This is a genomic window from Actinokineospora xionganensis (assembly GCF_014323725.1).
GTDB lineage: Bacteria > Actinomycetota > Actinomycetes > Mycobacteriales > Pseudonocardiaceae > Actinokineospora > Actinokineospora xionganensis.
On record NZ_JABVED010000009.1, the window covers coordinates 113,647 to 171,317 of the forward strand.

At 70.4% G+C, this 57,671-nt stretch carries 49 protein-coding genes and 1 pseudogene (1 of these 50 running past the window's edge); 24 read left to right on the top strand and 26 right to left on the bottom strand.

All coding sequences use genetic code 11. The features are described 5' to 3' along the window. The 5 genes from GPZ80_RS17205 to GPZ80_RS17225 form a co-directional block, all read right to left on the bottom strand. A protein-coding gene (locus GPZ80_RS17205; protein WP_187221391.1) for a CHAT domain-containing protein crosses the window boundary here: on the bottom strand, positions 1 to 2,314 show its 5' portion. Its footprint begins 257 nt before the window's first position; only the first 2,314 of its 2,571 coding nucleotides appear in the window; it begins with the start codon at positions 2,312 to 2,314; its stop codon lies off the left edge, out of view. A 26-nt stretch (positions 2,315 to 2,340) separates the two neighbouring features. After that, positions 2,341 to 4,041, bottom strand: a complete 1,701-nt coding sequence (locus GPZ80_RS17210) for a S8 family peptidase (protein ID WP_187221392.1) — start codon at positions 4,039 to 4,041, stop codon at positions 2,341 to 2,343. Positions 4,042 to 4,193: 152 nt separating this feature from the next. Beyond that, positions 4,194 to 5,282, bottom strand: a complete 1,089-nt coding sequence (gene mnmA / locus GPZ80_RS17215; RefSeq protein WP_187221393.1) for a tRNA 2-thiouridine(34) synthase MnmA — start codon at positions 5,280 to 5,282, stop codon at positions 4,194 to 4,196. A 3-nt stretch (positions 5,283 to 5,285) separates the two neighbouring features. After that, entirely contained in the window at positions 5,286 to 6,512 is a 1,227-nt protein-coding gene (locus GPZ80_RS17220; protein ID WP_187221394.1) for a cysteine desulfurase family protein, read from the bottom strand. Further along, positions 6,509 to 7,921 (bottom strand): MFS transporter, encoded by a 1,413-nt coding sequence (locus tag GPZ80_RS17225; RefSeq protein WP_376771687.1) that lies wholly within the window; start codon positions 7,919 to 7,921, stop codon positions 6,509 to 6,511. Before GPZ80_RS17225 ends, GPZ80_RS17220 begins: the two co-directional genes overlap by 4 nt. Before the next feature lie 123 nt (positions 7,922 to 8,044). On the opposite strand from GPZ80_RS17225, the gene GPZ80_RS17230 reads away from it, so the two are divergent. The 4 genes from GPZ80_RS17230 (at position 8,045) to GPZ80_RS17245 (ending at position 10,434) form a co-directional block, all read left to right on the top strand. Next, positions 8,045 to 8,548 (top strand): SigE family RNA polymerase sigma factor, encoded by a 504-nt coding sequence (locus GPZ80_RS17230; protein ID WP_187221395.1) that lies wholly within the window; start codon positions 8,045 to 8,047, stop codon positions 8,546 to 8,548. Continuing rightward, positions 8,545 to 9,018 carry a hypothetical protein gene (locus GPZ80_RS17235; protein ID WP_187221396.1) on the top strand — a complete coding sequence of 158 codons (474 nt, stop codon included), beginning with the start codon at positions 8,545 to 8,547 and terminating at the stop codon, positions 9,016 to 9,018. Before GPZ80_RS17230 ends, GPZ80_RS17235 begins: the two co-directional genes overlap by 4 nt. A gap of 454 nt (positions 9,019 to 9,472) precedes the next feature. Continuing rightward, a complete protein-coding gene (locus tag GPZ80_RS17240) occupies positions 9,473 to 9,817 on the top strand; it encodes a hypothetical protein (RefSeq protein WP_187221397.1) in 345 nt (114 codons plus the stop codon). A 5-nt stretch (positions 9,818 to 9,822) separates the two neighbouring features. Next, positions 9,823 to 10,434 carry a class F sortase gene (locus GPZ80_RS17245; RefSeq protein WP_512699353.1) on the top strand — a complete coding sequence of 204 codons (612 nt, stop codon included), beginning with the start codon at positions 9,823 to 9,825 and terminating at the stop codon, positions 10,432 to 10,434. Here GPZ80_RS17245 and GPZ80_RS17250 read toward each other — a convergent pair. From GPZ80_RS17250 to GPZ80_RS17265, 4 genes are all read right to left on the bottom strand, one after another. Further along, positions 10,426 to 11,295 carry a lysophospholipid acyltransferase family protein gene (locus tag GPZ80_RS17250; RefSeq protein WP_187221398.1) on the bottom strand — a complete coding sequence of 290 codons (870 nt, stop codon included), beginning with the start codon at positions 11,293 to 11,295 and terminating at the stop codon, positions 10,426 to 10,428. The genes GPZ80_RS17245 and GPZ80_RS17250 overlap by 9 nt on opposite strands. 2 nt (positions 11,296 to 11,297) lie before the next feature. Next, complete coding sequence (locus tag GPZ80_RS17255; protein WP_187221399.1) at positions 11,298 to 12,050, bottom strand: GNAT family N-acetyltransferase; 753 nt, start codon at positions 12,048 to 12,050, stop codon at positions 11,298 to 11,300. A 145-nt stretch (positions 12,051 to 12,195) separates the two neighbouring features. Beyond that, the gene (locus tag GPZ80_RS17260; protein ID WP_187221400.1) at positions 12,196 to 13,179 is read right to left on the bottom strand and encodes an electron transfer flavoprotein subunit alpha/FixB family protein; all 984 of its coding nucleotides are present in this window, start codon (positions 13,177 to 13,179) and stop codon (positions 12,196 to 12,198) included. A gap of 23 nt (positions 13,180 to 13,202) precedes the next feature. Beyond that, the gene (locus GPZ80_RS17265; RefSeq protein ID WP_187221401.1) at positions 13,203 to 13,988 is read right to left on the bottom strand and encodes an electron transfer flavoprotein subunit beta/FixA family protein; all 786 of its coding nucleotides are present in this window, start codon (positions 13,986 to 13,988) and stop codon (positions 13,203 to 13,205) included. 268 nt (positions 13,989 to 14,256) lie between these two features. Between GPZ80_RS17265 and GPZ80_RS17270 the strand changes: the two genes are divergently transcribed. After that, positions 14,257 to 15,093, top strand: a complete 837-nt coding sequence (locus GPZ80_RS17270; protein ID WP_376771688.1) for a DegV family protein — start codon at positions 14,257 to 14,259, stop codon at positions 15,091 to 15,093. A 100-nt stretch (positions 15,094 to 15,193) separates the two neighbouring features. Here the strand turns inward: GPZ80_RS17270 and GPZ80_RS32770 are convergent, their stop codons facing one another. Together GPZ80_RS32770 and GPZ80_RS17285 are read right to left on the bottom strand one after the other, a co-directional pair. After that, entirely contained in the window at positions 15,194 to 15,793 is a 600-nt protein-coding gene (locus tag GPZ80_RS32770; RefSeq protein ID WP_246477195.1) for a DUF397 domain-containing protein, read from the bottom strand. Between the two features lie 161 nt (positions 15,794 to 15,954). Next, positions 15,955 to 16,830, bottom strand: a complete 876-nt coding sequence (locus GPZ80_RS17285; protein WP_187221403.1) for a Sco1979 family transcriptional regulator — start codon at positions 16,828 to 16,830, stop codon at positions 15,955 to 15,957. Positions 16,831 to 16,965: 135 nt separating this feature from the next. On the opposite strand from GPZ80_RS17285, the gene GPZ80_RS17290 reads away from it, so the two are divergent. From GPZ80_RS17290 to GPZ80_RS17305, 4 genes are read left to right on the top strand one after another with little or no spacing between them, the layout of a single operon-like run. After that, the gene (locus tag GPZ80_RS17290) at positions 16,966 to 17,802 is read left to right on the top strand and encodes an SAM-dependent methyltransferase (RefSeq protein WP_187221404.1); all 837 of its coding nucleotides are present in this window, start codon (positions 16,966 to 16,968) and stop codon (positions 17,800 to 17,802) included. A gap of 38 nt (positions 17,803 to 17,840) precedes the next feature. Beyond that, positions 17,841 to 18,605: a class I SAM-dependent methyltransferase gene (locus GPZ80_RS17295; RefSeq protein ID WP_187221405.1), complete on the top strand. Its 765-nt coding sequence runs from the start codon at positions 17,841 to 17,843 to the stop codon at positions 18,603 to 18,605. Further along, complete coding sequence (locus GPZ80_RS17300; RefSeq protein WP_187221406.1) at positions 18,602 to 20,122, top strand: 1,4-alpha-glucan branching protein domain-containing protein; 1,521 nt, start codon at positions 18,602 to 18,604, stop codon at positions 20,120 to 20,122. Before GPZ80_RS17295 ends, GPZ80_RS17300 begins: the two co-directional genes overlap by 4 nt. 32 nt (positions 20,123 to 20,154) lie before the next feature. Further along, on the top strand, positions 20,155 to 21,408 hold the full coding sequence (locus GPZ80_RS17305) for a glycosyltransferase family 4 protein (protein WP_187221407.1): 1,254 nt from the start codon (positions 20,155 to 20,157) through the stop codon (positions 21,406 to 21,408). An 82-nt stretch (positions 21,409 to 21,490) separates the two neighbouring features. On the opposite strand, the gene GPZ80_RS17310 is transcribed toward GPZ80_RS17305, so the two are convergent. Further along, positions 21,491 to 22,246, bottom strand: coding sequence for an acyltransferase (locus GPZ80_RS17310; RefSeq protein ID WP_187221408.1), 756 nt, complete (start codon positions 22,244 to 22,246; stop codon positions 21,491 to 21,493). 49 nt (positions 22,247 to 22,295) lie between these two features. Here GPZ80_RS17310 and GPZ80_RS17315 point away from each other — a divergent pair, with 49 nt between their 5' ends. After that, the gene (locus tag GPZ80_RS17315) at positions 22,296 to 23,237 is read left to right on the top strand and encodes a nucleoside hydrolase (protein WP_187221409.1); all 942 of its coding nucleotides are present in this window, start codon (positions 22,296 to 22,298) and stop codon (positions 23,235 to 23,237) included. Positions 23,238 to 23,316: 79 nt separating this feature from the next. On the opposite strand, the gene GPZ80_RS17320 is transcribed toward GPZ80_RS17315, so the two are convergent. The 4 genes from GPZ80_RS17320 to GPZ80_RS17335 are packed head-to-tail and all read right to left on the bottom strand — an operon-like array spanning position 23,317 to position 27,097. Further along, the gene (locus tag GPZ80_RS17320; protein WP_187221410.1) at positions 23,317 to 24,483 is read right to left on the bottom strand and encodes a class I SAM-dependent methyltransferase; all 1,167 of its coding nucleotides are present in this window, start codon (positions 24,481 to 24,483) and stop codon (positions 23,317 to 23,319) included. Continuing rightward, complete coding sequence (locus tag GPZ80_RS17325; protein WP_187221411.1) at positions 24,484 to 25,440, bottom strand: class I SAM-dependent methyltransferase; 957 nt, start codon at positions 25,438 to 25,440, stop codon at positions 24,484 to 24,486. After that, the gene (locus GPZ80_RS17330; protein ID WP_187221412.1) at positions 25,430 to 26,209 is read right to left on the bottom strand and encodes an enoyl-CoA hydratase/isomerase family protein; all 780 of its coding nucleotides are present in this window, start codon (positions 26,207 to 26,209) and stop codon (positions 25,430 to 25,432) included. Before GPZ80_RS17330 ends, GPZ80_RS17325 begins: the two co-directional genes overlap by 11 nt. Before the next feature lie 60 nt (positions 26,210 to 26,269). Continuing rightward, on the bottom strand, positions 26,270 to 27,097 hold the full coding sequence (locus GPZ80_RS17335) for an ABC transporter ATP-binding protein (protein WP_187221413.1): 828 nt from the start codon (positions 27,095 to 27,097) through the stop codon (positions 26,270 to 26,272). Between the two features lie 72 nt (positions 27,098 to 27,169). Here GPZ80_RS17335 and glgX point away from each other — a divergent pair, with 72 nt between their 5' ends. The 5 genes from glgX to GPZ80_RS17360 all read left to right on the top strand — a co-directional run bounded on the left by glgX (position 27,170) and on the right by GPZ80_RS17360 (position 32,505). Next, entirely contained in the window at positions 27,170 to 29,287 is a 2,118-nt protein-coding gene (gene glgX / locus GPZ80_RS17340; RefSeq protein ID WP_187221414.1) for a glycogen debranching protein GlgX, read from the top strand. A 377-nt stretch (positions 29,288 to 29,664) separates the two neighbouring features. After that, a complete protein-coding gene (locus GPZ80_RS17345) occupies positions 29,665 to 30,204 on the top strand; it encodes a cysteine dioxygenase (protein ID WP_187221415.1) in 540 nt (179 codons plus the stop codon). Further along, on the top strand, positions 30,201 to 30,596 hold the full coding sequence (locus tag GPZ80_RS17350) for a rhodanese-like domain-containing protein (RefSeq protein ID WP_187221416.1): 396 nt from the start codon (positions 30,201 to 30,203) through the stop codon (positions 30,594 to 30,596). The genes GPZ80_RS17345 and GPZ80_RS17350 overlap by 4 nt, the downstream gene beginning before the upstream one ends. Before the next feature lie 111 nt (positions 30,597 to 30,707). Next, a complete protein-coding gene (locus GPZ80_RS17355) occupies positions 30,708 to 31,313 on the top strand; it encodes a phosphoribosylanthranilate isomerase (protein WP_187221417.1) in 606 nt (201 codons plus the stop codon). Between the two features lie 37 nt (positions 31,314 to 31,350). Continuing rightward, complete coding sequence (locus GPZ80_RS17360; RefSeq protein WP_187221418.1) at positions 31,351 to 32,505, top strand: tetratricopeptide repeat protein; 1,155 nt, start codon at positions 31,351 to 31,353, stop codon at positions 32,503 to 32,505. A gap of 27 nt (positions 32,506 to 32,532) precedes the next feature. Here the strand turns inward: GPZ80_RS17360 and GPZ80_RS17365 are convergent, their stop codons facing one another. The 6 genes from GPZ80_RS17365 to glgP all read right to left on the bottom strand — a co-directional run bounded on the left by GPZ80_RS17365 (position 32,533) and on the right by glgP (position 41,516). After that, positions 32,533 to 32,991 carry a hypothetical protein gene (locus tag GPZ80_RS17365; protein ID WP_312880396.1) on the bottom strand — a complete coding sequence of 153 codons (459 nt, stop codon included), beginning with the start codon at positions 32,989 to 32,991 and terminating at the stop codon, positions 32,533 to 32,535. A 17-nt stretch (positions 32,992 to 33,008) separates the two neighbouring features. Further along, the gene (locus tag GPZ80_RS17370; RefSeq protein WP_187221419.1) at positions 33,009 to 34,220 is read right to left on the bottom strand and encodes a type III PLP-dependent enzyme; all 1,212 of its coding nucleotides are present in this window, start codon (positions 34,218 to 34,220) and stop codon (positions 33,009 to 33,011) included. Positions 34,221 to 34,231: 11 nt separating this feature from the next. After that, positions 34,232 to 35,989: an IucA/IucC family protein gene (locus tag GPZ80_RS17375; RefSeq protein ID WP_187221420.1), complete on the bottom strand. Its 1,758-nt coding sequence runs from the start codon at positions 35,987 to 35,989 to the stop codon at positions 34,232 to 34,234. Between the two features lie 2 nt (positions 35,990 to 35,991). Continuing rightward, the gene (locus GPZ80_RS17380) at positions 35,992 to 37,692 is read right to left on the bottom strand and encodes an IucA/IucC family protein (RefSeq protein ID WP_187221421.1); all 1,701 of its coding nucleotides are present in this window, start codon (positions 37,690 to 37,692) and stop codon (positions 35,992 to 35,994) included. Further along, entirely contained in the window at positions 37,662 to 38,888 is a 1,227-nt protein-coding gene (locus GPZ80_RS17385; RefSeq protein WP_187221422.1) for an ATP-grasp domain-containing protein, read from the bottom strand. The genes GPZ80_RS17380 and GPZ80_RS17385 overlap by 31 nt, the downstream gene beginning before the upstream one ends. Before the next feature lie 96 nt (positions 38,889 to 38,984). Continuing rightward, positions 38,985 to 41,516, bottom strand: a complete 2,532-nt coding sequence (gene glgP / locus GPZ80_RS17390) for an alpha-glucan family phosphorylase (RefSeq protein ID WP_187221423.1) — start codon at positions 41,514 to 41,516, stop codon at positions 38,985 to 38,987. Between the two features lie 296 nt (positions 41,517 to 41,812). On the opposite strand from glgP, the gene GPZ80_RS17395 reads away from it, so the two are divergent. After that, positions 41,813 to 43,774, top strand: a complete 1,962-nt coding sequence (locus tag GPZ80_RS17395; protein ID WP_187221424.1) for an alpha-1,4-glucan--maltose-1-phosphate maltosyltransferase — start codon at positions 41,813 to 41,815, stop codon at positions 43,772 to 43,774. On the opposite strand, the gene GPZ80_RS17400 is transcribed toward GPZ80_RS17395, so the two are convergent. Further along, positions 43,764 to 44,180, bottom strand: a complete 417-nt coding sequence (locus GPZ80_RS17400) for a DUF6463 family protein (RefSeq protein ID WP_187221425.1) — start codon at positions 44,178 to 44,180, stop codon at positions 43,764 to 43,766. The two genes, GPZ80_RS17395 and GPZ80_RS17400, sit on opposite strands and share 11 nt — an antisense overlap. A gap of 16 nt (positions 44,181 to 44,196) precedes the next feature. On the opposite strand from GPZ80_RS17400, the gene GPZ80_RS17405 reads away from it, so the two are divergent. The 3 genes from GPZ80_RS17405 to GPZ80_RS17415 are packed head-to-tail and all read left to right on the top strand — an operon-like array spanning position 44,197 to position 47,971. After that, the gene (locus GPZ80_RS17405) at positions 44,197 to 44,781 is read left to right on the top strand and encodes a TetR/AcrR family transcriptional regulator (RefSeq protein WP_187221426.1); all 585 of its coding nucleotides are present in this window, start codon (positions 44,197 to 44,199) and stop codon (positions 44,779 to 44,781) included. A gap of 50 nt (positions 44,782 to 44,831) precedes the next feature. Further along, a complete protein-coding gene (treS, locus tag GPZ80_RS17410; protein ID WP_187221427.1) occupies positions 44,832 to 46,640 on the top strand; it encodes a maltose alpha-D-glucosyltransferase in 1,809 nt (602 codons plus the stop codon). Continuing rightward, entirely contained in the window at positions 46,637 to 47,971 is a 1,335-nt protein-coding gene (locus tag GPZ80_RS17415; RefSeq protein WP_187221428.1) for a maltokinase N-terminal cap-like domain-containing protein, read from the top strand. The genes treS and GPZ80_RS17415 overlap by 4 nt, the downstream gene beginning before the upstream one ends. Before the next feature lie 38 nt (positions 47,972 to 48,009). Here the strand turns inward: GPZ80_RS17415 and GPZ80_RS34050 are convergent, their stop codons facing one another. Together GPZ80_RS34050 and GPZ80_RS17420 are read right to left on the bottom strand one after the other, a co-directional pair. Next, positions 48,010 to 48,288, bottom strand: a complete 279-nt coding sequence (locus GPZ80_RS34050) for a zinc ribbon domain-containing protein (RefSeq protein WP_376771692.1) — start codon at positions 48,286 to 48,288, stop codon at positions 48,010 to 48,012. A gap of 73 nt (positions 48,289 to 48,361) precedes the next feature. Then, positions 48,362 to 49,276 (bottom strand): annotated as a pseudogene (locus GPZ80_RS17420) (RNA-guided endonuclease InsQ/TnpB family protein); the annotation flags it as partial. A 140-nt stretch (positions 49,277 to 49,416) separates the two neighbouring features. On the opposite strand from GPZ80_RS17420, the gene GPZ80_RS17425 reads away from it, so the two are divergent. The 5 genes from GPZ80_RS17425 (at position 49,417) to GPZ80_RS17445 (ending at position 56,623) form a co-directional block, all read left to right on the top strand. Then, positions 49,417 to 49,845: a CBS domain-containing protein gene (locus tag GPZ80_RS17425; protein ID WP_187221429.1), complete on the top strand. Its 429-nt coding sequence runs from the start codon at positions 49,417 to 49,419 to the stop codon at positions 49,843 to 49,845. Between the two features lie 4 nt (positions 49,846 to 49,849). Then, entirely contained in the window at positions 49,850 to 52,000 is a 2,151-nt protein-coding gene (gene glgB, locus GPZ80_RS17430; protein ID WP_187221430.1) for a 1,4-alpha-glucan branching protein GlgB, read from the top strand. A gap of 45 nt (positions 52,001 to 52,045) precedes the next feature. Beyond that, entirely contained in the window at positions 52,046 to 53,455 is a 1,410-nt protein-coding gene (locus tag GPZ80_RS17435) for a neutral zinc metallopeptidase (protein WP_312880398.1), read from the top strand. Between the two features lie 106 nt (positions 53,456 to 53,561). After that, positions 53,562 to 55,025 (top strand): neutral zinc metallopeptidase, encoded by a 1,464-nt coding sequence (locus tag GPZ80_RS17440; RefSeq protein ID WP_312880400.1) that lies wholly within the window; start codon positions 53,562 to 53,564, stop codon positions 55,023 to 55,025. A 218-nt stretch (positions 55,026 to 55,243) separates the two neighbouring features. Further along, positions 55,244 to 56,623 (top strand): Gfo/Idh/MocA family protein, encoded by a 1,380-nt coding sequence (locus GPZ80_RS17445; RefSeq protein WP_187221431.1) that lies wholly within the window; start codon positions 55,244 to 55,246, stop codon positions 56,621 to 56,623. 58 nt (positions 56,624 to 56,681) lie between these two features. Here GPZ80_RS17445 and GPZ80_RS17450 read toward each other — a convergent pair whose 3' ends face one another. Beyond that, positions 56,682 to 57,641, bottom strand: a complete 960-nt coding sequence (locus tag GPZ80_RS17450) for a tetratricopeptide repeat protein (RefSeq protein ID WP_187221432.1) — start codon at positions 57,639 to 57,641, stop codon at positions 56,682 to 56,684. Positions 57,642 to 57,671: the final 30 nt, after the last annotated feature.

A 57,671-nucleotide genomic window follows, 5' to 3' on the forward strand; every position in this document is an offset into this window, starting at 1 on the left:
CCACCTGCCGCGGCGGCTGCCTCAGCTGGGCGACCTCGTAGGCGAACAGCGGCCCGTCGGCCAGTTCCAGCCGGGAGAACAACGCGTTGGTGGGCTCGTGCTCGCCATGCGCGGCGAGGTGGGCGAGTTCGGCCCCGTCGAGGGCGGCGAGGACTCCCGCGACCGTCGCCTGCTCCTCCTCCAGCACGACAGCCCCGGAGTACACCGACCGCAGCATGGCGTCCTCCACGACGTCACCGGTGAGCAGCGGCCCGCGCGCCAGCAGGGTCCGGCCGGGCGGGGCGACCGCGCGGTGGGCGGCCAACCAAGCCGTCGCCGAGGGCGCGACCACCACCGGCCTGCCCTGCAGCGACGGCACGACTCCCCACGGCACGGCGTAGAGCGAGCCCGTGGGCACGATCACCAGCTCACGGTCGCCGACCGCCGCCATGAGCGGTCGGATCAGCTGCCGGTCCAGGGCCTCGGCGCTGCGTTCGGCCGACCCACGCACGACGTCGACGATGGCCGCGGGCAACGTGTCCGGCGCCAACGCGTCGAGGTCGGCGTGCAGCCGGGCCGCGGGTTCGGCCGCGTCCGCCGCCGCGCCCAGCCGGATGAGCCTGGTGCGGCCCGCGGCGACGACCACGGCGACCACGTGGCCGCGTGACATGGCGAACTCGACCAGCGCCCGGTCGCCGAGCGCCACACTGACCTCGTCCAGCGACGCCACCGGCCGGGGCGAGCCCCAGGCACTCGTGTGCCAACCCAGTCGGACGACGTCGCGCTGCAGGGCGGCGGCGAGCTTGTCGAGCTTGCCCACCGGCCGACCGGCCAGCCGGTCGAGCTGCAGAGCGCGGCGGACGTGGCGCAGCTCGGCCGCCTTCGTGGCCATCTCGGAGTCGGCGATCGTCGGCAGCGGCTCGTAGCGGTACACCTGCGCCCGGGTCTGCTCCAACCAGGTGAACAGCCTGCGCGGGTCGGTCCGACGACCGTCCAGCACCAGCTGGATCGCGAGTTCGCCGAGTTTGCGGCCGTGGATCGCGGTCCCGCACACCAGTTCCAGCCCACCCATCCGGTCGCGGGCCTTGCCGAGGACCGTCAGGCCTGCCCGCGCCTCGGCGAGGGCGCGCCTGCGTTCGCCACGGGCGACGGCCAGCTCGGCGCGGCAGAGCCGGGCCATCATCTGGTTGTCGACGGGCGTCGTCGGCCTGCCCGCGGGCATCTGGTCGATCAGGATCTCGGCGGAGGTGACGTCACCGCGCAGCAGCTCCAGCCGGATGGCCAGCATCAGCGCCAGCGCCGCCTCGTCCTCGAGCATCAGCGACCGCAGCCGGTCGGCCAGCTTGATCGCGGCGACCGAGTGCGCGGCGGAGCTGCGTCCCCGGGCCAGCGCCTCGTCGGTCTGGGCGCGCATGGCGGCGAGCGCGGCGACCGCGGCCCACCGCGCGTTGCCGCGGCGGGTGAAGCGCCGTTCCGCGCGCCTGGCCCACTGCCGGGCGCGTTCGGCGTTGCCCTGCAACAACTCCGCGGCCGCCAGCGTGACCTCGACCTCCGCGGCGTCCTGTCCGGCGCGCTGCTTGCGCAGCATCGGCAGGGCGTCGGCCAGGTTGCGCGCGGCCTCTTCGGCGAGCCCGGCGGCCAGCAGTGCGCGGGCCCGGTCGAGCAGCAGGGTCGGTTGCAGGCCCGCGTCCCTGGCTTCCTCGTAGTAGCGCAGCGCCGTCGGGATGTCGCCGGTCATGTAGGCGACGTAGCCCAGGTTGTGCCGGGCCTTGATGCCCAGGCTGCCGTGCACGGCGGAGTTTGCGGCGGCGAAGTCGACACACCGGCGCAGTTCGGCGACAGCCGCCGAGGGGTTCGCGGCCTCGATGTGCGCGAGGCTGCGGTTGAGATACAGCGTGGCGAGGACGGTCGGGTCGCCCGCGCCCGCGCTGAGCGCAGCGGCGAGCAGGTGTTCGGCTTCGTCGAGGACCTCGAGCGCCTCGTCAAGTTCACCCGCTCGGATCAGCAGGATGCCGCGTTGTTCGAGCGCGAGCCCGAGCAGTTCCGACCGTTTGGGCTCGGGCTGCGCATCGGCGAGCCTGCTCGCTGCGTCGAGCCTGCTGAGCCCGGTGGTGACCTGGCCGCCCTCGGTCTCGACGTAGGCCAGCGTCACCAGGACATGGATGAGCACCGGCATCGACCCGGCGGATTCCTGGTCGACCACGTCGTCGAGCAGCCCGAGGGCTTTGAGCAGGTGGGCGCGGGCCTTGGCGAAGTCGTAGGCGTACGCGATGTCGCGCGCGCGGCTGTGTAGGTTCCGCGCGCGCTCCACCCGAGCCTCATCGGCACCCCGCATGGCTCACACAGTACGACTACCCAAGATCAGGGAGTCCAGCCCCTGTCGACCAGTTCCTTGTCGGTTTCGGCCAAAGCGGTCGTCGCGCGCGATACCCGGTCGGCGATGTCGAGGCTGTCTTTCGCGCTGGCGAAGTTCGCCGCGAGCAGGCCCGCGACCACCGGTGTGGCGAACGAGGTGCCCGCCCAGATGGCGAACCCCGTCATCAGGTCGTCAGGGTCCGGGCCGCTGCGCAGCAGCGGACCGCCCGCGACGCTCCTGGGCAGGCTGAGGTCGCCCGCCTCGGAGCCCTGCCAGAGCGGGACCGTGCTGACCACGGCGTTGCCGGGCGCCCACCGCTTGACCCACTCGCCGTCGTTGCTGAACGCCGCGATGGTCGTGCCGGAGGCGTTGAGCGCGCCGACGGCGACCAGCAGTTCGTTGGCCGTGTTGCTGCCATCGGCGTTGAGCGCGAGCGCGGCGGGCACGAACGGGCGGTTCGTCGCGTCGTTGCCCGCGGCCGCGATCACGACCACGCCGAGGTCGGTGAGCTTGCGGACCGCGGTGGCGAGGAGCGCGCCGGTCACCTCGTCGGTGTTCTCCGGGTAGAAGCCGAGCGAGAGCGAGACGACGTCGACGAGTTCGTCGGGCCGGTTGTTGTCGATCGCGTCCTGCACCCGGTCGCGCAGCCACTCCAGGGCGAGCAGCACCGAGGCGTCCGTGGTGACGCCGTCGGTGTGCAGCACGCGCATGGACAGCACCCGGGCGTCCGGGCAGTTCTGGTGGATCAGGCCCGCGACGAACGTGCCGTGGCCCGCGTGCGAGTCGGTCAGGCCGAGCAGCGGCTGGATGAGGTCGCGCTCCTCGAACGGCGACGACAGCGGCGCAAGGGCGGAACCGTTCTCCGCTGTCATCGTCGACTCGAGGTCGGCGAGGAGGGCCTGGAACTCGTGCGACACCTCGACGACCGGGTCCGCTTCGAGCGGGCCGACGCGCAGCCACGGGTGGGTCCCGATGCCGGTGTCGAGCACCGCGACCACCGGACGCCGCCCGGAGGTCAAGTCGCCGGGCGCGCGCCGCGCGGGCTGCGGCATGAACATCCGGACCGGGTTGCGCGAGCCCGTCGCCAGGCCGACCGACCCGGACGGAACGCCGCCACCGTAAGGGACTCCGCCACCGTAAGGGACGCCGCCGCCATAGGGGACTCCACCGCCGTACGGAACTCCGCCGCCGTACGGGACTCCCCCGCCGTACGGCGCTCCGCCGCCGAACACCGAAGCAGCGCCCACGATGTGCTCCAAACCGATCCCCGCCACCTTGTCGGTGGGAAGTTCATTGCGTAGAAGGGCGAGAACCGCCCACGGGTCGGGCATCCGGTCCGCCTTGACGCCCGCGCGCACGCGCACGGCGACCGGCACCGGGAGTTCCTGGTCCAGTTTCTTGATCGCCCGCTGCCAGCGGTCCGTGCGCGGCAGCAGCGGAGAGAGGTGCGCGCCCAGGGGCTCGATCACCTTGTTCAGCTCCGCGAGCAGGTCGCTGTTCCGCGCGGTCCGCAGCGGCACCAGCAGCGTGTCGGCCCGGTAGGCGGTGGACTGCGGCCGGGTCGTCCCCTCGTACCAGACCGCCGTCGCCGGGTCGAGCACGCGCACCCGGTGTCTGGAGAACACGTCCGTCGGCACCTTCACGAAGCGGTGCGGGTGGTTGCCCTTGCCACGGTTGCGGTCGTCCGATTGCTTATCGGTCCCCATACATGCCCCAATTGCCTCAACGCGGATCCCGGTCTATGGCTCACTGTCACTAAGTAGAGCGCACAGGCTGTCATGAGATACGTCGAAACGGCGACTGGATGCGTAACGCCTGTTCAGCACCCCGACTGGATTAACCGGACGGTTACCCTGAGCTATCGCGTCGCTACGATCATTCCACTGCCGAGAACGACGTCGCCCGCGTCGTCGGGGCGGTAAAGGACCACGGCCTGGCCGGGCGCCACGCCGCGCAGCTCGTCGCCGGGGCGCACCAGGAGTTCGCCGTCGACGAGCTCCGCGGTGGCCTGTGAGGTGCCGCCGTGGGCCCGCACCTGGGCGACGCACTCGACGGTGCCCTCGATCGGGCGACCACTGGGCCAGATCAGCCGGGTCGCGATGATCTCGCGGACGGCCAGCTTCTCCAGCGCGCCGACCCGCACGTTGCCGCTGACCGGCTCCAGCGCCAGGACGTAGCGCGGGCGGCCGTCGGCGGACGGGGCGTCGATGCCGAGGCCGTGCCGCTGTCCGACGGTGAAGCCGTGGACACCGGCGTGGACGCCGAGGACCGCGCCGGTCTCGTCATCGACGAGTTGGCCGGGACGTTCGCCGAGCTTGCCCGCGAGGAACCCACGGGTGTCGCCGTCGGGGATGAAGCAGATGTCGTAGCTGTCGGGCTTCTCGGCGACGGCGAGCCCGCGCTCGGTGGCCTCGACGCGCACATCGGACTTGAGCGAGCCGCCCAGCGGGAACATGGCGTGGCTGAGCTGCTCGGCGGTCAGCGAGGCCAGCACGTAGGACTGGTCCTTGCCGAGGTCGGCGCTGCGGCGCAGTTCGGGGCGGCCGTCGACCTGGGCGAGCCGGGCGTAGTGCCCGGTGCAGACGGCGTCGAAGCCCAGGGCGATGGCCTTGTCCAGCAGCGCTTCGAACTTGATCCGCTCGTTGCACTTGAGGCACGGGTTGGGCGTGCGGCCCGCGGCGTACTCGGCGACGAAGTCCTCGACCACGTCCTCGGTGAACCGCTCGGCGAAGTCCCACACGTAGAACGGGATCCCGAGCAGGTCGGCGACCCGGCGGGCGTCGTGGGCGTCCTCGACGGTGCAGCAGCCGCGCGAGCCGGTGCGCAGCGTGCCGGGCTTGGCCGACAGCGCGAGATGCACGCCGACGACCTCGTGACCCGCGGCGACGGCGCGCGCGGCGGCGACCGCGGAGTCGACACCGCCACTCATAGCGGCCAGGACACGCACTGCCTACACCTCCGCCGCGGCTCGGGACTTGGCCCGCCGCATTCCGGCGAGACCCGCGCTGCGGGCTCGCGCGACCACCGGACCGATGGCCTCGACCAGGGTGTCGACGTCATCGACGGTCGACGTGTGCCCCAAGGAGAAGCGCAGCGAGCCACGGGCGATCGCGGGCTCGGCGCCCATCGCGAGGAGCACGTGGCTGGGCTGGGCGACGCCAGCGGTGCAGGCCGAGCCGGTCGAGCACTCGATGCCCTTGGCGTCGAGCAGCATCAGCAGGCTGTCGCCTTCGCATCCGGGAAAGGAGAAGTGGGCGTTGCCGGGGAGCCGGGACGGTCCATCGTCCACAGTGGACTCACCGGGATCGCCGTTGAGGATTGCGTCGGGCAGCGCGGCGCGGACCCGGGCGACCAGGTCGGCGCGCAGCACGGCAAGCCGGTCGGCCCGCTCGGCCCGATCGGCGGCGGCGACCCGAACGGCCTCGGCGAACGCGACGATCGCCGGAACGTTGAGGGTGCCGGAGCGCACGTCGCGCTCCTGCCCGCCGCCGTGGGAGACGGGGGCGCAGGGCACGTCACGGCCGAGCAGCAGCGCGCCCACTCCGAACGGCCCGCCGAGCTTGTGGCCGGACACGGTCAACGCGTTGGCGCCGCTCCCGGCGAAGTCGACCGGCAGGACGCCGACGGCCTGCACGGCGTCGGTGTGGAACGGGATGCCGTGGGCGGCGCACGCGGCGGCCAGCTCGCGGACCGGATTGACGGTGCCGACCTCGTTGTTGGCCCACATCACGCTGACCACCGAGACGGACTCCGGGTCCTCGGCGATCGCGGCCCGCAGGGTGTCCTCGTGGACCCGGCCGAACGCGTCGACTTCCAGCGCCACGACCTCGGCGCCGCTGTGTTCGGCGAGCCAGGTGGCGGCGTCGAGGACGGCGTGGTGTTCGACGGCGGAGACCAGCACCCGGGTGCGGTTCGGGTTCTTCGCGCGGCGGGCCCAGTGGATGCCCTTGACCGCGAGGTTGTCGCTCTCGGTGCCGCCGGAGGTGAAGATCACCTCGGAGGGGCGGGCGCCGAGGGCCGCGGCAACGGTCTCGCGGGCCTCCTCGACGGCGCGTCGGGCCAGCCTGCCGGAGGTATGCAGCGAAGAGGCGTTGCCATAGGTGGTCAACGCCCCGGTGAGGGCCTCGGCCACCGCGGGAAGGATGGGCGTGGTGGCCGCATGGTCGAGATAGGTCATCGCTCAACCAGAGTAGACCGACTCTCGGCACCCCCGTCACGAGATACCGCCCACCGGCCGTTCCCACCACGGCTGTAGAGCACGAAACCGAGGGCCGCGACGCCCGCCATCACCAGGTTGAGCGGGATCACGGCGGCGGTCGGGGCGGCCGCTGTGGCGAGCGACACGAGCAGGACGCCGCCGAATCCGACGCAGACCGCGGAGAACACCATGTCGGCGACCTGCAGCGCCGACGAGGTGAAACCACGCTCCCGCTCGGACGTCTGCTCCAGGGCGAGCACGCTGATGGCCGGAAACGCCATCCCGACGCCCGCGCCGGTGACCACCCAGAGCACCGAGGCCAGCCACGACGGTCCCCACGCGGGGGCGATGAACGACGTCGACGCGAGCCCGACCGCGAGGATCGCGAACCCCCAGCGGATCAGCGTGGCCCGCGCGATGTCGGGCCGTCTGCCCTGCCAGTGCGACGCCCCGGACCAGCCGAGCGCGCCCAGGGTGAGCGGGAGGCCCGCCATCGCGGGCGAGTAGCCGTGGACCGCGGTGAGGGTAAGCGGGAGGAAGGCCTCGACGCCGAAGAACGCGCCTGCCAGCATCCCCCTGGCCAGGACCGTGCGCGGCAGGCCGGCGCGGGCGGTGAGGGTCCCGGCGGGCAGCAGGGTGCGCAGGGCGGGGATCAGCACGGCCAGGCCGCCGAGGCCCAGCCACAGCGTCCCGAAGGACGGGTGTTGCGCCGCCCAGGTCACCGCGGTGATCCCGACCGCCGCGGCGACGGCGGCGAGCGGCAGCCCACGTCGGCCGGGGGTGGCGGGCCGGGTCGGCTTCGGCAGCGCGCGCAAGGCCGGGACCAGCAGGATCACCCCGAGCACCGCGAGCGGCGCCAGCCCGAGGAAGACCCACCGCCAGCCGACCCGCTCGGTGGCGATGCCCGCCGCCGTCGGCCCGACGATCGACGGGATCACCCAGGCCGCCGCCAGCATCCCGAAGGCGGCGGGCCGGTACTTCTCCGCGTAGACGAGCGCGACCAGCACGTAGATGGCGGCGACCTCGGTGCCCAGGCCCAGCCCCTGCAGGACCCGGCCGACGAGCAGCCCCACCATGTCGTCGGCGGTCCCGGCGACGATGAGGCCCGCGAGGAACACCGTCGGGCCGACCATCAGGACCGGCCCGGGTCCGACCCGGTCGCACACCCGCCCGGACAACACGGTCGCCACGACGCTGGCGGCGAGGAACGAGGTGAACGGCCAGGCGTAGAGGTGGCCGCCGTCGAGTTCGGCGAGCATCCGCGGCATCGCGGTGCTCACGCCGAGGTGCTCGAACGCGGCGATGGTGATGAGGAGCAGCATGCCGACCGTGGTGGCCCGGTTCTCGGTGCTCCACAGGGACCCGCTGGGGGATTCGGTGACCGTCACCCGGCAATGGTGCTACCTCCAGTCCGCAGGAGGTCCAGTCCTTTTCGTGAGATTTCCCGGGGAGGGCAACCTGGTGCCCCACCTCACTCGTCACCATGAATAGACCGGGGAGGGGATCGTCGGGTGACCGATCGCGACAACGAGTTCGTCGACTACGTCAAAGCGCGCGGGGCGGCGCTTCGGCGCACCGCCTTTCTGCTGTGCGGCGACTGGCACCGGGCGGAGGACCTGGTGCAGAGCGCGCTGCTGAAACTCTTCCGCGCTTGGCCGAAGATCCGCGCGGACGACGCGATCGACGCCTACGCCCGCAAGATCCTGGTGCGCACGGCGATCGACGAGTCCCGCCGGTTGTGGCGCAAACGCGAATGGGGCGCCGACGACCTACCCGACGTGGCGGCCCCGGGCGAGGACCACGACAGCGCACTCGACGCACGGCGGGCGCTCGCCCGTCTCCCGGTCCGGCAGCGGGCGGCGGTGGTGCTGCGGTACTGGGAGGACCTGCCGGTCGAGGAAGTCGCACAGCTCCTCGGCTGCGCGGAGGGAACGGTGAAGAGCCAGTGCGCCAAGGGCCTGGCCTCACTACGGCGGATGCTCCGCGACGAGATGGTGTTGGAGGGACCGCGATGAACAGCTTCGAAGGTGCGGAGGTCGACCCGCGGGAACGCGACGACGTCCGTGAGGTGATCCACCGGGCGCTGGACGAGGAGCCCGAACTGGGCTTGGAACCCCAGGAGATCCTGTCCCTGGCCCGCCGCCGCCTGCGGACCAGGCGCTACGCGGGCATCGGAGGCGTGGCAGCGGCCGTCGCCGGCGTGACCCTGGGCGCGACTCTGCTTACCGGGCCGGTCGAAGCCCCCGGGATGATCGGCCCGGCAGAGGTCGGCCGCGTGTCCACGACAGCGCCACAGGTGACTACGACGCCCCCACCGCCAACGGTGAGCCCGTCCCCGATGCCCCCACCGAGCACCACGACGAAATCGACCGTCCGCGCGCCCGCACCTCCCACTGCCTCCCTACGACCGACCACCCCGCGCTCGGCACCAGCCACCTCGGAACCGGCACCGGAGTCGGTCAGCCCGACCACCACCCGGCGGTAAACGGAGGCGATCGCGCTGGGCCGCCCGTGGCGACGGCCACGGCCCGACACAAAGAGGCCCGACCACCCCGAACCGAACGGGCCGAACCACCCGAACCGGACGGGCCAAACCCAACGGCCTGTTTGGGTGGAGCGGTTTCTTTGGGGAGAAGAAAGGCCCCTAAACTCGCCGTGGTCGTGGGGCCGAGGGCTTCCCACCCGCGTTTCCACGACAGGGGCCTTTCTTCGTAGGGGCCCAAAGAAACCACTCCACCCAAACAGGCACAACCACCCGATGCGCGCGCGCAAACCCCGCCCGGTGACGATCAGACGCTCCGCCAGGTTGCCCGCTGTGTCCTGTCCGACGAAACACCTCCTAAGGCGAACCAACAGCCGACGCCAACCGGTCTTCCTATGCGTATCCCCAAACGAGGCACAGCGTATTTCCCCGCTGTCCCAACGCATAGGAGAAGCGCATGCGTGCTGTCCGCGTTCTGTTCGTCGGTCTAGGTGTCACCGCCGCGACCCTGTTCACCATGTCCCCGGCCGTGGCCGCCCAGGGTCAGCCGGCGCCGCCCTCGACCACCACGGTCAAGCCCCCGCAGCCCTCCGCCGCGCCGTCGTCGGCTGTGGTCACCTCCAGCCCCACCCCCATTCCGACCACCGCGCCCGCTCGGCCGCGGCCCAAGGGTGGTGTGCAGACCGGTGGCGGCAGCCCGGAGGGTGACAACACCGGTCTGATGCTCGGTGGTGGCGCCGCCCTCGTCGCCGGGTTTGGTGCCTTCGCGCTGCGCAGGCGCGCGGTGCGTGGGTCCAACTGATCGTCATGGACCGCACTCGTCATGGCCGCCGCGGATTCGCGGCGGCCATGGTCGCGCTCATACTGCTGTCCGGCTGTGCCACAGCCGTGTCCACGCCGTCGATCACGTCGTCAAGTGAGTCAAGTGCGCCGCCGCCCGCAAGCCAGAGCACAACCGCGGCGGCCCGCATAAAGCCGGTGTCCGTGGAGATTCCGAAGATCCGCGCGAAGTCGTCGCTGGTGCCGGTCGGGCTCGCCGCCGACGGGACGCTGGAGGTCCCGCCGACCTCGCAGCCGTTGCAGGCGGCCTGGTACGAACTGGGACCGATGCCGGGTGAGGTCGGCCCGTCGGTGGTGCTCGGGCACGTCGACGGCGACGGCAAGCCGGGCATCTTCCACCAGCTCACCAAACTCGCCCCCGGCGACGAGGTGCTGATCGCCCGCGAGGACGGCAGCACGGTGACGTTCGTCGTGCGCAGGCTCCAGCAGGTGGCGAAGGACGCCTTCCCCACCGAAGAGGTCTACGGCGACACGGCGGGCCCCGAGTTGCGGCTGATCACCTGCGGCGGCAGCTTCGACCGCGCCACGGGCAACTACCGCGACAACGTCATCGCCTACGCGACCCCGAAGTCAGGCTGACAGCGCCGGGTGCGGTCGGACCGGCCGCACCCGCCTGCGCTGCGCGGGCACCGTGACCCGGCCGAGGGCCGAGTTCACCGCCGCCTCGGCCAGCGCCGCGAGTTCGCGGCGGTCGGCCGCGCGGCCGGGGGCGATCTCGTCGAGCACCTGGACCTGCAGCACCAGCCCGCGCAGCCGCGCCACCCGCAGCACCGAGTCGATGATCGTCTCGTCGCCGATGAACGCGGGGGCGGTGGTCTCGCGGCCGTCGGCCATCAGGAACCGCAGCGCGATCGGGCGCACCGGCACACCGCCGTCGATGGCCGCCTGGAACACCGCGGGCCGGAACCGGCCGACCCCCTGGCCGCACCACGTCGTCCCTTCCGGACACACGTAGACCAGCGACCCCGACCGGAGAGTGTCCGAAAGGGACGTCATCGTCGTGGGCAGCGCGCGGAGGTTTTCCCGTTCCAGGAACACAGTTCCCGCGGCGGCGACGACCCGGCCGAGGACCGGCCATGAGCGGATGTCGAGTTTGGCCAACGCGCGCATCGGACGGATCGCGTTCACCGCGGCGATGTCCAACCAGGACACATGGTTGGTCGCCACCAGGGCACCGCGTCGCTGGTCGGCCCGCAGGTCGCCGCTGATCTGCAGCCGAACCCCGAAAGCCCCCAGCAGGGAACGGAAAATCGCCTTCGCGACCAGCTCCCGGCCCGCGCGGCCGATGACCGGCAGCAGCGGGACCGCGAGCACGCTGCCCAGCAGCACCGCCGCGGCCCCGGCCAGCCGGGCCACGACCCGGGCCCGGCCGACGGTCGGCTCGCCACCGGTCAGACAGGACGGGCCGCACGGCGACGTCGGCATCCAGGCGTGGGCCATCGCTACTCCCCGAGGAAGAACTTCAGGTACCGCTGGTCGATGTGCTCGAGGCCGAGCAGCACGAAGAAGTCGGCGACACCGAAGTCGGCGTCGTGCGCGGGCGGGCCGCACACCCAGGCGCCCAGGCGCAAGTAGCCCTTGAGCAGCGGCGGCATGACCGTGCGCGCGGGCGCGCCGACCGAGTCGACGTCCCAGGCGTTCAGCGGCTGGACCCGGTAGCGCTCGTCGGCGTAGTGCTTGGCGCGCACGGTGTTCCACACGCCCGCGGCGAGGGTTCCGCCGTCGGTCAGCGGGACCGACGCGCAGCCCGCCAGCCAGCTTTTGCCGGAGAGCAGCATGTACCGAGCGATGCCCGCCCACACCAGACTCACCACGGCGCCGTTGCGGTGGTCGGCGTGCACACAGGACCGTCCGGTCTCGACAAGGCCGTCGCGCATCCCGGCGAGCGCGGAGAGGTCGAACTCCGTCTGCGAGTAGAGGCCGCCCGCCCGCGCGGCGCCATCCGGCGACAGCATCCGGTACGTGCCGACGATTTCGCCGGTCGTGTCCTCACGGACGATCAGGTGGTCGCAGAACTCGTCGAACCGGTCCACGTCGAGACCGGGTTCGGGGGTCCGCAGGGTCGCGCCCATCTCCTCGGCGAAGACCTGGTGGCGAAGTCGCTGCGCGGCGCGCACTTCGGCGCCATCGTTGGCCACCAGAAGCGAGTAGCGAGCGGTACCGGTCTCTGGGGTGCTCACCAGCACGTGGGTCATATCTGTTTTCTACGGACCGCACGGCAACCGTCACCGGCCCATTCCCGTAACCGGCCGGTGGAAAGTCAGTGAATTGCCAGTGCCGGGACAAAGAGTTCGGGGCGGCTCCCACTGGGAACCGCCCCGAATTCGATCTTGATTTGGCTCAGCCCTTGCGCTTGCCGACCTCTTCGGTCAGCTGCGGAGCCACGGCGAACAGGTCGCCGACGACACCGAAGTCGGCGATCTCGAAGATCGGCGCCTCGGCGTCCTTGTTGACCGCGACGATGGTCTTCGAGGTCTGCATGCCCGCGCGGTGCTGGATCGCGCCAGAGATGCCGAGCGCGACGTACAGCTGCGGGGAGACCGTCTTACCGGTCTGACCGACCTGGAACTGCGGCGGGTAGTAGCCCGAGTCGACCGCGGCACGCGAGGCGCCGACAGCCGCGCCGAACGCGTCCGCCAGCTTCTCCACGACCTCGAACTGCTCGGCCGAACCGACACCGCGGCCACCGGAGACGACAACCGACGCCTCGGTGAGCTCGGGGCGGTCGCCGCCGACGATCGGCTCCTGGCCGGTGATGCGGGCCGACTTGGCCGCGTCGGCCGCGGGAACGTCCACGGCCTCCTCGGCCGCGGCGCCCTGCGCCTGCTCGGCCTCGAGGCCACCGGGGCGCACCGAGACGATCGGCGTGCCCTTGTTGGACTTCGACTTGACGACGAACGCGCCACCGAAGATGGACTGCACGGCGACAACAACAGCGCCGTCGCCGGAACCTGCTGTGTTTTCAATGCCGATGGCGTCGACCAGCAGGCCGGAACCGGTGCGGGCGGCGAGCCGACCCGCGATCTCCTTGCCGTCGGCCGTGGCGGCGACGAGGACGGCCGCGGGGGCCGCCTTCTCCACCAGGGCCGCGAGCACGTCGACCTTCGGGGTGACCAGGTAGCCGGTGGCGTCGTCGGACTCGGCGACGTAGACCTTCGCCGCGCCGTAGGCCGCCAGGGACTCCTTGAGCTTGGCCGCCGTGCCGGGCGAGCCCACCACTACGGCCGACGGCTCGCCGATCTGGCGGGCCGCGGTCAGCAGCTCGAAGGTGACCTTCTTGATCTCGCCGTCGACGTGGTCGACGAGGACCAGAACTTCGGACATGGGGTTTCCTCCTTCGCTGCTTGTCAGATGAGCTTCTGGGCGATGAGGTACTCGGCGATCTTGACGCCGCCGTCACCCTCGTCGGAGACCCGCTGGCCCGCCGCGCGCGGGGGCTTCGGGGCCGCCTCGAGCACGGAGGACGAGGCGTTGGCCAGGCCCACCTCGCCCGCGTCGATGCCGAGGTCGGCGACGGTGAACGTCTCGACCGGCTTCTTCTTCGCGGCCATGATGCCCTTGAACGACGGGTACCGCGGCTCGTTGATCTTCTCGCCGACGCTGACCACGGCGGGCAGGGAGGCCTCGAGGTGCGTGATGCCCTCGTCGGTCTCGCGCTCGACCTTGATCGACGCGCCCTCGATGGTGACCTTGCGGGCGTGGGTGAGCTGCGGGTAGCCCAGCAGCTCGGCGAGGATCGCCGGGACGGCGCCGGAGCGGCCGTCCGTGGCCTCGTTTCCGGCGATGACGAGGTCGACGCCGTCGACCTTGCCGATCGCGGCGGCGATGACCTTGGAGGTCTGCAAGACGCACGAGCCGTGCAGAGCCGGGTCCGAGACGTGCACGGCCTTGTCCGCACCCATGGAGAGGGCCTTGCGGATGGCTTCGGTCGCACGGTCGGGGCCGACGCTGAGCACGGTGACCTCGCCGCCCTGCGCCTCCTTGATCAGCAGCGCTTCCTCGACGGCGCGCTCGTTGATCTCGTCGAGCACCGCGTCGGCGGACTCACGATCCAGCGTGTGGTCGGAGTCGGAGAGCTTGCGCTCCGAGTAGGTGTCTGGCACCTGCTTGACCAGGACAACGATGTTTGGCATGGGTCTTCTTCGACCTCCTGGGTACGAGCACCGTGTGTTCGCCGCCGACCGGCAGCGCGCCGCCTTGAATTCTCGTGCGGTTCGGCTGACCTTGCCATGCGGGTCGGCCGCTTGACACGGTGGCCTTGGCCACGCCGATGTTACTCGCCAGTAGCTGAGGTGCAAGGCGCAACGCCTCCGGCGGGGCCGTGACAGTGCTCACCACGTGGCCCGCCCGGCGGTGATACGCACGTCGATGCGCTGGTCTGAACGGGTTATTGTCCTAGGAATGAGGGTTGCCGTGATCACGGACTCAACCGCCTGCCTGCCCGCCGAGATGGCCGCGCAGTGGCGGTTGACTGTCGTTCCGGTACAAATCCGGATCGACGGACACCTCGATCTCGAGAGCCGGGTTCCACGAAAGATGCTGATCGACGCGCTGCGGGCGGGCCGCGACGTGTCGACCGAGCCACCGGACCCGGCAGCGCTGTTCTGGGCCTACCAGGCCGCCGCGGCCGACGGGTGCGACGCGATCGTGTCCGTCCACATCTCCGGCGACCTGTCCCAGACCTACGCGCACGCGAAGCAGGCCGCCGAGCGCGCGTCCATCCCCGTGCATGTCGTCGACTCCCGAACCACGGGAATGTCCCTTGGGTACGCGGCGACGACAGCGGCCCGGGTGGCGGCGGCGGGCGGCGACCCCACCCGGATCATCGACGCGCTCAACCGCAGGCTCGCCGACTGCTCCGAACTGCTCTATGTGGACACCCTGGAGTTCCTGCGCCGCGGTGGGCGCATCGGCGTGACCGCGAGCCTCATCGGCTCCGCGCTGTCGCTCAAGCCGCTGCTGGCCATGAAGGACGGTGAGGTGGCACCGCTGGAGAAGGTCCTCGGCGGTGGCCGAGCGGTGCGCAAGCTCATCGACACGGCGGTCCGCCGGATCGACGGCCGGGCGGTCGACCTGGCCGTGGGGCACGTGGGCGCGCCGGAACAGGCTCAGGCGATGCTCGACGCCCTGCTGCCGCGGGTTCCCCAGGCGCGGCAGTCCGTGATCATCGAGGGCAGCTCCGCCCTGGCGGTCCACTTGGGCCCCGGCGCGCTGAACATCTCCATCTCGCCGGTATAGGTCCACCAAAACATGAAGACCACCTTCCGGGGGAAAGGTGGTCTTCATGTTCGTGATGAACAGGGCGCGCTGTCATCACGCACGCGCGGCGACGTGGGGGTCAGGCCGTCGCGGGAAGCCATTTCGCTCGACCGGGCGCGGTGGGCACCCAGCAGCCCGCGGCCGAGGTCTCGGTGCGGTGGCGCGTGAAGGCGCCGGGTGTGCGGTCGTCGGGCAGCGCGAGCAGGTCGCGCAGGATGTCGGTGGCCCAGCCTGCGCGCTGCCACAGCACCTCGGTCGGGTTGAGCACGTCCGCGGCGTCGGCGGGCAGCCGCGACGCGATCGCGTTGTCCTCGGCGTGCAGCCGGATGACGTCGATGACGTTGTGGTGGGCGCGCACGCCGACGACGGCGGCGATCTCACCGCGCGCGTCCCTCGGGTGCAGGAAGTCGAAGCCGCGGGCCACGAGCCTGCGCAGGTAGGTCTCGGCGGTCGGCATCCGCAGCACGCCGCCGCGCAGAGCGCTGGTGAAGGACCGGATGACCTGCCCGGAGAAGACCAGAGCCGGACCGTCGGGGCTCTTGGAGTCGCGGATCGCGGTGCGACCGTCGGAGACCGGCGAAACCTCCACACAGTTTCCTACCGCGCCACTCCGGCTGCCCTTGCGCCAGTCGGCGCCGGTCACCAGTGCTGCTGACATTCCGTTGCGAATCACGGTCATCGCGACCCCGCCTCCCGACGTCATCCTCACGTTGCAGATGCACGTGCATTTGAACGTGACGACGGTAACACGATCACCCGCCCACGCAAATGCACGTGCATCTGCCGGAGTCGTTCGGCGGTCGAATCGGAGCGGCGAGCGGTCGGCTCAGTTTCGCCCGGTCAGATCTCGGCGCGGCGCTTGATCAGCGTCTGACGGGTCTGGTTCGGCGTCTCGGCGTCGACGGCGAGCCGGTCGATCACCCGGCTGTAGGTCTCGATCTCCTCGCGACGGTCCAGGTAGACCGCGCCGCCGAGGTGTTCGATGTAGACCAGGTCAGGCAGTTCCGGCTCGGTGAACCGCAGCATCGTGAACGAGCTCTCCGCGGCGTAGCCGGACAGCGCGTAGGGCACGACCTGCAGGCTGATGTTGGGCAGCCGGGTGACTTCGAGCAGGTGGTCGATCTGGTCGCGCAGCACCCGCGGGCCGCCGATGGGCCGGTGCAGCACGGACTCGTCGATGACCGCCCACAGCTTCGGCGCGTCGGTGCGGTGGAGCACCTTCTGCCGAGACAGACGCAGAGCGACCCGGCGCTCGGTCTCGTCGGTGCTCAGCTCGGGGCGGCCGTGGCTGGCGAGCACCCTGGTGTACTCCTCGGTCTGCAGCAGACCGGGGACGAACTGCAGCTCACAGGTCTGGATACGCGAAGCCGACTCCTCCAGGCCAACGTAGTCGGTGAACCACGTCGGCATGAGGTCGCTGTAGCGGTGCCACCAGCCGGGCTCGTTCGACTGCCGGACCAGGGCGATGAACTGGTCGCGTTCGTCCTTGTCGGTGACGCCGTACATGGACAGCAGGTCCTCGACGTCGCGCTCCTTGAAGCCGACGCGGCCCAGTTCCATCCGGCTGATCTTCGACTCGGAGCCGCGGATCTGGTAGCCCGCCTTGCCCCGGCTGATCTCGGCTTTCTCACGGAGTTTGCGGAGTTGGGAGCCCAGCACGATCCTGCGCGCGGTCGGGCCGCCAGTCTGCCCACCGTCGTTGCGGCCGTCGGCCACGCTCAGTCCCTTTCCGACTCGAACTCTTCGCTGGAATGCGGCCCCTACCTGGCCGCACTCTTGCCAACACCCCTAAGGTGAGGTTACCCCTCGACTCCGCACCGTCCATGATCCACGACGCTCTGTGAGGAAAGCATGTCCACCGACGCCCAGCAGACCGAACGTGATGTGCCTGTCTACATTGACACCAGCAAGGCAAGCATCGCGAGAGTCTACGACGCGTTCCTCAATGGCAAGGACAACTACGAGATCGACCGCGAGGTGTTCCGCCGCGTCAAGGCGGTCGCCCCCGAAGCGGCCCAGCTCGCGTACGACAACCGTGCCTTCCTGATCCGCGCGACCCGGTTCATCGCGAACCAGACCGGGATCAAGCAGTACCTCGACCTCGGCTCCGGCCTCCCGACCGCGGAGAACACCCACCAGGTGGCCCAGCGGATCGAGCCCGACTCCGTGGTCGTCTACGTCGACAACGACCCGGTGGTGCTGGCCCACGGCCGCGCGCTGCTCGAGGAGAACGACCAGACGCACTTCATCGCCGAGGACATCTTCGAACCGGAGCGCATCCTCGAGAACGAGACGGTGCGCAGCCACCTCAACTTCGACGAGCCGATCGCCCTGTTCCAGATGGGCACGATCCACCACTACGACGGCGAGCGCTCCCCCGCCGACATCATGAAGACCTACATCGACGCGCTGCCCTCAGGCTCGTTCGTCGGCATCAGCCACTTCCTCGACCCGCAGACCGCCGAGCACAGCGCACTGGCGCGGCGGATGGAGGAGGTGTTCCTGCACAGCCCCATGGGCACCGGTCTCTTCCGCACGCAGAAGGAGATCGAGGGCATGTTCCCGGGCCTGGACATGGTCCACCCGGGGGTCTCGCTGTGCGCGACCTGGTGGCCGGACGGTCCGCAGATCAAGCCGCTCGACCAGGTCCAGTACTGCATCGCGGGTGGCGTGGGCCGCAAGCCCTGATCCGTACTGGCTGGTAGGCCATCGGCTACGGTGCCAGCGTGTCCACCGATCCCGTAGCCCCGACGGCCGACCCGCTCCCGCTGACCGGCGAGCGCACGGTGCCGGGCATCCCGCTGGAAAACTACTGGTTCCGGCGACACGAGGTCGCGTATCTCGACCTCGCGAAGCACTGCGCGGACGCGGTGGTCCTGGAGGCCGGGTGTGGTGAGGGCTATGGGGCCGACCTGCTCGCGGGTCACGCCCGGCTCGTCGTGGGGCTCGACTACGACCAGCTGACGGCCGCGCATGTGGCCAAGGCGTACCCGTCGGTGCGCACGCTGCGGGGCAACCTCGCGGCGCTGCCGCTGCGGTCGGACTCGGTGGACGTGGTGGCGAACCTGCAGGTCATCGAGCACCTGTGGGACCAGGAAGGCTTCCTGCGCGAGTGCCGTCGGGTGCTGCGCCCCGGCGGCAGGCTGCTGATCACCACGCCGAACCGGATCACCTTCTCCCCCGGTCGCGACACCCCGCTCAACCCATTCCACACCCGCGAGCTGTCGGGCGCCGAGATGGCGGACCTGCTGGTCGACGCGGGGTTCGAGGTCGAGTTCCTCGGCGGCGTGCACCACGGCCCACGGCTGCGCGAACTGGACGCGGCACTGGGCGGGTCGATCATCGACGCGCAGATCGAGGTCGCCGTGTCAGGCGAACCGTGGTCCGACGAGCTGATGGCCGCGGTGACGTCGGTGCGCGCGGAGGACTTCGAGATCACCACCTCGGACATCGACGCCAGCCTCGACCTGGTCGGGATCGCGCGCGCATGAACAAAGAACCGATAGGCAGCTTCGCGCTCGTCCTGCACAGCCACCTGCCCTGGCTGCCGCACCACGGCACGTGGCCGGTCGGCGAGGAGTGGCTCTACCAGGCGTGGGCCCACTCGTACCTGCCGATCGTGGACCTGGCCCGGCGCTTCGCCGCCGAGGGCAAGCGCGACATGTTCACCCTGGGCGTCACCCCGGTGCTGGCCGCGCAGCTCGACGATCCGTATTCACTGCGCGGGGTGCACGACTGGCTGGGCAACTGGAACCTGCGGGCGCAGTACGCGGGCGTCCGCTGGCAGAGCGCGGACCCGTTGCTGCGTGAGGTCGCCGCGGCCGAGTTCCGGGCGTCCGCGGCGGCGCTGACCGAGTTCGAGACGCACTGGAGTAGCGGGTTTTCGCCGATTTTGCGGACCCTGGTCGGCAGCGGCGTGATCGAGCTGATCGGCGGCCCGGCAACTCACCCGTTCCAGCCGCTTCTCGACCCGCGACTGCGCGCGTTCGCCCTGCGCGCTGGGCTCGACGACACCGAGGCACGGATCGGGCACCGACCCGAGGGCATCTGGGCGCCGGAGTGCGGTTACGCGCCGGGAATGGAGACCGGGTACGCGGCGGCGGGTGTCCGGCGGTTCCTGGTCGACGGTCCGGCGCTGCACGGCGACACCTCGGCCGCGCGCACGGTGGGCGACTCCGACGTCGTGTGCTTCGGGCGCGATCTGGAGGTCACCTACCGAGTCTGGTCGCCCAAGGCGAGCTACCCGGGCGACCCGGCCTACCGCGACTTCCACACCTACGACCACCCGTCGGGGCTGAAGCCGTCGCGGGTGACCGGGCGCAACGTCGAGCCCGGGGACAAGCGGCCCTACGAGCCCGCGCTGGCCGCCCAGGCGATCGAGCGGCACGTCACCGACTTCGTCGACACCGTCGTGCGGCGGCTGACGGACCTGCGTGAGCAGCACGGCAATCCGGGTCTGGTTGTGTCCGCGTACGACACGGAGCTGTACGGGCACTGGTGGCACGAGGGCCCGGTCTGGCTGGAGAAGGTGCTGCGGGCGCTGCCCGAGGCCGGAGTTCGAGTCACCACGCTGCGCGGCGCGCTCGACGCCGGGCACCTCGGCGGGCGGGTCGACCTGCCCGCGTCGTCGTGGGGTTCGGGCAAGGACTGGCGGGTGTGGGACGGCGAGCAGGTCGCCGACCTCGTGCACGCGGGGGCGGAGTTGCAGCGCGACCTGCTCGACCTCGTCGATAAGCACTCGGTTGATGATCGAGACCCGGTTATGGACCAGGTGGTGCGGGAAGCCCTCTTGGCCCTGTCCAGCGACTGGGCCTTCATGGTCACCAAGGACTCGGCGGCCGATTACGCTCGGCGTCGGGCCAAGGTGCACGGCGAGCGCTACGCGGAGCTGGCGAGCCTAATTCGCGCGGGTGCGCGCGACCGCGCGTCACAGCGGGCCGCCGAGCTCGTCTCCGAGGACGGGCCCTTCGCCGGACTCGATGCACGCCGGCTGGGTACTGACGAGTAGGGTTTCGAGACCCGAAAGCGAGGATTCGCTCGATGCGCGTGCTGATGCTGTCCTGGGAGTACCCCCCTGTCGTTGTCGGGGGGCTCGGCAGGCATGTGCACGCGATCGCCCGACACCTCAGCGACCTGGGACATGAGGTCGTCGTGCTGTGCAGGCACGAGGCGGGAACCGACGCCGCGACGCACCCGACCGAGGACGACGTCCACGACGGTGTCCGGGTCATCCGGGTCGCCGAGGACCCCACGCACCTGGTGTTCGAGAAGGACCTGGTCGCCTGGACCCTGGCCATGGGCCACGCGATGATCCGCGCGGGCCTGTCCCTGATCGACGGCTGGCGCCCCGACGTCGTGCACGCCCACGACTGGCTGGTCACCCACCCGGCCATCGCGCTCGCCGAGCAGGCGAAGGCGCCGCTGGTGTCGACCGTGCACGCCACCGAGGCGGGCAGGCACAGCGGCTGGCTGTCCCAGCCACTCAACCAGCAAATTCACTCGGTCGAGTGGTGGCTGGCCAACCGCTCGGACGCCCTGATCACGTGCTCGTCGGCCATGCGGGCCGAGGTGTCGCACCTGTTCGAGGTCGACCCGGAGACCATCACGGTCATCCACAACGGCATCGAGCCGCGCAGTTGGCGGGTCCCGCCCGCGGCCATCCGCGAGGCGCGCGTCTCACACAGCCCCGCGAACGCTCCGCTGCTGCTGTTCTTCGGCAGGCTCGAATGGGAGAAGGGCGTCCAGGACCTGATCGGCGCGCTGCCGAGGATCCGCCGCACCCACCCGGGCACGCGGCTGGTGGTGGCGGGCCGCGGCACGTACGCGAAGCAACTGGAAGAACTGGCCCGCAAACTCCGCGTCCGGCGCGCGATCGACTTCGCGGGCCACATGTCGGACCGCGAACTCGGCTCGACCTTGGCGGCGGCGGACGCGGTGGTACTGCCCAGCCGGTACGAGCCCTTCGGAATCGTGGCTCTGGAAGCGGCGGCGGCGGGGGCTCCGCTGGTGTCGTCGACGGCAGGCGGGCTGGGTGAGGTCGTGGTCGACGGGGAGACCGGGCTGTCGTTCACCCCGGGCGACATGGACGGCATCGCGACAGCGGTTCGGCGGGTGTTGGACGATCCGGCCAGCGCCAAGCGACGGGCCCGGATGGCCAAGGCGCGACTGGCGGTGGACTTCGACTGGAATCGGATCGCCGAGCAGACGGCGGAGGTCTACGCCCGCGCCGAGACGGCGGCACCGAGACAGCTCGGCAGGCCAAAGATCGCCAGCGGCAACGCTTTCATCATCTGACCCCGCGAGTCCCCACTTCCCGACAGTGAGTTCTCACTTGAACTGAGGACTCATTGTCGGGAGGTGGGGACTCGCGAGTGGGTCAGGTGGACTCGAGGGACTTTTGGAGGGCTTTGCGGGCCTTGCGGTCCATGTCCTCGACGGCGGCGCGGCGGGCGGCGTCGGCTTCGTAGGCGGTGAGGCGGCTCTTGACCACCTTCGCGGGCATTCCCGCCGCGATGGCGTAGTCCGGGATCTCCCCCCGGACAACCGCGTGGGCTCCGATGACACAGCCTCGGCCGATGCGAGTGCCCTTGGTGACCGTGACCTTCGTGCAGATCCACGTGTCCGGCCCGATTCGCACCGGAGACTTCACGATTCCCTGGTCCTTGATCGGCTGGTGGATATCGGCGGTGACGTGGTCGAAGTCGCAGATGTAGACCCAGTCCGCCACCAGGGCGGCCTCGCCGAACTCGACGTCCAGGTAGCAGTTCACGACGTTCTGCCTGCCGAACACGACCTTGTCGCCGATCCGCATCGAGCCCTCGTGGCAGCGAATGGCGTTGCCGTCGCCGATGTGGACCCAGCGGCCGATTTCCAGCCTGCCGAAGCCTGGTCGGGCGTGGATCTCGACGTCCTTGCCGAGGAACACCATGCCGCGCAGGACGATGTGGGGGTTGGCCAGGCGAAACTTCAGCAGGCGGTAGTACCGGACCAGGTACCAGGGCGTGTACGCCCGGTTGCGCAGCACCCAGCGCAGGGAGTCCCTGGTCAGGAAGCGTGCCTGGGCGGGGTCGCGGTGGGCGCGCGACCAGAATCGCAGTCGATCGGACACGGGCGAGCCCCACATGGACGTCATGGACGAAAACGTTAACCCAGCAGTAGGGCGGCGGTGGCAGGGTGGTCGTATGCCTCGCCTGATCATCGACACGGACCCCGGCGTCGACGACGCCTTCGCCCTCTGTCTGGCCGCCCGCTCGCCCGAGGTGGACCTGCTGGCGGTGACGACGGTGTTCGGCAACGTGAGCCTGGAATCGACGACCCGCAACGCGCTGCGGCTGATGGCGCTGTGCGGCCGTGAGGACGTCCCCGTTGCCGCCGGGGCCGCTCGGCCCTTGGTGCATCCGCAGGCGGCTGAGGGGAAGGCCGCGCACGGGGAGGACGGGCTCTCTGGTGGAGCGGACCTGCTGCCCGCACGCACCCGGGGTGCGGAACCGGTGGGCGCGGTGGAGTTGATGGCACGGGTGCTGCGGGCCTCGCCGACCCCGGTGACGATCGTCCCGATCGGGCCGCTGACGAACATCGCCCTGCTGCTGGCCACCCACCCGGAACTCGCTCCCCGAATCGAGCGGCTGGTCATCATGGGCGGCGGGCTGGCGGGTGGGAACGCGACCTCGGCCGCCGAATTCAACATCTGGTCGGACCCGGAGGCGGCTCGGCGGGTGTTGGTGGAGGAGTCCGTCCCGACCGTGTTGGTCCCGATGGATCTGACGTATCGGTGCCGGGTCGACGCGGATTGGCTTTCGCGGCTGGCCGCTTCGGGGCCGCTTGGGGCGACCCTTACGGCACTGACCGGCTCATATCGGGCGCACTACAGCGAGTTGATGAACTTCGACGGCATGGTGATTCACGATGCCGTGGCGGTGGCGGAGGCTGTTTGTCCGGGGATTTTGCGGACTGAGCGGCTTCCCGTTCGGGTTGAGACGGCGTTTGGGCCTGCTCGGGGGGCGACGTTGGCTGATCGGCGGTTGACTCAGTACAACGACACGACTTCTGCTCGTGCGATCGATGTCGCTGTGGATGCCGAGTTGGCGTCGTTGCGGGAGTTCATCCTGCTCGGGCTTTCCTGACGTTTCTGCGGGGTGCCTGTCCTGGCCCGTTGCGTTTCGGGGTGCTCGCGTTCTCTGGGCGTGGGCCGCGGCTTGTTGATTAAGTTCTTTGTGCTTCACAGACGATCGCTACCGGCGAGCGGCCGGTTCTGGTGAGGACCACTGAGGCTTCGTTGGGGCCCTTGAGTTTCAGCCTCGGCCGCAATGCGTTCGGGTCGATGTCCAGGCCCCGTACCAGGATTTCCAGGCGTCCGATGCCACGTTTGGACAGGGTGGCGCGCAAGGTCTTCTCGCTGTACTTGCCGTGTTCGAGTACGTGGAAAGCACGGATTCCCGGTGGGGGTTCCGGGCCGGTGAGGTAGGCGATTCGTTCGTCGAGTTGGCTTAGGCGGTGGGCGGCGGCGTAGTGGCGGACCAAGCCTGCCCGCACCACCGCGCCGTCGGGGTCGACGATCCACTCGCCGACCTCGGTCACCGGGCAGGTGTCGTCTTGACGGTCGGTGACTGTCCATTCTGAACCGTCCGAGCGCAGGACCGTGGCTCGTCTGCGGGCTTCCGTTGCCAGGCCTCCGGTCCAGAGGCACGCCTCACGGACAGCTCCGTCGAGGGAGACGACTTCGACCTCATCCGCCCATGGCACGTCGTCGAAGTCGATGCCGGGGGCGCATTTCACGGCCAGGTCTCGGCCTCGGTACGTCTCGGCGAGAGTTCCCAGGGGCGGCGCGAAGTCCTCTGGTCGCCAGCGGCGCCTGCCGGACGAGTCGCGGCGGCCTGGGTCCGCCAGGACTGCCATGTCCTTGGTGACGGGCACCAAGGCGTCGGCGCGGGCCAGGATTGCGTTGGGGCGCTTGAGGTTGTGGCGGGCCATGGCCAGACGGACCGGGTCCAGGTCCGAGCCGACACACCTCGCCGCCACCTCGGAGACCGCCGCGAGGTCCACGCCGACCGAGCACGTCACGTCGTGGACGTCGCGGCCGGCAAGCCTGCGGGCGCGGTGTCGGGCGACGGGGGTCGGGGTGGCCTGCTGCAGTGCGGCGTCGGTGAACAGCCAGTCGGCCGGGTCGTCCACTTTGGACACAGCCTTGCGGCGCAACAGAACGGTTTCCAGCAGTGCGGGGGCGCGGTCACCGGCCAGGGTGCGCGCTTTGGCGACGTCGGCCAGGTAGGTCGCGGGGGTCAGCGGCAGCCGATCGATCTCGGCTGCCGCCGCCGCTCCTTGCGGCGACCGCAGGAACGCCACGTCGCCGAGGGTGAATCCGTAGCCCACTCAGTTCGGCTTGCGGCCGCTGATGAGCACGTTGTAGAACAGCTCGCGCGGCAGGACCTTGCGCAGCACGCGCTCGTCGAGCCACGACAGGCGCTGCCAGGTCTTGAAGGCGAACATGCCCCAGCCGAAGCCGAGCTTCTCGCGCGGCACCGCGGCCTCGAAGGTGCGCACCGGCCAGCCGAACAGGGCCGCGGCGAACTCCTCGGTGACCGCGCGGACCTCGACCATGCCCGCGGCGCGCGCCTGGGTCTCCAGTTCCGCCGGGTCGAAGGTGTGGATGTCGACCACGGCCTCCAGCGCGGCGGCGCGGGAGGACTCGTCGAGTTCCTCCTGCGGCCTGCGCCACGAGCTCAGCGCGCCCAGCTTGGTGATGTTGGTGGTGAGCCACCAGGTGGCCTGGCCCAGCTTGCGGGCGTAGCGGTCGCCGATCTTGGTCGGCTCGCCCGCGAAGACGAACCGGCCGCCCGGCTTGAGCACCCGCTGGATCTCGCTGAACGCCGCCGGGATGTCGGGGATGTGGTGCAGCACGGCGTGGCCGATGACCAGGTCGAAGCTGTTGTCCTCATACGGGATGCGCTCGGCGTCGGCGACTCGGCCGTCGACGTCTAGGCCCAGGCTCCTCGCGTTGCGCAGGGCAACCTCGACCATGCCGGGCGAGAGGTCGGTGACCGACCCCTTCTTGATGACGCCGCCCTGCATGAGGTTCAGCAGGAAGAAGCCGGTGCCGCTGCCCAGCTCCATCGCCGTCTCGTACGGCCATTCCTGGTCGCCCGCGACGGCCTTGAACCGGCCGGTGGCGTAGTCGATGCAGCGCTCGTCGTACGAGATCGACCACTTCTCGTCGTAGGAGCCCGCTTCCCAGTCGTGGTACAGCACGTTCGCGAGCTTGGGGTCGGAGAACGCGGCCTCGACCTGCGCGGCGGTGGCGTGCGGGTTCGGCGTCGGATCAGCGGCCATGGAACTCCGCCTTTCCGGGCCCGTTCTCGATGAACGACTTCAGGCCCGTGTCGCGGTCCTCGGTCGCGAACAGCGCCGCGAAGAGGTTGGTCTCCAGCTTCAGGCCGCTGGCGAGGTCGTTGTCGAGACCGCCGTCGATCGCGGCCTTGGCGGCGGCGAGCGCCCTGGAGGCACCAGTGGTGAACTGGCGGGCCCAGCGCTTGGCGGCCTCGTAGACGTCGTCGGGGGCGACGACCTCGTCGACCATGCCGAGCGTGAGCGCCTCCTCGGCCTTGACGAAGCGGCCGGTGTAGACGAGGTCCTTGGTCTTGCTCGGGCCGATCAACCGGGCCAGCCGCTGCGTGCCGCCTGCGCCGGGGATGATCCCGAGCAGGATCTCCGGCTGGCCGACCTTGGCGTTGTCGCCCGCGATGCGGCGGTCGCAGCACAGGGCGAGCTCGAAGCCGCCGCCGAGGGCGAAGCCGGTGATGGCCGCGACGGTCGGCTTGGGCAGCTCCGCGATCGCGGTGAGCGACCCGGTCAGCTCGGGGGCGTAGTCGGCGATGTCGGTGTACGACATCTCCGCGAACTCCTTGACGTCCGCGCCCGCCGCGAACACCTTCGGGCCGCCGTAGACGATGACCGCCTTGACGTCGTCGCGCTCCCGGGCCTCCTGCGCGACCTCGCGCAGTTCGGCCTGGAGTTGGCGGTTGATGGCGTTCATCGGCGGCCGGTCGAGCCGGATGGTCCCGATGCCGTCCTCGACCTCAAGCCGAACGAACTCACCCACGGCGATGTCCTCCTACCGGTCCGATACCACGTCGTCGAAGGTTACCTGTCAGTACGAAACTCAGCTGCGGCGGCGGGCGAAGTACCGGTCGCCGGAGCGCTCCAGTTCGAGGTCCTGGCCGAACGCGGCAGACAGGTTCTCGCTGGTCAGCACGTCTTCGATCAAGCCCTGGGCGACTACGCCACCCGCGGAGAGCAGCAGCAGGTGGGTGAAGCCGGGCGGGACCTCTTCGACGTGGTGGGTGACCAGGACGGTCGCCGGGGCGTCGGGGTCCATCGCCAGTTCCGAGAGGCGCGCGACCAGGTCTTCGCGGCCGCCGAGGTCGAGGCCCGCGGCGGGCTCGTCGAGCAGAAGCAGCTCGGGGTCGGTCATCAGGGCGCGGGCGATCAGGGCGCGCTTGCGCTCGCCCTCGGACAGCGTGCCGAAGGTGCGGTCGGCGAGGTGGGCGATGCCCATGGACTTGAGCAGCTCACCGGCGCGGCCGGTGTCGAGCTGGTCGTACTTCTCGCGCCAGCGGCCGAGGACGGCGTAGCCTGCGCTGACGACGACGTCGAGCACCTTCTCCTCGGCGGGCACGCGGCCCGCGAGCGCGGCGGAGCAGAAGCCGATGCGGGTGCGCAGTTCGAAGACGTCGACCTTGCCCAGGCGCTCGCCGAGCACGTGCACGGCGCCCGTCGTCGGGTGCAACTCGGCACCCGCCATGCGCAGCAGCGTGGTCTTGCCCGCGCCGTTGCTGCCCAGGATCACCCAGCGCTCATCGAGCTCGACGTTCCAGTTCACCCCTTTGAGGAGATCCGTGGTGCCGCGACGGACGCCGACGTCCGTCATGTGCACAACCAGGTCGTCGGGAGCGGTGCTGACGTCAGTGTGCGGGGTCACGGCGGCCATTCTGCCTTTGCCGCGACACGGCCGGGGCTGTCGGGGTCGGGCATTGTCGGCCCCGTGCGCCAGGATGGAGGGGTGACGCACTCCGAGCCACGTCTGCTGCCCGGTCATCCCTACCCGCTCGGCGCGCACCCGGAGGCAGGCGGAGTGCGCTTCGCGGTGACGTCGTCGATCGCCGACGCCGTCGAGTTGTGCCTGATCAACGAGGGTGGCGTCGAGCGCCGGATCGAGCTGGCGGAGCGCACGTTCGGGGTCTGGCACGGGACTGTGCCAGGGGTCACACCCGGGCAGCGGTACGGCTACCGCGTGCACGGCCCGTACGAGCCCGCGCGGGGGCTGCGCTGCAATCCGGCGAAGCTGCTCGTCGACCCGTACGCGCGCCGGATCACCGGAACGATCACCGACCTGGGCGCCACCCGCGGCTACCGGGGCGACCCGATGACCGGGCCGCCGTCGCGGATCGACTCGCTCGGCTCCGTCCCCCTATCGGTGGTCACCTCCCTGGGTGGTCCCGACACCGGGCGGCGGCCGGACGTGCCGTTCGAGGAGACGGTGATCTATGAGCTGCACGTGCGCGGGTTCACCAAGCTGCACCCGGACATTCCGAAGGAACAGCGCGGGACGTACCTGGGGCTGGCGCACCCGGCGGTGATCGAGTACCTGCTGCGGCTCGGCGTGACGGCGGTCGAGTTGCTTCCCGTGCACAGTTTCGCCGACGAGCCGCTGCTGCTGCGGACGGGCAGGCACAACTACTGGGGCTATGCCAGCTTGGGATTCCTCGCTCCGCACGCGGCGTACGCGTCGCGCCGCGGCAAGGAGGTCGAGGAGTTCCGGACCATGGTCGCGGCGCTGCACGCGGCGGGCATCGAGGTCATTCTCGACGTCGTCTACAACCACACCTGCGAGGGCGGCGCGGCGGGCCCGACGGTGTCGCTGCGCGGGCTCGACGCCCCGGCGTACTACGTCCTGAACTCCGACGGGCACGACGTCGACCTCACCGGGTGCGGCAACACGATCGACGCCGGGTCGCCGACCGCGGTGCGGCTGATCACCGACTCGATGCGGTACTTCGCCACGGAGATGGGGGTCGACGGGTTCCGCATCGACCTGGCCAGCGTCCTCGGCAGGCCGCACGGCGGCGCGTTCCACCCGGACGCGCCGCTGCTGACGGCGATCACCACGGACCCGGTGCTGGCCAACCGGAAGCTGATCGCGGAGCCGTGGGACGCCACCGGCGACGGCTACCGGGTCGGCGGTTTCGGGGTCAACTGGGCGGAGTGGAACGGCCGCTTCCGCGACGGCACCCGCGACTTCTGGCGCGGCGCCACCGGGCTGCGTGACGTCGCCTACCGGCTGTCGGGGTCCTCCGACCTGTACTCCGCGAACGGGCGGCGGCCGTGGGCGTCGGTCAACTTCGTCACCGCCCACGACGGCTTCACCCTGCGCGACCTGGTGTCGTACAACCACAAGCACAACAACGAGAACGGCGAACACGGCGCGGACGGCACCGACGACAACCGGTCGTGGAACTGCGGGGTGGAGGGCGAGACGCAGGACCAGGCGGTGCTGGAACTGCGCGACAGGCAGGCGCGCAACATCCTGAGCACGCTCCTGCTGTCCACCGGGACCCCGATGCTCACCGCGGGCGACGAGCGGTGGCGCACGCAGCACGGCAACAACAACCCGTACTGCCTGGACAACCACACGTCCTGGCTCGACTGGTCCGCGACCCCCCGCGGCGAGGACCTGCTGGCGTTCACCCGCCACCTGATGTCGCTGCGCGCCAACTCCCCGGCCCTGCGTCAACCGGAGTTCTTCGACGGCAGGCCCACCAGGTCCGGCGAGCCGGACCTGGTCTGGTTCCGCCCCGACGGCAACCCGATGACCGACGACGACTGGTTCGACGAATCGCGGCGCACCTTGGGAATGTGGATCGACGGCTCGGAATGCCTCTCCCGCACCCGCGAGGGCGACGTCGTCCCCGACGACTCCTGGCTGCTGCTGCTGCACGCCGGGCAAGACCCGATCGACTTCACCCTGCCCCCGGCGCGCTACGGCGAGCGGTTCGTCCCGACCCTGGACACCCGCACCCAACGCGGCGCACCGGACGACTCGACCCCCTGCGCCCCGGGCGACAAGGTGCACCTCACCGGCCGGATGACCCTGCTGATGCGGGCGCCCAGGTCGACCTGACCGCGCATTTCAACCAAGCGTCCGAGCGGACCACAACAAACCCCCACCCACCACTGGGGGGCTGCCCCTGGCCAGTCTATCGGTGGCGGCGGCGCGCAAGGAGGTGTGCGCGCAGGCTGTGGACAACAGGCCGTCACCTGTGGATCACGGTGCCCTCCGAGTCCAAGTTCCACGACGTGGGAGCCGGTACCGCGACCAGCCCACCGTGCCAGCATGGGCGGCATGACCGGGTCGCACCTGTGGCGTGACCGCGCGATCGACCTCCAGTTGGTGGCCTCGTGCGGCTGTACCGCCACGCGGCCCGCCTTTCCCTGATCAAACACCCCGGCGGTGCCGCGTTTCGCTGTCCTCACCCGACACGAACTCAGGAGCACCGCATGCCGGCCCTTGCCGATCTCGACATCCATCCCCGTCTCGACTCCCCCACGCTGCGCGGCCTCATCGCCCCGCGACGTCCCGTATGGACGCCCGCCGAACTGCGCCAGCTGACCGCGTCCGCGGTCAACCGCCTGTCCGTCCCGCTGCTCGACGTCGTGCGCTTCTCCAGCCCGCAGCGCTGGTGGGCGCGGGTCGCGGTCACCGACGAGATCGAGTTGTGGCTGCTGTCGTGGCTGCCCGGCCAGGGCACGGCGCCGCACGACCACGGGGGCGCGACCGGGTCGTTCTCCGTGCTCTCGGGGGCACTCGCCGAGACGTTCCGCTACCCGGCGGGTCCCATCCGCAACGCGTTGCACCGCGCGGGTTCCAGCGTCGCCTTCGGTGCGGGACGGGCCCACCAGGTGGAGAATGTCGGCAGCCGGATGGCGGCGAGCGTGCACGCCTACTCGCCGCCGCTGGTGCCCACCCGGGAGTATCGGAGTCTGCGCGAGGTCCCCGAAACCATCCCGTCCCTTCCGGCGCAGCGGGACCACCGATGAGTGCCATCGACGACGAACTCGCCCGGGCCAGGGCCGACCTGGACCGGGTCGACCCGGTGACAGCGGAACGCCTGCGGCAGGAGGGCGCCCTGTTCGTCGACATCCGCCCGGTCGCCAACCGCGCCGAGGAGGGCGAGATCCCCGGGTCTGTCCCGATCGAGCGAATCCACCTGGAGTGGCGGCTCGACCCGCACGGTGAGCACCGGATCGCGGGCTTCAGCGAAGACACCACCGTGATCGTCCTGTGCAACGAGGGCTACGCCTCGTCCCTCGCCGCCCGCGACCTCAAACGCCTGGGCCTGCGCAACGCCACCGACCTGATCGGCGGCTACCGCGCCTGGCACGCAGCAGGCCTCCCCACCCACGACGGCGGCACCCCCGCGATCCCCTGACCCCGCGAGTCGCTGTGACACATGGCGCCGATACCCAGCCCTGCTCGGTCGCGGTGACCATCAAGGCGACCGAGCCGCGCCGCCGAAGGCGGCGCCATGTCACAGTAGGGCATGTTCGTGAAGGTCTGTGGGTTGCGCACGGTGGCCGATGTCGACACGGCGGTCGAGGCCGGGGCGGATGCCATCGGGTTCGTGTTCGCCGAGCGAAGCGTGCGCCGGGTCGACCCCGAACTGGCCGCGCGCCTTGCCGCCCGCGTCCCCGACGACGTGCTCACCGTCGGGGTCTTCAGCGACGTGTCGGCCACCGCGGCGGGCGAGATCGCCGTCGCCGCCGGTCTGCGGGCGGTCCAGCTGCACGGCGACTACCCGCACACCGCCTTCGCCGACCTCGCGGGCGTCCCGGTCCAGCTCATCCGGGCGACCGCGCTGAAGCCGACGACCGACGTCGAGGTCGGGGCGTTCGGCGAGGACATGCTGCTGCTCGACTCGCCGGTCGCGGGCTCGGGCGAGCGATGGGACCTCGCCACCCTCGACGGGGCCTGGCCGCAGGGGAAGTGGATCCTCGCGGGCGGACTCGACCCGGCCAACGTGGGCACCGCCATCGCCGCGTCGCGCCCCTGGGGTGTCGACGTGTCCAGCGGGGTCGAGTCGAGCCGCGGGGTGAAGGACCAGGGCCTGATCCGGGACTTCGTCAGGGCGGCCCGCTCCGCGACCTGACACGGAACCGGTCGCGGCCGGGTAGCGTCTGCCTATCGTGCGGTTACTTCGAGTGGTCTCCGGTCCCGTGTTCCTTTCGGTGTTCGTCACCGGGGTGGTCGTCGCGGTTCTCGAGCGATCGGTGGCCCAGGTCGCGCTGGGGCTGGCGGGCGCGGTGGCCGGGCACCTCATCGGTCTTCTCTCGCTCCAACTGGGACTGCTGCTCGGCGCCATCGCCCTCCGGGCCCGCGTGCACCGGGTCGTGATCGGGATCGGCGCCCGCCTGAAGGACTGGACGACGCCGAGGCGGGTTGTCGTGCTGCGTGCGGTGCCGGTGTTCCTGTCGGTGTCGGTGGGTCCTGGGATCGCTCCCGCCCGCAAACGTATGTGGGGCGCCGCGCTGTGTTCGATGGCCGCTGGTGTGGCTGCCGCGGTCGTGGTCGGGTTCAACGCCCTCGCCGCGCCTTCCGGCTTCCGGCTGGGCCTCGCGGTTGCCTGCGTGATCACGGTGGGGCATGCCTTCATCCCGCGGAAGACCGCGACGTCCACCTCCACCGGTTGGCTGGTCTTCAAGCTCCCGGCCCTCACCGGTGTCCGCGCCCAGCAGCTGGATGCCGCTCCGCTGGTGGGCCAGACCGTCGACGCCGCCCAGGAGGGCAAGCTCGACCTCGCCGCCGAACTGGCGGCAAGGCTGCGCGACGAATACCCGGCGCTGCGCACGGCGACGGCGGCGCGGGTCCTGGTGCTGCAAGCCCAGGGCCGCTACGCCGAGGCGATGATGGTGGCGATGACGATCGTCGAGGACCGCGACCAGACGCCCGCCGAAGCCGCGGTGGCGTTCGCCGCCTTGGGCGGGTTGGCGTGCGCCACGGTGGAAGCCGGTCAGCTCGACGCGGAGATCGGACTGGGCACGGCGGCCAAGGCCATCGAGAACGCGGTGACCCTCGGATACCCCGAGCACAAGCTGAACGGCACCCGTGCCCTGCACGAACTGTTGTCGGGCAACACCAGCCGCGCGATCTCCCTGGCCCGCCTGGCGGCGGAATCCGGCGACGACCGCCTGGGCCGGGCCGACGACCTCGCGACCCTGGCCCGCGCGCACATGACCGCGGGCGACAACCGCTCAGCGCGCACCGCGTTGGCCGAGGCGGAGAAGCTGGTCCCGTGGTGGCCGCGCGTGGCGGTCCTGCGCAGCCGCCTCGACATCGCCTGATCTCTCCCAGTGAGGTGAACCCGCCGGTCAGGGACGCGAAGTCCGGCGCGACCGGACCCGGGTGAGGACGGCTCCGACCACCAGACCGAAAGCCACATGGTCGGCTACCTGAGGCAACACCGGCAGCTCCCTGATCCGCGGAAACCGGCGCCCGACCAGGCCCAGGTCCAGCGCCGCGATGGCGAGACCCGCCACCGCGCCCGCCGCCGTGGTGTGCCGACTCGGCAGGGTCGCGGCGAGGGCGGTCGCCCAGCCCAGGGACAAGGCCGTGTGGGCGACGGCAGCTCCGGCGAGCAGGCGTCCGCGGCGGGTTTCGTTCGGCAGGAGCAGGGAGCCCGCGGCGCGGGTGGCCGCCAACGGGTCCTGGCCCGCGACGATCGCCCACGCGGTCGAAGGAGCCCCGCTCAGCACCCCGGCCACGGCGCCCGCGAGCAGGCCGTCGCGGAGTGCGCCGCGGGAGGGGTGGCGAGGATCGTGCGGGTCCACGGTGTCAGTGTCGCACTTCAGCAGTCGCCGACGTGGGTGACGGCGGGGCGGTCGTGCATCAGGAACTCGACATGGCTGATGTTCTGCGCGTACGCGCCAGCCAGCGCGAACACCACTTTGTCGCCGATCCGCACCCGGCCCGCCCGGACCGAGCGCGCCAGCACGTCCTTCGGGGTGCACAGTTGACCGACGAAGGTGATCGCGTCGTCGGGGCCGCAGCCGGGGCGGTCCCACGGGCGGTCCCAACGCCGCACCGGCAGCACCGCGAGCGGCTGGTCGTGGCCCTTCGCGGCCGGTGTGCGCAGGTGGTGCGTCCCGCCCGCGCAGATGGCGAACCATTCCCCGTGGCTCCGCTTGATATCCAACACTTCCGTTGCGTACCAACCGGAGTAGGCGCTCACCGCGCGGCCCGGCTCGATCCGCACCACGGGGCCCTCAGGGAGCGCGCTCAGGTGCCTGGCGTACTCGGCCCAGTCGAAGACCCGTTCGGGCCGGACGTAGTCGACGTTCATCCCGCCGCCGATGTTGACCTCGGCGAGCGGAAGCCCGTGCCTGCGCGCGTAATCGATGGCCCAGTGATGGATGGCGGCGCCCTGTGCGGCGCAGGGCTCAGGGTCCGACCCGCTCGCCAGGTGGGCGTGGATCCCGACGAACTCGATGCCGCGCGACGATTCCAGCGACGCCGCACAGGTGTCCGCTTCGGCCGGGTCCATGCCGAACGGGCTCGGGCGGCCCCCCATGGTCAGCACCCCGACGGCACCGCCGGTCGGCAGGTTCACTCGAAGCAGCACCCGCGCTCGGGTGCCCAGTTCCCTCGCCAGCACATCAAGCCTGCGCAGTTCGTTCAGGCTTTCCACGTGGAACCGCTCCACCCGCGCGTGCAGCGCGGCGGTGAGTTCGGTGTCGGTCTTCCCTGGACCGCCGAAGGCGAGCGGGACGTCCGGGGCCATCTGCCGCACATGCGCCAGTTCCCCGCCGCTGGCCACCTCCAGGCCGTCGACATGCCGGGCGATCACCCGCAGCAGCCCCGGGTCGGGGTTCGCCTTCACGGCGTGGATCAGCTCCACGGACCCGAGCGCGGCCCGGATCGCCCCCGCATGGGCGTCGAGGTGCTCCAGGTCGTAGACGTAGGTAGGGGACCCGTCGAGCCCCCGGACCGCCTCCGTGACCCGAGCGGTCAGGGGCGTGCCCGCGGGCGCGAGGACTGCGGCGGGAAGGACAGTCGTCAACGGGTTTCCTTTCAGAGAAGCCGGCCGATCGGGTTGGGAAAGGGGACGTAACCCGCCTGCCGGTCGGCTTGGCGCTCCCACCGCACGAGCAGGTTCGTCTTGGCGGGCAACGGAAGCCCGGTCAACAGCGCCCGCAGCCGCGGCGGATGGCCCAAGGTCTGGCTCACCCCGGCCACGGTGTCGCCGAGATCGGACCACAGCCGGTCCTCGAACCGGCACATCCCCGGCGCGGACTCGTGCACGAGATCGGCGAGGGCGCCCGCGAACTCGGTCAGGTGGTTGACGAAAAGGCAGTAGGCGATCCGGTTCCACGCGCGTTCGTCGTCGTAGGCCACGGCTCGGGCGACGTCGGCGGGCAGCGCGGCGAGGGTGTCCAGGTGCCGGTCGGCGAGAAGTTTCGTGCCTTCAAGGTCACGGGCGAGCACGCGCACCGGCAGGTTGTCCGGGCCGAGCACGACCAGCACGTTCTGCGGGTGCGGTTCGAGCACGACACCGTGTTCGGCCCACAGGCTCAGCACCGGCGCGACGAGCAGGGTCGTGTAGCGGTGCCACCACCGCAGCGCCCACCCCTCGACATCCGGGTCCGCCGCCAGGTCGGCCAGTCGCGTCCGAGTCCCCGCAGGGTCGCGGTGTTCGGCGGCGAGCGCGCCCGCGAGGTGCACCTGGCCGCGGAGGTTCTCGCCCAGGCCGCCGCGCACGATGGTGCCGAATCCCTCCAGCAGCGCGTGCCGCCCCCGCTCGTCGCCGTAGCGGGTGGGGAGGTCGACAGTGCGCGCGGCGGGCTCGGGCAGGAACCCGAATCCCGGGTGTTCGCGCGTCACGTGCGCGCACGGTCCGGCCAGCAGCCGGGTGAGTTCGACCGCGCCCGCGAGTTCGTAATCGGCGTTCTTGCGCAGACAGTTGGTGATCCGCACGTTGAGGCTGGTCTTGAGGAACAGGTCGGTTTCGGGCTGGTAGAGCGTGCGGACGCTGGCCGTCGGATGGAACTGGGGGCCCGTCTCGCCGAGGTCGCGCAGCGCGCCCGCCGCCATCGCCGTGCGCAGGACGGGCCCCGCGGCATCGTCGGCGGACATCAGCGCGAACTGCCACGGGTGCACCGCGAGCGCGCGGAATCCTTCTGGCACAGGCAAGTCCGCGGTCCGCGCGTGGCCGTCGAAGCCCACGTCGTCCATGACGTGGTCGCGAACGAGTTCCGCGGGTGCGGCCAGCCAACGCAGCGGGAACGCCGACCGCGCCTCGGGGGCGTAACGGCGCCACTGCGCGGAGCCGCCGGACCGCGACTTCGGCGTCGGGTGGCGGGGATGCCCGGCCAGCAAGGACTGTTCGGAGTCGAGGTAGGCGCCCGCGGCTCCCGGCACCGGCCGGTCGGCGGACTTCGGCCGGGTGCGCAGGAGGTCATCGAGCGCGTCACGGCTGGCCGCGACCTGCCCGGCGAACTCGTCGTTCCCGTGACCGGTGCGCAGCGTGAGTTCGGCGTCGATCAGGGCGGCAAGTTCGTCGGCGCCGCACGACCGCCACCCGCCGTCGGCTTGCTCGGCCTGGACGGGCCCGGTGAAGCGGTGGGCCGCGACGGTTGACGCGCGCCGCAGCCGAGCCCGCAGCGTGTTGCCGGTGTGTGGCAGGTGCACCACGAGGAAGCGGTCGACGATCCCCGTCCGCCGTTCGGGTCCGGCGACTTCCCGGACCAGGCAGCCGAGAATCGTGTGGGCGGTCAGCAGATCAGCGGTGTCGACGCTCAGACCCGCCGCGGCGGTGGTCGAGGCGGTCAAGATCAGCTCCTGGGGCGCAGATAGTTCGGGCCGGCGTGGCGGTAGTGCTTGTTGATGTCCGTGCAGCCGAGGCGGTGCTTGGGCAGCAGGGTCCCGGCGGTGACCATCGCCTTGACCGGTAAGTGTTCCGCCTCCAGCACCCGCCTGCGCACCGCGTCGGCTGCCGCGACGGACCTGGCGTCGGCCACGTCGGTCCAGCGGAGGAGCGCCTGCTCGATCCTGGTCCGCAGCAAGGCGAACAGCCGCGCCCGGCGCGCCAGGTCGTCGCCCGCGTGCTCGACGATCAGCGCGCCCGCGCACAGGTGCAGGGTGATCGTGATGAACATGTCGGCGAGGTCGTCATCGCCGGTGACGCTCATCCGCTGGTCGGCGAACGAGTCCGGCGTCACAGGCAAGCCGAGCGCTGCGGAGAGGCGCGTGCAGTCGATTCGCGCGCCGTCGTCGTCCTTGTAGACCAGGCGAAGCCAGGGATCGCCGCCTGCCATGGCGACGGTGATGTTCTGCTGGTGCGCCTCCAGCGCGACGCCGTAGCGGACCCACAGTGCGACATGCCAGTCGAGCAGGAGGGTCAGGTACGTGTCGAGCCAGGCCTCGGTGTCGCCGCCGGTGTGCCGGGCCGCGAACGTGTCGAGCAGTGTGGCGCCGGGACGCGCCGGGTCTTCGGCGAGCAGCGCGGCGACCGGTGCGAGGGTGTCGCTCGCGAGGTCGGCGGGATAGCGCCGGACCAGCACGGCGAGCAGGTCGTCGGCGCTGTCGAGCCAGACGGACTCATCGGCGAGCAGAATCCGCTCGCGCAGCGCGGGTTCGCGGTCCAGGATCGCCCGCAGCAGCCGGTGCACGGTGTCGCCGTCGGCCAGGGTGCCCGCCTTGATGGTGCGGCGGTTGCGTTTGCCGAGTGTCGCGGTCGCCATCGGCAGTTTGAGATGGACGCCGGGCTCATCGATGAGCGCGACCGTGCGGGTCGACAGCGTCGGTGTCGCGAGCAGCGCCCCGTCCAGGTTCGCTGTCAACGGATGCACCGGCACCGCGAGCCGACCAGGGGCCGCTTCGGGCCACCAGTCCGGGAGACCGGCGGCCAGCGACGGGGAGAGCCGCACCGAGTCGCGGGGGACGATGGTCCAGCCGATCTTGAGGTCCGGCAGGAACTCCGGGGCGTAGCGGCGCAGGTCGGCCTCGTCGAGACCCCAGCGGCAGCGGCCCGTCGGGTGCACGGGGTGGTCGCGCAGCGCGGCCACCGACTCGTGGTGCAGAAGCTCGCGAAACCCCACGGCACCCGACTCGGCCCGGATCTTGGCGTACAACTCGGGGCGCGCGGTCTCGTGCAGCCGCACGACGGCAAGCGTTTGCGCGCACTCTTCGACGAAGTCCGCCCAGCCCTGTTCCGCCTCCGGGTCGTCCGCGGGCGCGAGTGCGACCAACACCTGGGCGAGCGTGTCGAGCACCTGCCCGGCGACGACGGCCGAAGGATGCGCGAGTCGGTACTCGGCCAGGAATCCGTCCGGTGCGACCGGCAGGCGCACCTCCCGATTCCCCGGCAGCGGCGCGCACCACCAGGGCCCGGTCCAGTCGTGGTCGCCCGGCCGCTCACCGAGCGCTCCCCGCTCGGCCAGACCGAGGTGGTCCTCGCGCAGCAGCGCGTCCAGCACGCGACGCAGCAAATCGGCCTCGACGGTCACGCCGCCGCCACGGGTTCGATCACCCATCGGCGCTCAGCCAGGAACCCGTCGACCACAGTGTCCACTATGGAGCGATCCGGGCCGATCGCGTGCACCGCGGCGAGGTAGTCCCGGTTCGTCCCGTGCAAATCCGCCGTGACGCCGACCTCGCGCATCCGCCGGTGCCCCAGCCGGACCCCGTCGACGGTGAACTCCTGGTCCGCGGGCGCCTCGACCAGGACACCCGCCCGGTCCGCCCGCACGTAGTCCACCCTGGCGTGCCGCGGCAGCCGCACCGGATCGGGCAGCCCGGCGGGCAGCCGCTGCCCCTGGTGCAGCCGGATCAGCTCGGCGAACAGGTCGACGCCGAGCAGGTCGGCGCAGATCAGGTCCATGGTGTCGCCGATCAGCCGGTAGTTGACCTCCACGATCCGCGCCCGGTCGCCGTCGATGACGAACTCCGTGTGGCACGCCCCGAGGCCCACCCCGAGCGCGGCGAGTTGAGCCCGCAGGTGCGCCTCGACAGCGGGCGGCAGCCGCGGGTCCCAGTCGAGCCGGGTCTCGGCGAAGTGCGGGGGCGGGCCGAGGGTCGTCCGCCAGGAACCGAAGTGGTACAGCGATTCCCCGTCGCCGAGCGTCTCGTAGGTGCGCACGTCGCCCGCCAGATACTCCTCGACGACCAGCGTCGCCGCGGGCCTGCGGGCCCGGATCTCGGCGACCCTCGCTGTCAGCTCGGCGAGGTCGGCCACGAGCAGCGCGTCCTCGCTGGCCACCCCTTCCCGCGGCTTGACCACCGCGGGAAACGGCACCGCCAAACCATCCACACAGGACATTCCGGGATCGAGCTGGGCGCACCGCACGACATCCAGCCCGGCCGCGGCCAGGACCGCCCGGGTGAGCGCCTTGTTCTTGCAGCGCACCGCCGCCGCCCACGGCTTCGCGGGCAGCCCGAGGAGTTCGGCGGCGAGCGCGGTCGCGGCCTGCAGGTGGTCGCTGTTACTCATCAGCGCCGAGGGCGCCCCGAACCGGGGCGCCAGGTCGTGTACCCGGGCGGCGACCGCGCCCGCGTCGCGGACATCCGCCTCGACCACGACCGGAGGACAGTCGAGATCGCGGTACGCCTCGCGGTGCCGGTCGGCGCGGTCGGTCAGGACCACGGTCTCCAGCCCGAGCCGCGCGGACGCCGGGAGCAGCCCGTGGGTGACCGCGTCGGTCGGGATGAGCGCGGTGAGGTAGAGCCGCAACGGTGCCCCCCGAGATCGACGGTTAGGTTAGCTATACCTAACGATCTTCCCGGGGCAAGGTCAAGCTGACGGCCCGATACAGCCCGATCGGGTCGCTCAGGCGAGCACGACCTTGCCCAGTTCCGCGTGTGTGGCGAGCAAACCGTGCTTGGGCAGCACCCGCGCCGTGACCCCGAGCGCGCCCGCGTGCGGAAGCGAGATCTCCGCCGAATACCGGCCCGACCCGATCGGCCGCATAGTGGCGGTCACCACGTCGCTCAGGTCGTCGGCGTCGCTGACCCGGCCGACCACCGCCTGCACCTCGACGTCGTTCGGGTCGAGCCCAGCCAGGTCGACCGAGGCCTGAACCTGGACCCGGTCGCCGATCACCGGCATCTGCCCCTCGTCGAGCGACAGCTCGCAGCTGGTGACCCGGATGTGCGGCCAGGAACCGGAGAGCCGACGGCGGTACTCCGCGAGGTCCTTGGCGGCCCGGAAGCCGTCGGACTGCGCGAGCACCCCCGCGGTGGCGGCGGGCGCGTAGTGCGCCTCGACGTACTCGCGGACCATGCGTGAGGCCTGCACCTGCGGGCCGAGCGACATCAGGGTGTGGCGCACCATCGCCATCCAGCGGCTGGGCACCCCGCCCTGGTCGCGGTCGTAGTACAGCGGCGCGACCTGCGACCCGAGCAGCTCATAGAGCGCGGCCGCCTCCAGGTCGTCGCGGCGGACCGGGTCGGTGACACCGTCGGCGGTGGGGATGGCCCAGCCGTTGCTGCCGTCGTAGAACTCGTCCCACCAACCGTCCCGAATGGACAGGTTGAGGCCGCCGTTCAGCGCCGCCTTCATGCCGGAGGTGCCACACGCCTCCAGCGGGCGCATCGGGTTGTTCAGCCAGACATCGCAGCCCCAGTACAGGTACCGGGCCATCGACATGTCGTAGTCGGGCAGGAAAACGATGCGGTGGCGGACCCCGGCGTCGTCGGCGAAGCGGACGATCTGCTGGATCAGCGCCTTGCCGCCGTCGTCGGCCGGGTGCGACTTGCCCGCCACGACCAACTGCACCGGGCGGTCCGGGTGCAGCAGCAGTGCCCGCAGCCGCTCCGGGTCGCGGAGCATGAGGGTGAGCCGCTTGTACGTGGGCACCCGGCGGGCGAAGCCGACGGTCAGCACGTCCGGGTCGAAGACCGAGTCGGTCCAGTTCAGTTCGAGCGCCGACGCGCCGCGCTGCAGCCAGGCCGCGCGCACCCGCCTGCGGACCTCGCCGACGAGCCGCTCACGCAGCCCGCACCGCAGCTTCCACAGTTCGGCGTCGCTCATCGACTCGATGACCGACGACGGGTCCTCCTCGTCGAACGCCGAAGCCATCTCCCGCGCGGCCCACGTGGGACCGTGGACACCGTTGGTGACCGACGAGATCGGCACCTCGTCGGTGTCGAAGCCCGGCCACAGGCCGCCGAACATGGACCGGCTCACCGCACCGTGGAGCTTGGACACGCCGTTGGCCCGCTGCGCGAGCCGAAGACCCATGTGGGCCATGTTGAACATGCCCGCGTTCTCCTCCGCGCCGAGCGCGAGGATGCGGCGGAGATCGATCCCGGGAAGCAGGGACTCGTCGCCGAAGTAGTGCTGCACGAGATCGATCGGGAACCGGTCGATACCCGCGGGGACGGGGGTGTGCGTGGTGAACACCGTCCCCGCGCGAACCGCGGACAGCGCCTGGTCTACATCGAGGTTGTGCCCGGAGACCAGTTCGCGGACACGCTCCAGGCCGAGGAATCCCGCGTGGCCCTCGTTGGTGTGGAACACCTCGGGCTGCGGGGTGCCGGTCAGCTCGCAGTAGGTGCGCACGGCCCGGACGCCGCCGATGCCCGCGAGGATCTCCTGGCGGATCCGGTGGTCCTGGTCGCCGCCGTAGAGCCGGTCGGTGACCCCGCGAAGATCGTCGGAGTTCTCCTCGATGTCCGAATCGAGAAGCAGCAGCGGCACCCGGCCGACCTGCGCCTTCCAGATCCGGGCCCGCAGGATGCGCCCGCCCGGCATCGCGACGTGCACGAGGATGGGCGCCCCGGACGGCTCGGCGAGCGGCTCCAGCGGCAGGCCGCTGGGGTCGATGACCGGGTAGTGCTCGACCTGCCAGCCGTCGAGGGAGAGCGACTGGCGGAAGTAGCCGGAGCGGTAGAGCAGGCCGACACCGATCAGCGGCACGCCGAGGTCCGACGCGGCTTTGAGGTGGTCACCGGCCAGCACGCCCAGCCCGCCGGAGTAGTTCGGCAGCGCCTCGGTGACGCCGAACTCCATCGAGAAGTAGGCGATGGCCGCGGGGAATCTCGTCCCGTCGACCTCCAGGGCGCGGTTCTGGTACCAGCGCGGCGCCTGCATGTACTGGCGCAGGTCCTCGGAGATCTCCCGGACGCGGCTGAGGAACTCCTCGTCGCCCGCGAGCCGTTCGAGCCGCTCCGCGGGCACCTGGGCGAGCAGGTGCAGCGGGTCCCCGCCGACGCGCTGCCAGATGTCCTGGTCGACGGCGGCGAAGAGATCCTGGGTGGGCGGGTGCCACGTCCAGCGCAGGTTCGTGGCAAGCGTGCCGAGATCGGCAAGCTGCTCGGGAAGACCGGCACGGACGGTGAATCGGCGTACGGCTCTCACGGAGCACGACACTAGCGGCCAGACTGGATCGAGCAAGCCACCAGTGGTGGCCCACTCGGTGACGGCCCGTGCCCACAAGGCCCATGACCAGCGCCGACGCCCCATCAGCGGCCGTCACCACCGGCGAAACATCGCCAGTATCCGACCGGCGCCCAAGGGGACCGTGACGCGGGCCGACCACGGTTACCCACCAAACCGCACCATGACAAGCCAGGTGACCACCCCTTTGAATTTCGGGGAGGCGGACAGGCAAGGCAGACTAGGAAGCAGGACCCGCGACGAGAGGAGCCGAACCGGTGAGCGGTCGGCTGGCAATCGATGACGTCTCCCCGATCGTGTCGTGCGGTCGTTACCCCTCCAAGGCCGTGGTCGGCGAGCACATACCCGTGCGCGCGACCGTGTGGCGGGAAGGGCATGACGCCGTGGCGGCCACGGTGACGTGGAGAGGACCGCAGGACGGCCGGGCCCGGCGGACCGCGATGAAACCCGTCGCGGAGGACCGGTTCGGGGCCGACATCGTTCCCGAGCACCCGGGCCTGTGGACGGTCCGGGTCGACGCGTGGAGCGACCCGTGGGTCACGTGGCGGCACGCGGTCGAGGTGAAGGTCGCGGCGGCGCAGGGGCCCGAGGAACTGGCCAACGATCTGGAAACCGGCGCTCGGCTGGTGGAGCGGGTCTCACGTAGGCCCGACCGCAGTTCCGACCGGAAGCTGCTGGCGTCCGCGGCACGCGCGCTGCGTGATGTCTCGCTGCCGCTGCCCGCGCGTATCGCGGAGGCGGTCTCCGAAGCGGTACACCGGGTCATGACCGAGCATCCGGTACGCGAGTTGTTGACCAAGGGCAAGCCGCTGCAGATCTGGGTCGACCGCAGGACCGCGCTCTACGGTTCCTGGTATGAGTTCTTCCCGCGCTCGACCGGCGGCGTCGACGCGAACGGGCAGGCGGTGCACGGCACGTTCAAGACCGCGGCCAAGGAGCTGAACCGGGTCGCGGACATGGGTTTCGACGTGGTGTACCTGCCGCCGATCCACCCGATCGGCGCGGTGAACCGCAAGGGCCCCAACAACAGTGTGCTCTCGCAGCCCGGTGACGTCGGCTCGACGTGGGCGATCGGCTCGGCCGACGGCGGCCACGACGCGATCCACCCGGAGCTGGGGACGTTCGAGGACTTCGACGCGTTCGTCGCCCGCGCCCGGGAACTCGACCTCGAGGTGGCGCTCGACTTCGCGCTGCAGTGCGCGCCGGACCACCCGTGGGTCAAGTCCAACCCGGAGTGGTTCACGACCCGCCCCGACGGCTCGATCGCGTACGCGGAGAACCCGCCGAAGAAGTACCAGGACATCTACCCGATCAACTTCGACAACGACCCGGAGGGCCTCTACGCGGAGACGTTGCGCGTGGTCCTGCTGTGGGTCGAGCACGGGGTGCGGATCTTCCGGGTCGACAACCCGCACACCAAGCCGCCGGACTTCTGGGAGTGGCTGATCAAGCAGGTCAAGGCGGTCGACCCGGGCGTGCTGTTCCTGTCCGAGGCGTTCACCCGGCCCGCGCGGCTCTACGGCTTGGCGCGGCTCGGTTTCACCCAGTCCTACACGTACTTCACCTGGCGCACGAGCAAGCAGGAGCTGATCGAGTTCGGAGTCGACCTGGTCGAGCACGCCGACGAGGCGCGGCCGAACCTGTTCGTCAACACCCCGGACATCCTGCACGCGTCGCTGCAGCACGGCGGTCCGGCCATGTTCGCCATCCGGGCCGCGCTGGCCGCGACGATGGCGCCCACGTGGGGCGTGTACTCCGGTTACGAGCTCTACGAACACCAAGCGGTCCGCGAGGGCAGCGAGGAGTATCTCGACTCGGAGAAGTACCAGCTCCGGCCACGCGACTACGCGAAGGCGCTGGCCGACGGCCGCTCGCTGCAGCCGTGGATCACCCGCCTCAACGCGATCCGCCGGGCGCACCCGGCGCTGCAGCAGCTGCGGACGCTGCGCTTCCACCATGTCGACAACGACGCGCTGATCGCCTACTCGAAAACCGATCCGACCACCGGCGACACAGTGGTCACGGTCGTGACCCTCGACCCGAACATCACGCAGGAGGGCACGGTGTGGCTCGACCTCGGCGCGCTGGGCCTGGACCCACACGGGTCCTACACCGCGTTCGACGAGGTGTCCGGCCAGACTTGGCTGTGGGGCGCGGCGAACTACGTCCGGCTCGATCCGTGGAACGCCGTCGCCCACATCGTGCACCTCAGGCGCTGACCTTCGGGCGGGTCCCGCTGCACTGCCGGTCGCCCGCGACGATCAGGCCGCCGATCAGCGGGAACATCCAGCCGGGCGACGCGGGCAGCAGCGACACCGCCACGACGCCCCAGGCCGCCAGGCCCCAGCCGAAGGCGGCGGGGACGCGGTGGCCCTGATTCGCCGACCAGACGACCAGCGCGCCGAACAGCAGCAGCGGCGCGGCGAAGCTGCCGGGGGTGAGCCAGAAGGCCTCCGCCACGGGTAACCGTTCGGGCGTCGGCTTGAGTGTCACGGCGTTCCACCAGCCGAGCGAGAACACCTCCGACCAGGCCGAACCGCGGGAGAACGGGGTGGCGACCAGATGGAAAGCGCTGCCCGCGATGGCGACCCAGCCCGCCACGCGGGTAATGTTTACGTTGTTCACATGGAGGATGTTAACGATGTCAACATCGGCTGGCAAGCCATACCACCACGGCGATCTGAGACGCGCGCTGATCACCGCCGCCCGCGAACTGGTCCGCGAGACCGGACCGGCGAAACTCACCCTGCGCGGGGTCGCCGCACGCGCCGAGGTGTCCCCGGCCGCGCCCTACCGGCACTTCGCCGACCGCGACGCGCTGCTCGCGGGCGTGGCCGAAGAGGGCTTCGCCGAACTGGCCGAAGCCATGACACCGAAGGAGCCGAGCCTCGACGCGCTGCACCAGGTCGGCGCCGCGTACCTCAAGTTCGCCCTGCGCGAGCCGCAGCTCTACCGGCTCATGTTCGGCCCGGTCGACCGCGCCGCGCACCCCGGGCTCGCCGCGGCGGAGCGCCGCCTCACCGAGATCTTCGGCGAGGCGCTGCGAAAAGCCCAGATCGCGGGAGTCGTCCAGCCGCAAGATCCCGAAGACGTCATGCTGACCATACGGTGCGTGATGCACGGCCTGACATCGCTCGTGGTGGACGGCCAGATCGCCACCGAGCAGGCCGCCGACGCCGCCAGACGGGTGATGTCCGTCGTCGACCGGGGCCTGCTTCCGCGCTGACCGCGTGGTACGCATGAACAAACCGCCAACACAACGAGGGCGACTACGAGATGACGGTTCACGACGCGACCGCGCCGGACGCGGCATTGGGTCTCGAAGGCATCCCGCACACCGGTGAAGCGCTGACCGCCGACGGCCACCTCACCGAGCCTCAAGCCGAGGACTTCAAACACGCGCGCACCGTCCCGCAAGACCTGCTCTGGTACAAGAGCGCCGTCTTCTACGAGGTCCTCTGCCGGGCGTTCAACGACTCCGACGGCAACGGAACCGGCGATCTGCGCGGCCTGGCCGACAAGCTGGACTACATCCAGTGGCTCGGCGTCGACTGCCTGTGGCTGCCGCCGTTCTACGCCTCGCCGCTGCGCGACGGCGGCTACGACATCAGTGACTTCCGCGCGGTGCTCCCCGAATTCGGCACGGTCGACGACTTCGTCTACCTGCTCGACCAGGCCCACCAGCGCGGCATCCGGGTGATCACCGACCTGGTCCTTAACCACACCTCCGACGCCCACCCCTGGTTCCAGGAGTCCAGACAGCACCCGGACGGGCCCTACGGCGACTACTACGTCTGGTCCGACAGCGACGAGGCCTACTCCGACGCGCGGATCATCTTCGTCGACACCGAGACGTCGAACTGGACCTACGACCCGGTGCGCGGCCAGTTCTACTGGCACCGCTTCTTCTCCCACCAGCCCGACCTCAACTACGAGAACCCCGAAGTCGCCGAGGCGATGCTCGACGTGCTGCGGTTCTGGCTCGACATCGGCATCGACGGCTTCCGGCTCGACGCGGTGCCCTACCTGTTCGAGGAGGAGGGCACCAACTGCGAGAACCTGCCGCGCACACATGAGTTCCTCAAGCAGTGCCGCAAGGTCGTCGACGACGAGTACCCGGGCCGGGTCCTGCTCGCCGAGGCCAACCAGTGGCCCGCCGACGTCGTGGAGTACTTCGGCGACCCGGACAAGGGCGGCGACGAGTGCCACATGGCGTTCCACTTCCCGCTGATGCCGCGGAGCTTCATGGCGGTGCGCCGGGAGTCGCGGTTCCCGATCTCGGAGATCCTGGCCCAGACACCGTCCATCCCCGACGGCGCGCAGTGGGGGATCTTCCTGCGCAACCACGACGAGCTGACCTTGGAGATGGTCACCGACGAGGAACGCGACTACATGTACGCGGAGTACGCCAAGGACCCGCGGATGAAGGCCAACATCGGCATCCGCAGACGCCTGGCGCCGCTGCTGGACAACGACAGCAACCAGATGGAGCTGTTCACCGCGATGCTGCTGTCGCTGCCCGGCTCGCCGGTCCTGTACTACGGCGACGAGATCGGCATGGGCGACAACATCTGGCTCGGCGACCGCGACGCCGTGCGCACCCCGATGCAGTGGTCGCTCGACCGCAACGCGGGCTTCTCCCGCTGCGACCCGGCGCGCCTGTACCTGCCCGCGATCGCGGACCCGGTCTACGGGTACCAGGCGGTCAACGTCGAGGCGCAGATGAACAACACGTCGTCGCTGCTGCACTGGACGCGGCGGATGCTGCAGGTGCGCAAGGAGCATCCCGCGTTCGGACTCGGCGACTTCACCGAATTGGGCTCGTCGAACCCGAGTGTGCTCGCCTACCTGCGTAGACACCTCAGTCCCGGGGCCCCAGAGGACTTGGTGATCTGCGTGAACAACCTGTCCCGCTTCCCCCAGCCGGTCGAACTGAACCTGTCCGACCACGCCGGGTGGGTCCCGGTCGAGCTGACCGGTGGCGTCCGGTTCCCGCCGATCGGCGAGCTGCCGTACCTGCTCACCCTCCCCGGGCACGGGTTCTACTGGTTCCAGCTCACTCCTGAGGAGGGCGAAGGTCCTTGAGCACCCGTCCCCTGCACGCCGTCGAGTCCCTGGCCGGGGACCTGCGCGCCTGGCTGCCCGCCCAGCGCTGGTTCGCGGCGAAGGGCACCGACCTGACCGACGTCTTCGTCGAGCGCGCGGTGATGCTGGCCGACGGCGACCCGGCGCTGGTGCACGCACTGATCGACGCCGACGGCGAGCGCTACCAACTGCTCATCGGAGTCCGCGACGACCCGCCCGAGCACCTGCACCACTGCGTGATCGGCAGGCTCGGCGAGTCCTACGCCTACGACGCCACCCAGGACGGTGAGCTGATGGCCGGGCTGCTCGCCCTGCTCGACGCCGGGGCCGACCATGGCGGCATCCACTGGACCAAGGAGCCCGACGTCGAGCTGGTCACGGGGCTGCGCGCGCGGCCGATCGGCGTCGAGCAGAGCAACACCTCGATCGTGTTCGGCTACCACTACATCCTCAAGCTGTTCCGCCGTCCCGGCCCGCGGCCAAACCGCGACGTCGAGCTGCACCGGGCGCTGCACCGGGTGGGCAGCGCACAGATCGCCGACCCGATCGCGGTCGTCGAGGACGACGAGCTGGTGTTCGGGTTCGCCCAGCGCTACCTGGCCGACGCCGCCGAGGGGTGGGCGACGGCCACGGCCAGCGTCCGCGACCTGCTGGCCGAGGGCGACCTGCACGCGGGCGAGGTCGGCGGCGACTTCGCGGGCGAGTCCTCTCGGCTCGGCATGGCGGTGGCCCAGGTCCACGCGGACCTGGCCGCGACCATGGGCACGGAGGTGGTCAGCCCCGACCGGCTCACGGAGGCCGTGGAGGTGATGCACGGCAGGCTCGACGCCGTCACCGCCGAGGTTCCCGAGCTGGCCGAGTTCGAGCCGATGCTGCGCGCGGCCTTCGACGCCGTCCGCCATCTGCGCGAGAGCCAGCCGATCCAGCAGATCCACGGGGACCTGCACCTGGGCCAGGTGCTGCGCACGGCCACCGGCTGGGTGCTGATCGATTTCGAGGGCGAGCCCGCCGCGCTGGCGACCGACCGGGCGAAGACCAGGTCACCGCTGCGCGACGTCGCGGGCATGCTGAGGTCCTTCGATTACGCCGCGTTCGCCCTGCTCGGGGCCGACGACGACCACCAGCGGACCACCCGGGCGACCGAGTGGAGCGACCGCAATCGTGCGTCTTTCTGCGAGGGCTACGCCTCGGTGGCCGGGGCCGACCCGCGCGACCAGGCGGTGCTCCTGCGGGCGTTCGAGCTGGACAAAGCCGTCTACGAGGTGGCCTACGAACACCGCAACCGGCCCGACTGGGTGCGGGTACCACTGACCGCATTGCGCCGAACTTGACTTCCTCCCCGCCGCAAGGCCGGGGATTCCAAGAGCGACTACCGCACGAGGAGATAGTCGCTTTGAGGTTCACGGTTCGTGGGCTCACCCAACGGCGGGCCTCCCCGTGCGGTCACGGCATGCCCTGCCGCGATTCGAATATTCAGCGCCGCGTTCACATCGGCGTTGCAGGCGAAACCACAGGACCGGCACCGGAAGACGGCTTGGCTCTCGCGCGCCTCCCGATCCACGACCCCGCACGCCGAACAACGCTGACTGGTGAAACGCGAATCGACCTTCACCACCCGCTCCGGAGCCTTCTGCCCCAGCCGAGTCACGAGCAGGCCCCACCCATTGACCAGTGCCCCGGTTCAGGCCCGTCTTCTGCCGCACACCCCGACCGGGTGCCTCGACCGTGACCTTCGCCGATCGGGTCATGTTGGCGATCTTGAGGTCCTCCACCGCGATCACATCGAACTCCCGGGCCAGACGGGTGCTGGTCTTCTCCACCCAGTCCTTGCGCCGGTCGGCCTCGCGGGCCATGAGCTTCGCTATCGCAGTCTTGACCTTGCCGCGCCGGCTGGAACCGCGTTGGGCCCGGGCAAGCTTGCGTTTCAGCCGTAAGAGCCGAGCCATTTCGGCACCGCGCAACGCCGGTACAGACAGCAGTTCCCCGGTGGACAACGCGGCCGAAATCACGACACCGCGATCCACACCCACCACCGCACCCGTGCCCGGTCCGGCGATGGGTTCAGGCACCGCGGTAAACGCCACGTGCCAACGACCCGCCCGGTCCCGGGTGACGCGGTAGGACTTCACCCCGTAGGGGATCGCGCGCGACCAGCGGAACCGTACCCAACCGACCTTCGGGATCCGCACCTCACCGACCTTGCGCGAAACACGGCGCACATCGCCTGCCGTGACCGCCACGATCCGGAAGCCCTCGCTCCGTCCGCGCTTTCGCCAAGTGGGCCGCCGGTGGGTTCGGCCGAAGAAGTTCGCCATGGCCTGGTCGAAGTCCTTCAACGCCTGCTGCTGAACAATCACCGACCCGGCCGCCAACCACGGGTTCGCTGCCCGAGCTTGCGTCAACTGGCGGCACTGCTCGGTGTACCCAGGCGCCGCCCTGCGATCCGGTCGCCAATGCGCGTGCTGCTCCACGGCTAGATTCCACACGTATCGGGCATGTGCGCAGTGCTCCAGCAGCGCCCGCTCCTGCGCGGGAGTCGGCTGAAGACGGAACCTGGGCATGCCGAGCAACCTACCGATCACCACCGACAAACCCTGGGACGAAGGTGAGACCACTGCTCGGGCCGCCCAGGTCATGGCCCCTGCGGGAGGCGATTCCTCTCCAGCGGGGACACCTCGGCATTCAAGAGAGCTCCTCGTGAGGTTTCGGCGGGACCCGAACGTGGCTAACCTGATCGACAAGGCGTGATGCGACGACCAGGATCGAGGTGGCCTGCATGCGGATCTCCGATGTGTTGCGTGTCAAAGGTGCGAAGGTGGCCACGGTCGATCCTGGGACGTCGGTGGCCGGGCTGATCAGAGCGCTGGCCGAGCACAACGTCGGCGCCCTCGTGGTGGTCGACGCCGACTCGGTCGTCGGGATCGTCTCCGAGCGCGACATCGTGCGCAGGCTCGATGAGCGCGGCGGCGATCTGCTGAACGCGACCGTGGCTGACATCATGACTATGGACGTGTTCACCTGTGGTCCGGAGGAGAGCGTCGACGCCCTCGCCGAGACCATGACCGACCGCCGGATCCGCCACATGCCAGTGGTGGTCGAGGGCAAGCTCGTCGGCATCGTCAGCATCGGCGACGTCGTGAAGACCCGCATCAGCCAGTTGGAGACCGCCCGCGACCAGCTCCAGTCCTACATAGCCCAAGGGTGACCTTTTGGCTTCAGAGATCGAGCGCCTTCTCGCAGGCGCGCACCACGATCCCCATTCGGTGCTAGGCGTCCATCCGGACCCGAGCAGACCAGGAGGGGCGGTGGTGCGGACACTGCGTCCGCACGCCACCGCCGTGACCGCCCTGGTCGGGCCGGACAGACACGACCTGGCGGAGATCGCGGAAGGGCTGTTCGAGTCCGAGCTGCCCGCGCTGCCCGACGAGTACCGGCTCGAGATCGGCTATGGCGAGGACACGCGCGTCGTGGACGACCCGTACCGCTGGCTGCCCACCCTCGGCGAACTGGACCTCCACCTGTTCGGCGAGGGCAGGCACGAGCGGCTGTGGGAGATCCTCGGCGCGCACCCGCGCTCCTACGACACCCCGCTCGGCACGGTCACCGGCACCTCGTTCGCGGTGTGGGCGCCGACCGCGCGCGGGGTGCGGGTGTGTGGCGACTTCGACGGCTGGGACGGCCGGGCGACGCCGATGCGCTCGCTGGGCTCCTCCGGCGTGTGGGAGCTGTTCATTCCCGGGGTCGAGCCCGGCACGCGCTACAAGTTCCGCATCCACGGCGCGGACGGGGCGTGGCACGAGAAGGCCGACCCGATGGCCTTCGCCACGGAGCTCCCGCCCGCGACCGCGTCCGTGGTGTCCACATCGGACTATGAGTGGACCGACGCGGACTGGCTGGCGACCCGGGACGCCACCGACTGGAGCGCGGCGCCGATGAGCGTCTACGAGGTGCACCTCGGCTCATGGCGTCAGGGCTTGAACTACCGCGATCTCGCCGTGCACCTCGGCGACTACCTCGTCGAGCACAACTTCACCCATGTGGAGCTGCTGCCGGTGGCCGAGCACCCGTTCGGCGGGTCCTGGGGCTACCAGGTCACCTCGTACTACGCGCCGACCGCCAGGTTCGGCACCCCCGACGAGTTCCGCCACTTCGTCGACGAACTGCACAAGCGCGGCATCGGCGTGCTGGTCGACTGGGTGCCCGCGCACTTCCCGCGCGACATCTGGGCGCTCGCCCGGTTCGACGGCGGTCCCCTCTACGAACACAGCGACCCACGCCGCGGCGAGCAGCCCGACTGGGGCACGCTGGTGTTCGACTTCGGCCGCCCCGAGGTCCGCAATTTCCTCGTGGCCAACGCGCTGTACTGGATCGAGGAGTTCCACATCGACGGCCTGCGGGTCGACGCGGTGGCCTCGATGCTCTACCTCGACTACTCGCGCAAGGACGGTGAGTGGCTGCCCAACATCCACGGCGGCCGGGAGAACCTCGACGCGGTGAAGTTCCTGCAGGAGCTCAACGCGACCGTCTACAAGCACCACCCCGGCACCTTGATGATCGCCGAGGAGTCCACCGCGTGGCCGGGCGTGACCAGGCCGACGCACCTGGGCGGGCTCGGGTTCGGGTTCAAGTGGAACATGGGGTGGATGAACGACACGCTGCGCTACATCGGGCACGACCCGGTGCACCGCGCGTTCCACCACAACGAGATGACGTTCTCGCTGATGTACGCGTGGAGCGAGAACTTCGTCCTGCCGCTGTCGCACGACGAGGTCGTGCACGGCAAGGGTTCACTGTGGACCCGGATGCCCGGCGACGACTGGAACAAGGCCGCGGGCCTGCGCGCGCTGCTGGCCTACATGTGGGCGCACCCGGGCAAGCAGCTGCTGTTCATGGGCTGCGAGTTCGGCCAGGTCCGCGAGTGGTCGGAAAACCGCTCCCTGGACTGGGAGCTGACCGGCGAGCGGCTGCACGGCGGCGTGCAGGCCCTGGTGTCCGACATGAACGCCGTCTACCGCGACCAGCCCGCGCTCTACGCCGACGACACCCGGCCCGAAGGCTTCTCGTGGATCGATGCCAACGACTCGGCGGGCAACGTGCTCAGCTTCGCCCGCCGCTGCGGTGAACACGAGCTGGTGTGCGTCGCGAACTTCTCCGGCGCACCCCACCACGACTACCGCGTCGGCATGCCGCGCGCGGGCCGGTGGCGCGAAGTGCTCAACACCGACGCCACCGGATACGGCGGCTCCGGCGTCGGCAACCACGGCGGCGTCGAGGCCACGGCGACACCCTGGCACGGCCGTCCGGCGTCGGCGGTCCTGCAGCTCCCGCCGCAGGGCGTCGTCTGGTTCACACCCGAGTAGCCGGTTCATCGTTCGCCTGGTGCGCGGCTCAGGCACACTGGGCTGGTGCGCCTGCCCATCGCTGTTGGTCGACCCGTTCCGGTGCTGTTGGCATTGGCTCTGGCCGCGACGGTCACGGCGTGCACGAGCGCGATCCCGGGAAAGGCCACCAGCCAGGGTTCCGTGGTCTCCCGAGAGGACCCGAACCAGCCGGGCGGGGTCGATCCGTCCTTCGTGGAGAACACCGACAACGGTGAGATCGACCGGCTCGCCGCGACGGTGATCACCGATGTGCGGACCTACTGGACCGAGCAGTTCCCGAAGACGTTCGGCGAGGAGTTCAACGACCTCAAGGGCGGCTATTTCTCCGTCGACACCGCCGACGCCGACAGCGACGCGCCACCGTGCGCGGACAAGGCCGACGAGGTGGAGGGCAACGCCTTCTACTGCCCGACAGCCGACGTCATCGCCTGGGACCGGGCCGCGCTGCTGCCGGTGCTGCGCGACCGGTTCGGCGAGGCGGCGGTGATGCTGGTGCTCGCCCACGAGATGGGCCACGCGGTGCAGAACCGCACGGGCGTCGGCCTCGACGCGCGCAAGGCGAACCCGAGCAAGTTCCCGACGATCCTGATCGAGGCGATGGCCGACTGCTACGCCGGTTCGTTCGTCCGCTGGGTCGCCGACGGCAAGGCCAAGCACCTGAACATCGCCAAGGAGCGGCTGGACTCGGCGCTGGAGTCGCTCATCAGCTTCCGCGACCCGATCGGCACCGAGCAGACCGACCGCGGCGCGCACGGCGACGCCTTCGACCGGGTGTCGGCGTTCCAGGACGGCTACGAGAAGGGCGTCGACCTGTGCGCCAAGATGACGGTCGACAACCGCACGTTCACCCTGAGCGGGTTCATCGACGCCGGTGACCAGGCGCGCGGCGGGAACCTGCGGTTCGACCAGATCGTGCAGTCGATCTCGCCCGGGCTCAACACGTACTTCTCCACCCTGATGACCAAGTCGGGCAAGACCTGGGTCGAGCCGAAGATCACGACGGTCGACGACGCGCCCGAGTGCGGGGGCGGCGAGCAGGGGCCCGTCGCGTTCTGCGGGGACGGCGGGGCCCTGGAGATGGACGGCAAGAAGGAGCTGCCGGAGATCCACATCGAGATCGGCGACTACGCGACCGGCGCGCTGCTCGCGAGCCGCTACGGGCTGGCCGCGCTCGCCGCGGCGGGCAAGCCCGTGGAGGGGCCCGACGCCCAGCGCTCGGCGGTGTGCCTGGCCGGGTCGTTCACCGGGTCCCTGTTCAGCGCGGAGCAGCGCTTCCTGTCCCCCGGCGATCTCGACGAGGCCATCCAGGTACTCCTCGACTACGACTACGCCGCCCGCGACGCCAAGGGCGACGCGATCGACGCGGGCTTCGACCGGGTGATCGCCTTCCGCGAAGGCTTCACCGGAGGCGGCGAGAAGTGCGGCCTGAGCTGAAAAGGGCGGATCACCGCACGGTGGTTCGGACTCGGCAGTAGGGTGCAGCCAGGATGGACTGCCAGGTCCCCGGGGCCGGCGCGAGTTGAAGTGTGGGGAATGACGGGTGCGTATCAGAGTCGCGTTGGCGCTCACCGCCGCGGTGATCATGGCAGCTCAGGTCGGCGGCTGCGCGGGCAAGCCGATCACCGGCAAGGCACGCGCCGTCGGTGAGATCGACGCGGGCACCGCGGCGGGCATCCCGATCGACAACAGCCGCCCCAGCGGACCGAAGCAGGGCGTCGAGGACGCGAAGTTCCCGGTGGAGAACGCCGACAACGGCGAGATGGACCGCCTGGCGATGAACGCCGTGAGCGACATCTACGACTACTGGGCCGAGAAGATGCCCGCCGAGTTCGAGGGTCAGAAGTTCGAGCCGCTGCACCGACTGGTGTCCTACGACTCCAACGGCAAGCCCGTGAAGGTCTGCAACACCTCGACGGCGAAGCTGGTCAACGCCTTCTACTGCAGCCTCGACGACAGCGTGGCGTGGGACCGCGGTGTGCTGCTGCCGATGCTGGACAAGCAGTTCGGGCCGATGTCGGTGGTGACGGTGCTCGCCCACGAGATGGGCCACGCCGTGCAGTTCCGCCTGGGCGCGAAGAGCAACGTCAACCGAAGCACGCCGACGATCATCAAGGAACAGCAGGCCGACTGCTACACCGGTTCGTTCTTCCGGCACGTCGCCGAGGGCAAGGCCAAGCACTTCGACATCAACGTGGGCGACGGCCTCAACCAGGTCCTCGCCACGATGTTCTTCATCCGCGACCCGGCGGGCGAGTCGGCGAACAAGCAGGGCGCCCACGGTCTGGCCTTCGACCGCGTCTTCGCGTTCCAGGCGGGCTTCACCGAGGGCCCGCGCCGCTGCGCGAAGATGAACCAGGACGAGATCAACAGCCGCATCGCCGAGAAGGAACGCGACCCGCAGGACAAGCAAGCAGGCGGCCAGGTCGAGATCAGCGACAAGCGGATCATGACCAAGCTCGAGGAGAGCCTCGCCGAGGCGTTCAAGCGCACCGGCGCCGCGATGCCGAAGATCAAGGACAACGGCGCCACGTGCGCCGACGGCTCGTCCACCCCGCCCGCGACCTACTGCCCGGACGAGAACATCGTCGCCATCGATCTCGCCGCGCTGAAGAAGATCGCGACGCCGCCCAAGCGCGGCGAACCCGGCCTCGACACCGGCATCGGCGACTTCGCGGCGTTCGCTGAGATCGCCTCCCGGTACTCGCTGGCGATCCAGAAGTCGGTGGGCGCGTCGCTCGAGGGCGACAAGGCGGGCCTGCGCACCGCCTGCCTGACCGGGGCGTGGGCGGCCTTCACCGTCGACAAGACACCCAACGACGGCGACGAGAAACTCCACATCGCGGTGGGCGACCTCGACGAGGCGGTGGCCGAACTGCTGCTGGAGAAGAGCCTCATCGCCGCCGACGCCAAGGGCAAGCACGTCCCCTCCGGCTTCGCCCGGGTGGAAGCCTTCCGCGTCGGCTACTTCGACGGCGACAAGGGCTGCGCCAACCAGTTCAGCTGACCCGACGCTTCGCGAACGGCCTGCCGGTGATCCGCACCGGCAGGCCGTTTCGCGTTTCGGTGCCGCGAGCAGAATCTGACCACATCTTGTATGAAGATGTCCATTATTCCGAGTTTTCAGTCATCTCTTGACAGCACCGCCCCAAGGTCGACAAAGTCGGGGCCGTCCCTACCGCCGCGAGCCGAGCGCGAAACACGTGACTGAGGAGTGGTGCCCCCATGCCCGAAATGCCCCCTGTCTCCCGACGATCGCTCCTTGGCGGCCTGGCCGCGGGCGGCGCGCTCACCGCGCTGGGCGGCGCCGCGCAGGCGCAGGGCGCGGCGGAACCGGCCCGCGAGCGCGGTCAGACCACGATGATCGGCACGCCCTTCGAGCCGCACCGCACGGTGCGGGTCGGCGTGATCGGGCTCGGCAACCGCGGCATGGGGATGCTCAGCGGCTGGGCGGCCGTGCCCGGCTGTGTCGTGACAGCGGTGTGCGACGTGCGCGCGGACCGCGCCACCCGCGCCGCCGACCGGCTCGTGGCGTTGGGCAAGCCGCGCCCAGCCGAGGTCACTTCCTTCCAGCGCCTGGTGGACCGCGACGACGTGGACTTCGTCTACATCGCCACGCCCTGGGAATTCCACTACACACAAGGGAAAGCGGCGCTGGTCGCGGGCAAGCACGTCGGCGTCGAACTGCCGATCGCCACCGAGACCGCGCAGCTGTGGGACCTCGTCAACACCTCGGAGATCACCCGCAAGCACCTGTTGCTGATGGAGAACTGCAGCTACGGGCGCAACGAGTTGGCGATGCTCAAGATGGCCCACCAGGGACGCTTCGGCGAGATCACCAACGGACACGGCGGCTACCTGCACGACCTGCGCTCGCTGCTGTTCTCCGACACGTACTACACCGACGCCTGGCGGCGGAAGTGGCACACGCGCAGCGTCGCGAGCCTCTACCCGATGCACGGCCTGGCACCCATCGCGGCCTGCATGGACATCAACCGCGGCGACCGCATGACCACCCTGCGCGCGACAGCGACCGCCCCACGCGGCCTCGCCGACTACCGCGAACGCCACATCCCCAAGTCCCACCCGTCCTGGAACGAGACCTACGTCAACGGCGACCTGATCACCTGCCTGATCGGCACCGAACACGGCCGGATAATCCGCGCTGAACACGATGTCAGCTCGCCACGGCCGTACAGCCGCATCAACAGCCTGGCGGGCACCCGCGGCATCGTCGAGGACTACCCGGCCCGCGTCTACCTCGAACCAGAGCACGGCAACCACGCCTGGCAGGACTTCCGCCCGTACCGCGACACCCACGACCACTGGCTGTGGAAGAAGATCGGCGACGACGCGGCCAACAACGGCGGCCACGGCGGGATGGACTACGTCCTGCAGTGGCGAATCGTGCAGCAGATGCGGGCGGGCTTGGTCCCCGACATCGACGTCTACGACTCGGCGGCGTGGTGCGCGGCCATCCCGCTGAGTGCGGTGTCGCTGCGGGCAGGCGGCAGGCCGGTGGGTGTCCCGGACTTCACCCGAGGGCTCTGGTCCCGCCCCCGCGCGGGTCTTGATTCGCAACCGTCGGAAATGCCACCGGTGTAGACGAAAAGCGCCGGTCGGGTGGATGAACCCGACCGGCGCTTTCGCATGTCTTCAGCGGCTAGTAGAGCGCGCTGGCCAGATCCCGTCGGGCCTTCATCACGCGAGGGTCGTCCGCCGGGAACAGGTCGAACAGCGACACCAAGTGCGTCCGCGCCTTGTCCCGGTCGTCCCCCGCCGTCCGCCGAACCGTGTTGATCAGCCGAGCGAAGGCCTGCTCCGCCTGCTGGCCTGCCAGTTCCAGGTCCGCCGCCGCCACCTGTGCGTCCACGTCGTCCGGGGACATGTCCGCCCGGACGATCACCGACGGGTCGTGGGACTCCGTGCGCGCCAGGAACTTGACCTGGGCGAGTGCCGCCTTGGCCTCCTCGTTCGCCGGTTCGGCGTCGAGGATCGACTGGTAGCCGGCTTCCGCGGCCGCGTAGTCGCCCTGTTCGAAAGCCCGTTCGGCGACGAGGAAACGCTCATCCTCGGGTTCCGGCTCGGGGGCCGACGCCTCGGGGGCGCCTTCCTCGGCGGCGCGGATGGCGGGCATGCGGTCGCGCAGGGCGTCCAGGAGGCCGCCGATCCACTGGCGCAGGCGCGGCTCCGGGGGCACCTCGGCGAAGGCTTCCACCGGCTGGCCGGCGGCGATGGCGATGACCATCGGCACCGACTGCGCGCCGAAGAGCTGGGCCACCCGGGGGCTGGCGTCGACATCGACCTTCGCCAGGCGCCAGGCGCCGTTGGATTCGGCGACAAGCCGGTCGAGCAGGGCGACGAGCTGCTCCGACGGCACCGACCAACTGGCGTGCAGGGCGACGACGACGGGGACTTCCATCGACCGTTCGACGACGTCGTTCTGGAACGTCGCCTCGGTCACCTGGGAGGTGAACGCGCCACCCGCCGCCGCGGCGGCGGGGGCGCCTGCCTGCGGAGCCCTGGTGGTGGCGTCCGCTCTGGCCTTGAGTGCGGAAAGGTCGACGGCCCTGGAGAGGGCGGCCGACAGAGCTGCGGTCTGGCGTGGATCAGGCCTGGTCACGTTCTTATCCTGGCATGGGTGTCTTGGCGG

Coding starts and splice junctions, on each gene's coding strand:
- GPZ80_RS17310 (WP_187221408.1), bottom strand. CDS start 22,246: ATGACGTCCATGTGGGGCTCGCCCGTGTCCGATCGACTGCGATTCTGG.
- GPZ80_RS17250 (WP_187221398.1), bottom strand. CDS start 11,295: ATGGCCCACGCCTGGATGCCGACGTCGCCGTGCGGCCCGTCCTGTCTG.
- GPZ80_RS17380 (WP_187221421.1), bottom strand. CDS start 37,692: ATGGGTGATCGAACCCGTGGCGGCGGCGTGACCGTCGAGGCCGATTTG.
- GPZ80_RS17270 (WP_376771688.1), top strand. CDS start 14,257: ATGAGGGTTGCCGTGATCACGGACTCAACCGCCTGCCTGCCCGCCGAG.
- GPZ80_RS17240 (WP_187221397.1), top strand. CDS start 9,473: ATGCGTGCTGTCCGCGTTCTGTTCGTCGGTCTAGGTGTCACCGCCGCG.
- GPZ80_RS17325 (WP_187221411.1), bottom strand. CDS start 25,440: ATGGCCGCTGATCCGACGCCGAACCCGCACGCCACCGCCGCGCAGGTC.
- GPZ80_RS17245 (WP_512699353.1), top strand. CDS start 9,823: ATGGACCGCACTCGTCATGGCCGCCGCGGATTCGCGGCGGCCATGGTC.
- GPZ80_RS17315 (WP_187221409.1), top strand. CDS start 22,296: ATGCCTCGCCTGATCATCGACACGGACCCCGGCGTCGACGACGCCTTC.
- GPZ80_RS17235 (WP_187221396.1), top strand. CDS start 8,545: ATGAACAGCTTCGAAGGTGCGGAGGTCGACCCGCGGGAACGCGACGAC.
- GPZ80_RS17305 (WP_187221407.1), top strand. CDS start 20,155: ATGCGCGTGCTGATGCTGTCCTGGGAGTACCCCCCTGTCGTTGTCGGG.
- GPZ80_RS17335 (WP_187221413.1), bottom strand. CDS start 27,097: ATGGCCGCCGTGACCCCGCACACTGACGTCAGCACCGCTCCCGACGAC.
- GPZ80_RS17255 (WP_187221399.1), bottom strand. CDS start 12,050: ATGACCCACGTGCTGGTGAGCACCCCAGAGACCGGTACCGCTCGCTAC.
- GPZ80_RS32770 (WP_246477195.1), bottom strand. CDS start 15,793: ATGACCGTGATTCGCAACGGAATGTCAGCAGCACTGGTGACCGGCGCC.
- GPZ80_RS17265 (WP_187221401.1), bottom strand. CDS start 13,988: ATGCCAAACATCGTTGTCCTGGTCAAGCAGGTGCCAGACACCTACTCG.
- treS (WP_187221427.1), top strand. CDS start 44,832: ATGACGGTTCACGACGCGACCGCGCCGGACGCGGCATTGGGTCTCGAA.
- GPZ80_RS17260 (WP_187221400.1), bottom strand. CDS start 13,179: ATGTCCGAAGTTCTGGTCCTCGTCGACCACGTCGACGGCGAGATCAAG.
- GPZ80_RS17425 (WP_187221429.1), top strand. CDS start 49,417: ATGCGGATCTCCGATGTGTTGCGTGTCAAAGGTGCGAAGGTGGCCACG.
- GPZ80_RS17345 (WP_187221415.1), top strand. CDS start 29,665: ATGCCGGCCCTTGCCGATCTCGACATCCATCCCCGTCTCGACTCCCCC.
- GPZ80_RS17405 (WP_187221426.1), top strand. CDS start 44,197: ATGTCAACATCGGCTGGCAAGCCATACCACCACGGCGATCTGAGACGC.
- GPZ80_RS17355 (WP_187221417.1), top strand. CDS start 30,708: ATGTTCGTGAAGGTCTGTGGGTTGCGCACGGTGGCCGATGTCGACACG.
- GPZ80_RS17445 (WP_187221431.1), top strand. CDS start 55,244: ATGCCCGAAATGCCCCCTGTCTCCCGACGATCGCTCCTTGGCGGCCTG.
- GPZ80_RS17290 (WP_187221404.1), top strand. CDS start 16,966: ATGTCCACCGACGCCCAGCAGACCGAACGTGATGTGCCTGTCTACATT.
- GPZ80_RS17220 (WP_187221394.1), bottom strand. CDS start 6,512: ATGACCTATCTCGACCATGCGGCCACCACGCCCATCCTTCCCGCGGTG.
- GPZ80_RS17210 (WP_187221392.1), bottom strand. CDS start 4,041: ATGGGGACCGATAAGCAATCGGACGACCGCAACCGTGGCAAGGGCAAC.
- GPZ80_RS17300 (WP_187221406.1), top strand. CDS start 18,602: ATGAACAAAGAACCGATAGGCAGCTTCGCGCTCGTCCTGCACAGCCAC.
- GPZ80_RS17350 (WP_187221416.1), top strand. CDS start 30,201: ATGAGTGCCATCGACGACGAACTCGCCCGGGCCAGGGCCGACCTGGAC.